This is a genomic window from Inquilinus limosus (genome assembly GCF_002195995.1).
Lineage (GTDB): Bacteria > Pseudomonadota > Alphaproteobacteria > DSM-16000 > Inquilinaceae > Inquilinus > Inquilinus limosus_C.
In genome coordinates, this window is record NZ_NHON01000054.1 from 1 (window position 1) to 41,949 (window position 41,949).

General features: G+C 69.7%; 37 protein-coding genes and 2 riboswitches. Of the genes, 19 read left to right on the forward strand and 18 right to left on the reverse strand.

Going from position 1 to position 41,949, the window contains the following annotated elements; translation table 11 throughout:
- The first annotated feature begins 307 nt into the window (after positions 1-307).
- On the forward strand, positions 308-661 hold the full coding sequence (locus BWR60_RS23815; RefSeq protein ID WP_088153616.1) for a VOC family protein: 354 nt from the start codon (positions 308-310) through the stop codon (positions 659-661).
- A 59-nt stretch (positions 662-720) separates the two neighbouring features.
- On the opposite strand, the gene BWR60_RS23820 is transcribed toward BWR60_RS23815, so the two are convergent.
- From BWR60_RS23820 to BWR60_RS23830, 3 genes are all read right to left on the reverse strand, one after another.
- The gene (locus tag BWR60_RS23820; protein ID WP_088153618.1) at positions 721-1,686 is read right to left on the reverse strand and encodes an OmpA family protein; all 966 of its coding nucleotides are present in this window, start codon (positions 1,684-1,686) and stop codon (positions 721-723) included.
- Between the two features lie 301 nt (positions 1,687-1,987).
- Positions 1,988-2,992, reverse strand: coding sequence for a DUF3137 domain-containing protein (locus BWR60_RS23825; RefSeq protein ID WP_088153620.1), 1,005 nt, complete (start codon positions 2,990-2,992; stop codon positions 1,988-1,990).
- A gap of 79 nt (positions 2,993-3,071) precedes the next feature.
- A complete protein-coding gene (locus tag BWR60_RS23830; RefSeq protein WP_144445728.1) occupies positions 3,072-4,112 on the reverse strand; it encodes a LacI family DNA-binding transcriptional regulator in 1,041 nt (346 codons plus the stop codon).
- A gap of 201 nt (positions 4,113-4,313) precedes the next feature.
- Here BWR60_RS23830 and BWR60_RS23835 point away from each other — a divergent pair, with 201 nt between their 5' ends.
- Entirely contained in the window at positions 4,314-5,591 is a 1,278-nt protein-coding gene (locus BWR60_RS23835; protein ID WP_088153624.1) for an ABC transporter substrate-binding protein, read from the forward strand.
- A 17-nt stretch (positions 5,592-5,608) separates the two neighbouring features.
- The gene (locus tag BWR60_RS39040; RefSeq protein WP_429913040.1) at positions 5,609-7,255 is read left to right on the forward strand and encodes an acyltransferase; all 1,647 of its coding nucleotides are present in this window, start codon (positions 5,609-5,611) and stop codon (positions 7,253-7,255) included.
- A 161-nt stretch (positions 7,256-7,416) separates the two neighbouring features.
- Here BWR60_RS39040 and BWR60_RS23845 read toward each other — a convergent pair whose 3' ends face one another.
- On the reverse strand, positions 7,417-8,328 hold the full coding sequence (locus BWR60_RS23845; protein WP_088153628.1) for a LysR substrate-binding domain-containing protein: 912 nt from the start codon (positions 8,326-8,328) through the stop codon (positions 7,417-7,419).
- A 100-nt stretch (positions 8,329-8,428) separates the two neighbouring features.
- Here BWR60_RS23845 and BWR60_RS23850 point away from each other — a divergent pair, with 100 nt between their 5' ends.
- The 3 genes from BWR60_RS23850 (at position 8,429) to BWR60_RS23860 (ending at position 9,579) form a co-directional block, all read left to right on the forward strand.
- Positions 8,429-8,770 (forward strand): ArsR/SmtB family transcription factor, encoded by a 342-nt coding sequence (locus BWR60_RS23850; protein ID WP_088153630.1) that lies wholly within the window; start codon positions 8,429-8,431, stop codon positions 8,768-8,770.
- Positions 8,771-8,772: 2 nt separating this feature from the next.
- Entirely contained in the window at positions 8,773-9,279 is a 507-nt protein-coding gene (locus BWR60_RS23855; RefSeq protein WP_088153632.1) for an SRPBCC family protein, read from the forward strand.
- Positions 9,280-9,387: 108 nt separating this feature from the next.
- A complete protein-coding gene (locus BWR60_RS23860) occupies positions 9,388-9,579 on the forward strand; it encodes a hypothetical protein (protein WP_088153634.1) in 192 nt (63 codons plus the stop codon).
- Here the strand turns inward: BWR60_RS23860 and BWR60_RS23865 are convergent.
- Complete coding sequence (locus BWR60_RS23865) at positions 9,542-10,153, reverse strand: acetoacetate decarboxylase family protein (RefSeq protein ID WP_179221924.1); 612 nt, start codon at positions 10,151-10,153, stop codon at positions 9,542-9,544. The genes BWR60_RS23860 and BWR60_RS23865 overlap by 38 nt on opposite strands.
- Before the next feature lie 145 nt (positions 10,154-10,298).
- Positions 10,299-10,490, forward strand: a riboswitch (cobalamin riboswitch).
- Between the two features lie 113 nt (positions 10,491-10,603).
- Here BWR60_RS23865 and BWR60_RS23870 point away from each other — a divergent pair.
- Both BWR60_RS23870 and BWR60_RS23875 read left to right on the forward strand, forming a co-directional pair.
- A complete protein-coding gene (locus BWR60_RS23870) occupies positions 10,604-13,558 on the forward strand; it encodes a ribonucleoside-diphosphate reductase subunit alpha (RefSeq protein WP_088153638.1) in 2,955 nt (984 codons plus the stop codon).
- A gap of 316 nt (positions 13,559-13,874) precedes the next feature.
- Positions 13,875-15,353: a mannitol dehydrogenase family protein gene (locus BWR60_RS23875; protein ID WP_088153640.1), complete on the forward strand. Its 1,479-nt coding sequence runs from the start codon at positions 13,875-13,877 to the stop codon at positions 15,351-15,353.
- Between the two features lie 32 nt (positions 15,354-15,385).
- On the opposite strand, the gene cobF is transcribed toward BWR60_RS23875, so the two are convergent.
- The 4 genes from cobF to BWR60_RS23895 all read right to left on the reverse strand — a co-directional run bounded on the left by cobF (position 15,386) and on the right by BWR60_RS23895 (position 18,883).
- Entirely contained in the window at positions 15,386-16,147 is a 762-nt protein-coding gene (cobF, locus tag BWR60_RS23880; RefSeq protein WP_088153642.1) for a precorrin-6A synthase (deacetylating), read from the reverse strand.
- Positions 16,148-16,288: 141 nt separating this feature from the next.
- Positions 16,289-16,528 carry a hypothetical protein gene (locus tag BWR60_RS23885; RefSeq protein ID WP_088153644.1) on the reverse strand — a complete coding sequence of 80 codons (240 nt, stop codon included), beginning with the start codon at positions 16,526-16,528 and terminating at the stop codon, positions 16,289-16,291.
- Between the two features lie 2 nt (positions 16,529-16,530).
- A complete protein-coding gene (locus tag BWR60_RS23890) occupies positions 16,531-17,640 on the reverse strand; it encodes a hybrid-cluster NAD(P)-dependent oxidoreductase (protein ID WP_230983163.1) in 1,110 nt (369 codons plus the stop codon).
- Between the two features lie 13 nt (positions 17,641-17,653).
- Positions 17,654-18,883: an aromatic ring-hydroxylating oxygenase subunit alpha gene (locus tag BWR60_RS23895; protein ID WP_230983164.1), complete on the reverse strand. Its 1,230-nt coding sequence runs from the start codon at positions 18,881-18,883 to the stop codon at positions 17,654-17,656.
- Positions 18,884-19,025: 142 nt separating this feature from the next.
- A riboswitch (cobalamin riboswitch) is annotated at positions 19,026-19,230 on the reverse strand.
- Between the two features lie 205 nt (positions 19,231-19,435).
- On the opposite strand from BWR60_RS23895, the gene BWR60_RS23900 reads away from it, so the two are divergent.
- A complete protein-coding gene (locus BWR60_RS23900) occupies positions 19,436-20,143 on the forward strand; it encodes a GntR family transcriptional regulator (protein ID WP_088153714.1) in 708 nt (235 codons plus the stop codon).
- 52 nt (positions 20,144-20,195) lie between these two features.
- Here BWR60_RS23900 and BWR60_RS23905 read toward each other — a convergent pair whose 3' ends face one another.
- Positions 20,196-21,242: a mannonate dehydratase gene (locus BWR60_RS23905; protein ID WP_218823648.1), complete on the reverse strand. Its 1,047-nt coding sequence runs from the start codon at positions 21,240-21,242 to the stop codon at positions 20,196-20,198.
- Positions 21,243-21,591: 349 nt separating this feature from the next.
- Here BWR60_RS23905 and BWR60_RS23910 point away from each other — a divergent pair, with 349 nt between their 5' ends.
- From BWR60_RS23910 to BWR60_RS23955, 10 genes are all read left to right on the forward strand, one after another.
- A complete protein-coding gene (locus BWR60_RS23910; protein ID WP_088153648.1) occupies positions 21,592-23,385 on the forward strand; it encodes an ABC transporter substrate-binding protein in 1,794 nt (597 codons plus the stop codon).
- A 233-nt stretch (positions 23,386-23,618) separates the two neighbouring features.
- The gene (locus BWR60_RS23915) at positions 23,619-24,617 is read left to right on the forward strand and encodes an ABC transporter permease (RefSeq protein WP_088153650.1); all 999 of its coding nucleotides are present in this window, start codon (positions 23,619-23,621) and stop codon (positions 24,615-24,617) included.
- A gap of 10 nt (positions 24,618-24,627) precedes the next feature.
- Entirely contained in the window at positions 24,628-25,539 is a 912-nt protein-coding gene (locus tag BWR60_RS23920) for an ABC transporter permease (protein ID WP_088153652.1), read from the forward strand.
- Between the two features lie 47 nt (positions 25,540-25,586).
- On the forward strand, positions 25,587-26,576 hold the full coding sequence (locus BWR60_RS23925) for an ABC transporter ATP-binding protein (protein WP_218823649.1): 990 nt from the start codon (positions 25,587-25,589) through the stop codon (positions 26,574-26,576).
- 1 nt (position 26,577) lies between these two features.
- Positions 26,578-27,582 (forward strand): ABC transporter ATP-binding protein, encoded by a 1,005-nt coding sequence (locus BWR60_RS23930; RefSeq protein WP_088153654.1) that lies wholly within the window; start codon positions 26,578-26,580, stop codon positions 27,580-27,582.
- Positions 27,583-27,819: 237 nt separating this feature from the next.
- Positions 27,820-28,782: a mannonate dehydratase gene (locus BWR60_RS23935; protein WP_088153656.1), complete on the forward strand. Its 963-nt coding sequence runs from the start codon at positions 27,820-27,822 to the stop codon at positions 28,780-28,782.
- A 14-nt stretch (positions 28,783-28,796) separates the two neighbouring features.
- The gene (locus BWR60_RS23940; RefSeq protein ID WP_088153658.1) at positions 28,797-29,639 is read left to right on the forward strand and encodes an NAD-dependent epimerase/dehydratase family protein; all 843 of its coding nucleotides are present in this window, start codon (positions 28,797-28,799) and stop codon (positions 29,637-29,639) included.
- Between the two features lie 187 nt (positions 29,640-29,826).
- Positions 29,827-31,038 (forward strand): D-mannonate dehydratase ManD, encoded by a 1,212-nt coding sequence (gene manD, locus BWR60_RS23945; RefSeq protein WP_088153660.1) that lies wholly within the window; start codon positions 29,827-29,829, stop codon positions 31,036-31,038.
- A gap of 5 nt (positions 31,039-31,043) precedes the next feature.
- On the forward strand, positions 31,044-32,195 hold the full coding sequence (locus tag BWR60_RS23950) for a mandelate racemase/muconate lactonizing enzyme family protein (protein WP_088153662.1): 1,152 nt from the start codon (positions 31,044-31,046) through the stop codon (positions 32,193-32,195).
- Positions 32,189-33,112: an SMP-30/gluconolactonase/LRE family protein gene (locus BWR60_RS23955; RefSeq protein ID WP_088153664.1), complete on the forward strand. Its 924-nt coding sequence runs from the start codon at positions 32,189-32,191 to the stop codon at positions 33,110-33,112. Before BWR60_RS23950 ends, BWR60_RS23955 begins: the two co-directional genes overlap by 7 nt.
- A 6-nt stretch (positions 33,113-33,118) precedes the next feature.
- Here the strand turns inward: BWR60_RS23955 and BWR60_RS23960 are convergent, their stop codons facing one another.
- From BWR60_RS23960 to BWR60_RS23995, 8 genes are all read right to left on the reverse strand, one after another.
- On the reverse strand, positions 33,119-33,898 hold the full coding sequence (locus tag BWR60_RS23960) for an ABC transporter ATP-binding protein (RefSeq protein ID WP_088153666.1): 780 nt from the start codon (positions 33,896-33,898) through the stop codon (positions 33,119-33,121).
- Positions 33,889-34,908, reverse strand: a complete 1,020-nt coding sequence (locus BWR60_RS23965) for a FecCD family ABC transporter permease (RefSeq protein ID WP_088153668.1) — start codon at positions 34,906-34,908, stop codon at positions 33,889-33,891. The genes BWR60_RS23960 and BWR60_RS23965 overlap by 10 nt, the downstream gene beginning before the upstream one ends.
- Positions 34,909-35,985 carry an ABC transporter substrate-binding protein gene (locus BWR60_RS23970; protein ID WP_088153670.1) on the reverse strand — a complete coding sequence of 359 codons (1,077 nt, stop codon included), beginning with the start codon at positions 35,983-35,985 and terminating at the stop codon, positions 34,909-34,911. It lies immediately after the preceding gene.
- Positions 35,986-36,103: 118 nt separating this feature from the next.
- Positions 36,104-36,877, reverse strand: a complete 774-nt coding sequence (locus tag BWR60_RS23975; protein ID WP_088153672.1) for a substrate-binding domain-containing protein — start codon at positions 36,875-36,877, stop codon at positions 36,104-36,106.
- Positions 36,878-36,949: 72 nt separating this feature from the next.
- The gene (locus tag BWR60_RS23980; protein WP_088153673.1) at positions 36,950-37,789 is read right to left on the reverse strand and encodes an HpcH/HpaI aldolase/citrate lyase family protein; all 840 of its coding nucleotides are present in this window, start codon (positions 37,787-37,789) and stop codon (positions 36,950-36,952) included.
- On the reverse strand, positions 37,786-38,988 hold the full coding sequence (locus BWR60_RS23985; protein WP_088153676.1) for a CaiB/BaiF CoA transferase family protein: 1,203 nt from the start codon (positions 38,986-38,988) through the stop codon (positions 37,786-37,788). The genes BWR60_RS23980 and BWR60_RS23985 overlap by 4 nt, the downstream gene beginning before the upstream one ends.
- 11 nt (positions 38,989-38,999) lie before the next feature.
- On the reverse strand, positions 39,000-40,076 hold the full coding sequence (locus tag BWR60_RS23990) for an ABC transporter ATP-binding protein (protein ID WP_088153678.1): 1,077 nt from the start codon (positions 40,074-40,076) through the stop codon (positions 39,000-39,002).
- Complete coding sequence (locus tag BWR60_RS23995; RefSeq protein ID WP_088153680.1) at positions 40,069-41,787, reverse strand: ABC transporter permease; 1,719 nt, start codon at positions 41,785-41,787, stop codon at positions 40,069-40,071. The genes BWR60_RS23990 and BWR60_RS23995 overlap by 8 nt, the downstream gene beginning before the upstream one ends.
- Positions 41,788-41,949 lie beyond the last annotated feature (162 nt).

Consider the following 41,949-nt stretch of genomic DNA (forward strand, 5'->3'; position numbering starts at 1 on the left):
TCATTGCCGGGGCTGGCCATGGGGTGTCCTTCTCTCTGATCCGGTCCCGAGCCTGCCACCGCGCGCCCGCCCCGTCTTGAACGGAACGGCCAGTCAGGCGGCCATGCGGTCCGGCGCCTCTCCGGCCTGACCCCGGGCGCGGTCGTCGAGGTCCGGCGCCTCTCCGGCCTGACCCCGGGCGCGGTCGTCGGCCAGCTCGCGGCCGGCCGGCTGCCGGACCGCATGGCCGCCTGACTGGCCGTTCCGTTCAAGACGGGGCGGGCGCGCGGTGGCAGGCTCGGGACCGGATCAGAGAGAAGGACACCCCATGGCCAGCCCCGGCAATGACCGCCGCATCGATTACATCGAGCTCACCGTCGCCGACATCGCGCGCTCGCGCGACTTCTACGGCCAAGCCTTCGGCTGGCGCTTCACCGATTACGGACCGGCCTATTGCGAGTTCGACGATGGCCGGCTGAAGGGCGGCTTCGCCCAGGGCAGCCCGGCCGGCTCCGGCGGCCCGCTGGTGATCCTCTATGCCGATGACCTGGCCGCGACGCAGGGGCGGGTGGAGCAGGCGGGCGGCCGCATCGTCAAGCCGATCTTCAGCTTCCCCGGCGGCCGCCGGTTCCACTTCCAGGATCCGGACGGCACTGAGCTGGCGGTCTGGTCCGACCGGTAGCATCCAAAGAAGAAGGGGGCCGAAGCCCCCTTCCGATACTCCGAGATCCTTGCGGGATCTCAGTTGACGACGATCTCGACCCGCCGGTTCTGCGGCTCGCGCACGCCGTCGGCGGTCGGGACCAGCGGATCGGCCTCGCCGACGCCGCGGGTCACGATCTCGCTGTCGGCCACGCCGTCGGCCACCAGCTCGCGGCGGACCGCCTCGGCGCGGCGCACCGACAGCGCCTGGTTGTACTTGTCCGAGCCCGACCGGTCGGTGTGGCCGGTGACGTCGATCCGGGTGCTCTTGCCCTGCAGCGCGTCGCTGGCGGCCGAGCCCACGATCTGCTTGGCCTCGGGCGTCAGCTTCGAGCTGTCGAAGTCGAAGAACACCAGGTAGCTGCGGGACTGGGTGACCTGCTGCACCTGCTCCGGCGGCGGCGCCTCCTCGACATCGCCGAAGGTGTAGCGCAGGCCGACCAGGATGGTGTGGTTGTTGTTGTCGTCGCCCTTGATCCGGACGCCGTTGTCCTTGAACACCGGCCCCTGGGTGCCGAGGTAGCGGTATTCCAGGGTCGCGGCCATGTTCGGCGCGAAGTTGTAGGCCACGCCGGCGATGCCCTGATAGGCGAACTTCGCCTTCGTGGACTCGAAGTACGGGCTGCCGCCGCTCGAGCCGAAGTCGGCGTCCACCAGCGCCAGGCCGACGCCGGCGCCGATATAGGGCACGAAGGGCGACCCGAAGTCGAAGTCGTAGTAGCCGTTCGCCATCAGGCCATAGGTGGTCTGGTGGTTGTTGCCGTCGTGGCTGTTCTCCCGGATGCTGGCCTCGAGGTCGGTGCGGAAGCCGTTGCCGAAGCCGTAGCCGACATAGAGGTTGCCGGCCGGCCCGACATCATAGCTGTCCTTGTTCAGGCCGTTGTCCTGGAGGAAGTTGGCGCCCGCCCCGGCGCCGACGTACAGGCCGCTCACCTGCTGGGCCATGGCCGGCGTTGCGGCGAGCAGTGCGGCCGCCCCCGCGGCGAAGACGATGCGTCTGGTCATTCCTGACTCCACGAGTTTCTCGCTTAGGATTCCGGTCTCGAATCGCGTCCCGGAATCGGACAATATCGATGCATACGTTCTTGAATGTATGCCAAAATGGCGCGCAGCGGCGATGTCGCATCTTGAACTGTCGCCGGTCCGTCATAATGGGCAGGCGGGTGGGGAAAGGGGCGGAAAGCCAGGCCGGCGGCGGCTTTCTCGGCCCTGTGAGGGCGAGTGGCAATCGGGCAACACCATCGCCGGATCGCTCGCCGGCCCTCTCAGCCCGCGCAGCGCGGACAGCAGGCCGGGCGACTCCGTCTCAGGCCGGCGGGCGGCCGTGCAGATGGTCGATCAGCCGGTGCGGCAGGCTCAGCTCATCAAGGACCGCCCGCAGCTGCGCCAGCATTGCCGACGCCGGGTCGAACAGGCGGGCCTGCTGCAGCATCGGCCCTGCCAGGTCCAGCGCCAGCCACAGCCGGCCGCGATGGAAGGCGGCGCGGACCGATCGGTCCGGATGCGCCTCGTCAATCGCCACCAGCCCCTCGGCGACGGCGGCGGTGACCAGGCGCTGCGCCTCATCCGGATCGTCGGCCCGGACCGTGAATCGGTGCTCGAACGCCTCATAGGGGGCCTGCAGGCGCTGCGGCGAGTCCGGCCGCGAGAGCACCGTGTCCAGCAGCGGCGTCAGGTGATCTGCGATCGTCTCGAACACCCCGCCATCGCGGGCGATCAGGATACGGCCCTGGAATGGGACCGGCACGACGATTGAGAGCAGGACATGGTCGGAGCGGCGAGACGCCGGCTTGTTGCCCGCTGTGTTCCACCGCTGGACGACCGCGGCCATGGTGAAGGCCAGGGACCGATGCTCGCCGTCCAGCCGCCAATCCGCCCAGTTCGCGCTTCTCCGGGGCAGCAGCCCCAGCTCGAAGGCAGGGTCGAGGTCGAACAGCACATCGGGGTCGAGCAGCGCGCCGATCGCCGGCAGCAAATCGAGGGCGGGCCCGCGGCTGCGGAGTCTGGCCGTCATGCCGCCGAGCGTCTCGGCGAGGATGGGCACCACGATCCGGTTCGCCGTGCTGCGCCACAGATTCTCGCTGAGGCCGAGCAGAAACCTGGCGCCGAGCATGGCGGCCGCCGCGGTGAAGATGCCGCCTGGCGACCAATGCCCCCGCGCGATCGGGGCCACGCCCCAGACCAATGCCAGCACGACGATCTGGCCGCAGATCACCACCGTGGCCTCGGCCGCCCGGCGCCGCTGCGTCTCCAGGGCGTCGATCGCTTGTGAAAGCCGCACGGCCGCCGCCTGCGGAAGGTCCCCTGGCACCGTGATCTCCCCCTCGCTGATGCGGCGCCACTCTGGTTCGGGACTGTGGCGAAACGTCGACCGGCGGAAAAGAGTCCCTTCAGCGCCGCGGCGGTGCGGTGCTGGCGCGGACCACCAGGCGGTAGGGCACGGTCACGCCGCGCTTCGGTGCGGCGGCACCGGCCAGCCGGTCGGCCAGCAGGCGCATCGCCTCGAAGCCCAGCTGCCGCGCGGGCTGGTCGATGGTGGTCAGCGGCGGGTCGGTGACGGCGGCGAAGTAGATGTTGTCGAAGCCGACCACCGAGATGTCCTCCGGCACCCTCAGGCGGGCCTGCTTGATGGTGCGGATGGCGCCCATGGCGATCTCGTCGCTGCCGCAGAACATGGCGGTCGGCGGCTCGGGCAATTCCAGCAGCTCGGCCATCTGCTCCGCACCGGTGGCGATCGAGAACACGCCGTAGCGCACCAGCTCGGGTTGCGGCTCGATCCCCGCCTCCTCCAGCGCCTCGGCATAGCCGGCGAAGCGCTTCGGCGTCGCCGTGGTGCCGGGGCTGCCGCCGATATGGCCGATGCGGCGATGGCCCAGCCCGATCAGGTGGCGCGTCGCCTCCCGCGCCCCGGCCTGGTTGTCGATCTCGACCACCGGCACGCCGGGGGCGGCGACGGGCTCGATCACCGCGACCAGCCGCTCCTGCAGCGCCGGGGCCTTCAGCGGCTCCGGCATCCGGCCGCCCAGCAGCAGCATGCCGTCGACCGCGCCGGTCAGCAGCTGGCGGGCATGCTCCTCCGCCCGCGCCGGGTCGCCGGCGGTGTTGCCGATCAGCACATGGAAGCCGGCCGCGACCGCCGCCTCCTCGGCGCCCAGCAGCACCGAGGCGTGGAACGGGTTGCCGATGTTCGGCACCATCACGAACACCTGCCGCGCCTGCTGCAGGCGCAGGCTGCGGGCCATGCGGTTGACGACATAGCCGGTGTCGCGCACCGCCGCCTCGATCCGCTCCCGCGTCTCGCCGGTCACGCGCGGCGACCCTGCCAGGGCGCGGCTGACCGTCGCCACCGACACGCCGGCGATGCGGGCGATGTCGGCCATGCGCGGCCGCCCGTCCTCGGGCACTGGCGGCAGGCTGCGGCTGCGGCTCACGGCGCGGTCTCGGAATAACGGATCATGCCGCGACGATGCCCGGAACGGCGGCCCAGGCCAAGGGGGGCGATGCGGCGCTTCGACCAAGGTGCATTGCGAATTGACAGGGCGGGCGATCCCCGGTTCACTTGTAACCAAACGGTTACTTCATCGGGCGGGCCACCGTCCGCATCATCGGCAACGAACCAGGGAGGGGCGGCGATGACGGCTGCGATCGGGCGCAGATCCGTGCTGGCAGGGGCTTTGGGGCTGGCCGGGGCGGCGATGGTTCCGGCGGCGGCGCAGGCTGAAGCGGAACGGCTGCGAATCGTCTGGTGGGGCAATGACGACCGCACCCGTCGCACGACCGAGGTGCTGAAGCTGTACCAGGCGAAGGCGCAGGGTGCCGAGCTGGTGGGCGAGGTCAGCAACGCCGAGTACTTCCCCAAGCTGGCGACCCAGCTGGTGGGGCGCAGCGCCCCGGACATCTTCCAGCTCGAACCCGGCAGCTTCGCCGATTTCGTCCAGCGCGGCGCCACCCTGCCGCTCAACGAGTTGATGCCGAAGCCGATCGACACCGCCGGCGTCCCCCGCGACCTGCTCGATCTCTGCGCGCTCGACGGCAAGGTCTGGGCCATCCCGCACGGCCTCAACTCCTTCGCGCTGATGTACGACACCGCCGTGTTCAAGGCGGCCGGCATCGCCCCGCCGGACGACAAGACCAGCTGGGACGATTATGCCGCGCGGATGATCGAGCTGACCAAGGCGGCGGGCCGCGACCAGTATTGGGGCTCCTGCGACGCCAGCGGCTACGGCTACGCGTTCCAGGTCTGGCTGCGGCAGCGCGGCGCCGACCTGTTCACGGCCGACCGGGCGCTGGGCTTCGGCCAGGACCATGCGGCGGAGTGGTTCAGCTACTGGGACAGGATGCGCAAGAGCGGCGGCTGCGTGCCGGCGGACATCGCCGCGCTCAGCCCGGATTCGACCATCACCCAGATGCCGCTGATCCAGGGCAAGGCGGCGACCAGCCTGGCCTTCTCCAACCAGATCGTCGGCATGCAGTCCGCCACCACCGCGCCGCTGGCCCTGACGATGTTTCCGAATGGCGGCGCCGGGGCGAAGCCGGGGCAGTTCTACCGCCCGGCCTCGAGTTGGTCGATCTACGCTCGGTCGAAGGCCCCCGAGGCCGCGGCCGCCTTCATCGGCTTCTTCCTCAACGACCCCGAGGCCGCCAAGGTGCTGGGGGTGGAGCGCGGCGTGCCGATGAGCCCGGCGACGCGCGAGCTGATCCTGCCGACGCTCACGCCGGTGGAGCGCGCCACGGTCGACTACGTCAACTTCATCGCCGACAAGGTCGGCCCCTATCCGGCGCCGCCGCCCAAGGGGTCGCAGCAGTTCGGCCGGGTGCTGAAGCGGGTGGCGGACACGGTCGCCTTCGGCACCGCCTCGATCACCGACGGCGCGGCCCAGCTGATGGCCGATGCCGGCGCCATCCTCTGATGTCGGTCCTGGATGCCATGCCCCACCCAGTCGAGGAGTTCGACTCCCACCCCTGGCGCTTCGAGGGCCACGCCACGGACGCGCAGCGTCAGGCGCAGGCGGCCTTCGTCGCCACGCTGGCGCAGCGCCTGCCGTTGCAGCTCGGCGCGGCGTGCTACCTGTCGCCCCAGGCCTATATCTTCCCGGACAGCCTGACGCTGGGCGACCGCTGCGTCGTCGCCGCCGGGGTGCGCCTGCACGGGCAGCTGGTCGCCGGCCACAACTGCTCCTTCAACCTGCACGCCTCGGTGATCGGCCAGGTGCGGATGGGCTCCTGGGTCCGCATCGCCGCCGGCGCGATGATCGCCGGCTTCGACCATGTCTCGGACGATCCGGAGACGCCGATCGCGCAGCAGGGCGTGTCGACCAAGGGCATCGAGATCGGCGACGATGTCTGGATCGGCGCCAACGCCGTGGTCACCGACGGGGTGCGGATCGGCAGCCACTGCATCGTCGCCGCCGGGGCGGTGGTGACCCGCGACGTGCCGGACTACGCGCTGGTCGGCGGCAATCCGGCCCGGGTGATCCGCGACCGTCGCCGGCCGCGGGGCGCGCCGCCGGCCGATGCTCTGCTGGCCGAGGTGAAGGCCTTCGACACGCGGATCGGCGAGGAGTGGCCGGCGATCCTGGCCGCCAGCGCGGCGCCGCCAGGCCAGGAGTCCTGGTACCGGGACCCGCGCAATGCCGGCAACGCGCCGTTCCGCGCCGATTGCGACGCGATCCAGATCGCCGCGATGTTCGGCGCCGTGCCGCCGCCTTGCAGGCGGGAGGAATGGACGGCCCGGCTGCAGGCGCTGCAGGATCCGGCGACCGGGCTGTGCTTCAACCCGGACACGCCGGATGCGGTGCGGCGCGACCCGCCGGCCGATCCCGGCGGCGACAACCTCTACAACATCCTCTGCGTCGGCTACGCGCTGGAATGCCTCGGCGCGGGCTTCCGGCACCCCGTCGCCTGGGCCTCAGGGCTCGACGCCGCGACGTTGCAGCGGGCGCTGGACGGGCTGCCCTGGGCCCAGCGCGGCTGGTCCTCCGGCGCCTGGGTCGATGCGCTGGGCACGGCCTGCTATCTCAACGCCCGCGATTTCGGCGATCCGGGCCCGCTTGCCACGCTGATGGGCTGGCTGACCCTGCGGGCCGCCGCCACGACCGGGCTGTGGAGCGGCCCGGTGGGTGACGACTGGCTGCAGCCGGTGAACGGCTTCTACCGGCTGACCCGCGGCACCTATGCCCAGTTCGGCCTGCCGCTGCCCTATGCGGAGCGGACGATCGATTCCGTCCTGGCCCATCTCCGCCGTTACGGCGGGTTCGCGCAGACCGGCTTCAACGCCTGCAACGTGCTCGACGTGGTGCATCCGCTGATGCTCTGCGCCCGCCAGACCGGCTACCGCGCGGCCGAGATCGCGGAGGCGCTGCGCGCTCTGCTCGGCGCCGCGCTCCGGCACTATCGCCCCGGCCTGGGCTTCGCCTTCAGCCGCGGCGAGGAGCCGGGGCTGCAGGGCACGGAGATGTGGCTGTCGATCGTCGCCCTGATCCTGGCCCATCTCGGCCTGGCGGATGCGGTGCGGTTCCGGCTGGTCGGAGTGCATCGCTGGGGCCCGGCGCTGCCGGCCGACCGGATCCGCTGACCGGCACGCTGAGACGGATGAGCAGGCGATCGGCCTCTCTCGAGAACCGTCATTGCGAGGAGGCGAAGCCGACGAAGCAATCCAGGGGACACGCCAAAAGGCCCTGGATTGCTTCGCTGCGCTCGCAATGACGATTTCTGTATAGGCTCGCCAGGTGAGGCTTACCCCCACACGCCGGACACAGGGCGCGCCCGCTTGGAGGTGAGCTCGGCCTCCAGCCAGGCGCGGAACAGCTGCACCTTGCGCTGCCGCGCCTTGGCCTCGGTGGTGACGAACCAGTAGGCGATCTCGGTCGGTGCGGCGACGGGGAAGGGGCGTACCAGCCGGCCGTCGGCCAGCGCGTCGGCGGCGACCAGCTGCCAGGCCATGAACACGCCCTGGCCGGCCAGGGCCGCCTCCAGCGCCGGGATCGGGTCGGTGTAGGAGGGGCCGGACAGGCGCGGCGGCGACGCGATGCCGGCGGCGGCGAACCATTCGGCCCAGGAGATCAGCGAGCCTTCGTCCCGGATCACCGGCACCGATCCCAGGTCGGCCGGTCGCTTCAGCCGCTGCGCCAAAGCGGGGGAGCACACCGGGAACACGGTCTGCGGCACCAGCTTCTCGGCCAGCACCCCGGTCCATCCGCCGCGGCCCATGCGGATGGCGCAGTCGACGTCGCTGGCGGCCAGGTCGATGGTCGCGGCGGTGGCGACGAAGCGCAGCTCGATCTCCGGATGCGCGCCGGTGAAGCGCGCCAGCCGCGGCACCAGCCAGCGCGCGGCGAAGGCCGATCCGGCGGTGACGGTCAGGATGCCGGCCCGCTCCGCCGCCAGGGCGACGATGGCGTCGGCCAGCATGCGGAAGCCGGCGTCGAGCATCGGCTGGATCCGCTGCAGGTCCGGTGTTGGCACCAGCCCGGCGGTGGTGCGCTCGAACAGCAGAACGCCCAGCCGCGCCTCCGCCCGGCGGATGTGCTGGCTGACCGCGCCGGGTGTCACCCCCAGCTCCTTCGCCGCGGCCGACAGCGACCCGCCGCGCGCCACCACCGCGATGGCACGCAGCGCATTCAGCGGAATCGGGAAGGGCGAGGCCATGCCCCTTCTTGATCGGGCCGGGGCGGACTGTCCAGCGTCGCCGCGATAGGGCGATGGAGGGGGTGTTGACTCATAAATATCCAAGTGGTTATATAACTATATGATTCTGGAAGACTCGCTCACCCTCAGATTCGCCGCGCTCGCCGATCCCACCCGGCGGGCCATCCTGCTCCGCCTCACCCAGGGCGAGGCCACGGTGTCGGAGCTGCAGGCCCCGTTCCGGATCAGCCAGCCCGCCATCTCCAAGCATCTCAAGGTGCTGGAAGGGGCGGGGCTGATCGAGCGCGGCCAGGCCGCCCAGTCGCGGCCGCGGCGCCTCAACCATCAGGCGCTGAAGGAGACGGTCGAGTGGTTCGACCACTTCCGGACCCTGTGGAACGACAGCTTCGACCGCCTCGAGGAACTGCTCGAGGCCAGCACCAAACCGCAGAAGGACGATTGATCATGAGAGCCGCGACCGCCGCCGGGACCGAGTTCGCCATCACCCGCCTGTTCAAGGCGCCGCGCCCGCAGGTCTGGGAGGCGTGGACCAGGCCCGAGATCCTGGCGCGATGGTTCGGCCCGAAGGGCGTCACCAGCACCATCAAGACCTTCGACCTGCGCCCCGGCGGGACCATGCACGGGCGGATGGACTCGCCCGGCGGCAGCCCGATGTGGGTGAAGTTCGTCTATCGCGAGGTGGTCGAACCCTCACGCCTGGTCTGGGAGCATTCCTTCGCGGATGAGCATGCCAATGTCGCCCCGTCGCCGTTCGGCGGGCCATGGCCGCTCAGGATCCTGTCGACCCTGACCCTCGCGGAGGAGGGGGCGGCCACCCGGCTGCATCTGGTGTGGACGCCGCTCGACGCCAGCGCGGAGGAACGGCAGGCCTTCGCCGGCATGACGGAGTCGATGACCGAAGGCTGGGGCGGCACCTTCGACAAGCTCGACGACCAGCTGGCCGGGCGCTGACCGATCCCACGCCTATGGAGATTTTCTATAGGCATGGAGAGACACTGTCCATCGTGGCCGCCGTGCCGCGGATCTATCTCTTGGAGAAGATCTGCCGAGGAGGCCACGATGTTCTCCTTCCTGCGGCGTCGGCATGGCCGGCGCCGGCCCGACGGCGCCGAGGCGCTGCTGGCCATGACCCCGCGCGAGCTGGCGGACCTGCCCTTCTGGGTCGAGCCGCCGCAGCCGGACTGCGCCGACGGCGCCCCGGCGCCGCGCCCGTTCACAGCCCGAACCGCGCCTCGGCGTCAGCCAGCGTGAGGGCCAGGAGCGGGCGCTTCCCGGCCAGCAGCGCCAATGGTCCGGTTGGCGAGAAATCCCAGCCCGGCCCGCCGAGGCGGAAGCGGCCGGTGGCGGCGGCGCGGGTGATCCGGACGCCGCCGGCATCCGGCTGCAGCACCCGCAGCGGCACCGGCAGGCGCAAGGGCCATGGGCGTCCGGGACGATCCGTGACGGCCGCCACCGGGCCATCCGCATCCGTCAATGTCGTCCGCCCATCCGCCGTCTCGAACCGGCCCAGCCGCTTCGGGATCGCCCACAGCGTCCGGCCGCCGGCCAGGGCGGCGGGGCTGTCGACCCAGGCGGCGGTGGTCGTGATCCCGATCTGCCATCCCAGCCGCACCGGCACCGCCACCACCAGCTCGCCATAGGCCAGGTCGCCGCCCGGCTGCCAATCGGCCCGCACTGTCGCCAGCAGCGCCGACCGTCCCCAGCCCAGCGGCTTGGCTCCATCCGGCAACGGCCCCGGCAGGGCCGCGCGCGGCACCCGCCACAGCGCCGCCTGCACCGTGCCGCGCAGCCGCCAGGGCGGGGGAGGGTAGAGGGCTTCGGTCATCGTGCCGGGGAGCATAGCCGAGGCCGGGCCGATCCCATTCCACCCTCCGATTCCGGGATTGCAGCCGGGGAGTCGAAAACGAACTTGGATTGCGAAGTTGGCGACGGCACCAACTAGGTATTGACGTGAACCGTCATAAAGACGTCAATATCTAGACATCACGGGCGCCAAGGGAATCCGGTGCGCCGCATGACGGCAAAGCCGGGGCTGCCCCCGCAACTGTAAGCGGAAGGACCTTCCGTCGTTCGAGTCACTGGTTGGGGCGACCCGCCGGGAAGGCAAGACGGAGGGGCCGCCGACCGCGAGCCAGGAGACCGGTCCGTGATCGATAAATTGCGTCCTCGGGCGGGGTGTCCCGATGGTGCGATGAGCGAGATGCGCCGGCTTGCCGGTGCGTTGTCGACTCCGCGTCCATCGGCCCAAGCCCCAACACGATCATGGGGTTTGCCGATGTCAGCCATCCAGGAATCCGACCGCGCCCTCGCCGGTGCGCCTGCCGTCCCCGCCGCGCCGCGCGCGCCCTCGACTCAACGGGGCGCCGAGCCGGCCTATCAGGTGATCCGCCGCAACGGTGCCGTCACCGCCTTCGACGAGAGCAAGATCTCGGTGGCGCTGACCAAGGCCTTCCTGGCGGTCGAGGGCTCGGGTGCCGCCGCGTCGCGCCGCGTCCATGACATCGTCGAGGGGCTGACCGCCCAGATCGTCGCCGCCCTGACCCGCCGGGCCGACCATGGCCGCACCTTCCACATCGAGGAGGTGCAGGACCAGGTCGAGCTGGCCCTGATGCGCGGCGAGCACCACAAGGTCGCCCGCGCCTATGTGCTGTATCGCGACGAGCGGTCGCGCGAGCGCGCCGCCGCCGCGGCCAAGGTCGAGGCGTCGCCGGTGGCGCCGGCGCTGCACGTCACCGCGGCCGACGGCAGCCGCGCGCCGCTGGACCAGGCGCGGCTGGCCCGGCTGGTCGAGGAGGCCTGCGCCGGCCTGGCCGATGTCGATGCCGCCCCGGTCCTGGCCGAGACCCGCCGCAACCTCTATGACGGGATCAGCGAGGACGAGCTGGCGCTGGCGCCGATCATGGCCGCCCGCACCCTGATCGAGACCGAGCCGAACTACAGCCAGGTCAGCGCCCGGCTGCTGCTGGACCTGCTGCGGCACGAGGCGCTGTCCTTCGTCCATGGCCGGCCGACCCGCGCCACCCATGCCGAGATGGCCGAGGGCTATGCCGAATACTTCCCGGCCTATGTGAAGAAGGGCATCGCGGTCGACCTGCTGGACCCGGAGCTGGCGCGCTATGACCTGTCGAAGCTGTCCGCCGCGCTGAAGCCGGAGCGCGACCTGCAGTTCCAGTTCCTCGGGCTGCAGACGCTGTACGACCGCTATTTCCTGCAGACCGGGGGCATCCGCTTCGAGCTGCCGCAGGCCTTCTTCATGCGCGTCGCCATGGGGCTGGCCGCGCGGGAGATCGACCGCGAGGCGCGGGCGATCGAGTTCTACGACCTGATCTCCTCCTTCGACTTCATGTGCTCGACGCCGACGCTGTTCAACGCCGGCACGCCGCGGCCGCAGCTGTCCTCCTGCTTCCTGACCTCGGTGGCGGACGACCTGGACGGCATCTTCAAGGCGGTCAAGGACAACGCCCTGCTGTCGAAATACGCCGGCGGCCTGGGCAATTCCTGGACCCGGGTGCGCGGTCTGGGCGCCCATATCCGCGGCACCAACGGCCAGTCGCAGGGCGTCGTGCCGTTCCTGAAGGTCGCGAACGACACGGCGATCGCGGTGAACCAGGGCGGCAAGCGCAAGGGCGCCGTCTGCGCCTATCTCGAGACCTGGCACGTCGACATCGAGGAATTCCTCGACCTGCGCAAGAACACCGGCGACGACCGGCGCCGCACCCATGACATGAACACCGCCAACTGGGTGCCGGACCTGTTCCTGCAGCGGGTCGAGGCCGACGGCCCCTGGACCCTGTTCTCGCCGGACGAGGCGCCCGACCTGCACGATCTGTACGGCCCGGCCTTCAAGACCGCCTACGAGGCCTATGAGGCCAAGGCCGCGCGCGGCGAGATCCGCGTCCACAAGCAGGTCCGCGCCCTCGATTTGTGGCGCCGCATGCTGACCATGCTGTTCGAGACCGGCCATCCCTGGGTGACCTTCAAGGACCCCTGCAACATCCGCTCGCCGCAGGGCCATGTCGGCGTCGTGCACTCCTCGAACCTGTGCACCGAGATCACGCTGAACACCTCGGATGACGAGGTCGCGGTCTGCAATCTCGGCTCGATCAACCTCGCCAACCATATCGGCGAGCGCGGCCTCGACCGGGCGCGGCTGGAGCGCACCATCCGCACCGCGATGCGGATGCTGGACAACGTCATCGACATCAACTTCTACACCATCCCCGAAGCGCGCCGCTCCAACCTGCGGCACCGCCCGGTCGGGCTCGGCATCATGGGCTTCCAGGACGCGCTGCAGGCGCTGCGCCTGCCCATCGCGTCCGAGGCCGCGGTGCGCTTCGCCGATGAGAGCATGGAGGTGATCAGCTTCCACGCCATCTCCGCCTCGGTCGACCTGGCGGCGGAGCGCGGGCGCTACCCGTCCTTCGACGGCTCGCTGTGGAGCCGCGGCATCCTGCCGATCGACTCCGTCGAGCTGCTGGCCGACGCGCGGGACGGCGTGCTTGACCTCGACCGCTCCTCGACCCTCGACTGGAGCGACCTGCGCGAGCGGGTGCGCAGCGTGGGCATGCGCAACTCCAACACCATGGCGATCGCGCCGACGGCGACGATCTCCAACATCTGCGGCGTCGCCCAGTCGATCGAGCCGGCGTTCCGCAACCTCTACGTCAAGGCCAACATGTCGGGCGACTTCACGGTGGTGAATCCCGGCCTGGTCCGCGACCTCAAGGCGCTGGGCCTGTGGGACGAGGTGATGATTTCGGACCTCAAGTATTTCGACGGCAGCCTCGGCGCCATCGACCGGGTGCCGGACGACCTCAAGGCGCTGTACGCCACCGCCTTCGAGATCGATGCCTCCTGGCTGGTCGAGGCGGCGGCCCGGCGGCAGAAGTGGATCGACCAGGCGCAGTCGCTGAACCTGTATATCGCCAACCCGAACGGCCGGAAGCTCGACACCCTCTACCGGCTGGCCTGGAAGCGCGGGCTGAAGACCACCTACTATCTGCGGGCGATGAGCGCGACCCATGTCGAGAAGTCGACGCTGAAGGGCACCGACGGCAAGCTCAACGCCGTCTCCGCTCCCGCGCCGGTCGCCGCAGCGCCAGCTGCGGCCGCGCCGATCGTGGTGGCGGCCCCGACCGCTTCGACCCTGGCAGCGGACGAGCTGACGCTGACCGACGGCGCGCCGATGGTCTGCCCGATCGACGACCCGACCTGCGAGGCCTGCCAGTAAGGAGGCCGGGTCGCAGGGGCATGAGGCATCGCGTGCGACCCGCGCGATGCCTCATGCCGCCGTCGCCACGTAGCGCTTCGGGTTCTTCGAGACGTCAATCACCGTCGGGAACCCCCGGGAATCCGCGGGGATGGCGGCGTCGGCCAGCCTTGAGCCCATGTCGGTGCGCAGGTGATTGCCGTCCTCTCCGTTGGGCTGATACTGATCGGCGTCCGGGACGGTCGGCGGCTCACCACCAAGGTCCGGCGATCATCCGCGCGGCCGCTCTCGGGCGGATCCGGATGCCCGGGGCCGGGTGAGCACAAGGAACGATGCGATGACCATGTCACTGACGCTGGCCAATCTCGATGCGCTCTCCGCCCGGGTGGCCGTGCCGTCCTACTGCCGGGAGGATCTGTCGGCGGGGATCGTGCATTTCGGGATCGGCAACTTCCACCGGGCCCATCAGGCGGTCTATCTCGACGCGCTCCTCAACCTCGGGGGCGACCGCGACTGGGGCCTGATCGGCGCCGGCGTCACCGCCTATGACGGCGCCATGCGCGACAGGCTGAAGGGGCAGGACTGGCTGACCACGGTGGTGGAGCAGGACATCGGCCGGTCGGCGGCGCGGGTCACCGGCGCGATGATCGGCTTCCTCGACCCGCAGGACCGCGCCTCGATCGTCGCGACGCTGGCCGACCCGGCGATCCGCGTCGTCTCGCTGACGATCACCGAGGGCGGCTACTTCCTGCACCCGGCCTCCGGCGCCTTCGACCCGGAGCATCCGGCGATCGTCGCCGACGGCTGCAGCCCGGACGATCCGAGGACGGTGTTCGGCTTCATCGTCGCCGGGCTGAAGCGCCGCCGCGCCGCCGGCCTGGTGCCGTTCACCGTGCTGTCCTGCGACAACATCCCCGGCAACGGCCATGTGACGCAGGCGGCGGTGGCCGGCCTGGCCCGCCTGTCCGATCCGGAGCTGGCGGACTGGGTCGCGGCCGATGTCGCCTTCCCGAACTCCATGGTCGACCGCATCACCCCGGCGACCGGGCCGCGCGAGATCGAGCACTGCCGCGCGACCTTCGGCATCGCCGATGCCAGCCCGGTCTATTGCGAGGAGTTCAGGCAGTGGGTGCTGGAGGATCATTTCACGGCGGGGCGGCCGGCGCTGGAGAAGGTCGGCGTGACCTTCGTGCCGGATGTCGCCCCCTATGAGCTGATGAAGATCCGGATCCTGAATGGCGGCCACGCGGCGATCGCCTATCCGGGAGAACTGCTCGACATCCCCTTCGTGCACGAGGCGATGGAGGATCCGGAGATCGGCCCCTTCCTGGCCCGGCTCGAGCGCGAGGAGATCATCCCCTCCGTCCCGCCGGTGCCGGACACCGACCTCGATGCCTATTTCAGCCTGGTCCAGCGGCGGTTCCTGAACCCGAAGGTTGCCGACACGATCCCGCGGCTGGCGCGCGACGGCTCGGATCGGCAGCCGAAATTCATCATTCCGGTCATCGCCGACCGGCTGCGGGCGGGCGGCAGCATCGCCGGGCTGGCCCTGGTCTCGGCCCTGTGGTGCCGCCACTGCTTCGGCACCACCGATTCCGGCCGGCAGGTGCCGCCGAACGACACCGCCTGGGATGCCCTGCAGGCGCGGGCCGGGGCCGCGAAGGACGACCCGCTGGCCTGGATCTCGATGGCCGACATCTATGGCGACCTCGCGACGTCCGAGCGCTTCGCCAAGGCCTTCGCCGACAGCCTCGGGTCGCTCTGGGACATCGGCACCAGGGCAACCCTGGCCCGGTACGTGAGCGGCGAGGCCTGAGAGGGCGGCTGTCCGCCGTCCCGGATCCGCGCTCAGTCCTCGCGGGTCCGGCGCAGCAGATAGGTGTCCATGATCCAGCCGTGCTGCTCCCGCGCCGCGCGCCGGACACGGTCGATCTCGTCCGTCACCTCCGGCAGCCGGCCCGACACCAGGATCTCCTCCGGCGTGCCGAGATAGGCGCCCCAGTAGACGTCGATATCGGCGCCCTCCAGCTTGCGGAAGGCGGTTTCGCCGTCGAGCATGACGACGACGTTGTCCAGCCCTTCCGGCAGCCCGCCGGCGATCCGCCGGCCGGTGGTGACCAGGATCGGCTCGCCGATGCGGTTCAGGGGGATGCGATGCTGCGCCGCCAGGGCCTGCACGGCACTGATGCCGGGGATCACCTCGGTGTCGAAGGCGAAGCCACGCTCCCGGATCGTCTCCAGGATCCGCAGGGTGCTGTCGTAGAGGGCCGGGTCGCCCCAGACCAGGAAGGCCCCGCAGCCGTCCTCGGAGAGATGCTCGCGGAACAGGGCCTCATAGGCATCGGCCAGCTTGCCACGCCATTCCTCGACGCCGCCGCGATAGTTCGGGCCGCCGCCGTCGCGGTCCGGCACCCTGAAGCCGACGGTGCGGTAGCCCGGCTTTTCGATGAAGCGGCCGCAGATCTCCTCGCGCAGCTCGCGCAGGGCGGCCTTCTCCGTCCCCTTGTCGGGGATGAAGAACACATCGGCCCGGTTCAGGGCCTTGATCGCCTGCACCGTCATGTAGTCCGGATTGCCGGCACCGATGCCGATGACCAGGATTGTCCGCATCCGCCTCTCGCTCGCTCCACCGCCCGCGGTCAAATCGCGCCGTAAGGTGCGGAGGCGGCACGGCTGCCGTCAACCCGCAGATGCGGGGGAGGGACGGCGAGGGTGCGCGTGCCCCCTCCCACCGCAATCCTCAGGCTCCGGCTAAGGGGCGGCGGCGACCAGGGTCTGGAACAGGGCCCGCAGGCGCCGCGCGCCCCCGGCCAGCGGCATCCGCCGGTCCAGCCGGGCGATCTCGCGCCGGGCGGCGGCCTCGATGTCGGCGCCGGCCGGCAGCCACATCAGCCAGTCCAGGAACACCTGTTCCGGCGGCGGCAGCGGCGGGACCGGCTCGGCGACGGCGGGGGCGGGGCGAAGGACGGGGGCGATGCTGCTGCCGCTCATCGTCAGACCTCGATCTCGACCGGGGAGAGTGGCCTGGAGCAGCAGGCCAGGATGAAGCCGTCCTCGATCTCATGGTCGAGGATGCCGCCATTGTGGTTCATCTCGACCGTGCCGGAGAGCTTCCGGACCTTGCAGGTGCCGCACAGGCCGAACTCGCAGGCCGCCGGGATGCGCACGCCGGAGGCCCGCGCCGTCTGCAGCACGGTCTGGCCCGGCAGGCAGTCGCCATCGACTTCCGACAGGGCGAAGCGGACGGGCAGCGGCGTCTCGGCCGGCTGCGGTGATGCTCCCGCTTCCGACTGTTCGACCGGCGCGACAGGCGCCTCCGCCACCGGGGCGGAAAAGCTCTCCTGGTGGTAATGCGCCATGTCGAAACCGGCGGCGGCCAGCATCTCGCGCACCGCGCGCATGAACGGCTCCGGCCCGCAGCAGAACACCTCCCGGTCGCGGAAGTCGGAGACCAGCAGCGGCAGGCGCACGGCATCGATCCGGCCCATATGGCCGAACCAGCTCTCGCGCGACGACCGCTCCTCGATCAGGAAGCCCAGCGACAGGCCGGGCATGCGGCTGCCCAGCAGTTCCAGCTCCTTGCGGAAGATGATGTCCTCGGGCCGGCGGGCGCAGTGGACGAAGCCGACATCGGTGGCCGGGGCGCAGTCGTTCAGCCAGCGCAGCATCGACATCACCGGCGTGATGCCGGAGCCGGCGGAGACGAACAGGTACTTTCCGGCCGGGTGGTTGTGGTGCGAGAAGTCGCCGGCCGGCCCATAGGCGCGGATGTGGCTGCCGGGCCGGATGTTCTCGAACATCCAGCGCGTGCCGATGCTGCCCGGCTGCGCCTTGACCGTGACCGCGATCGAGAACGGCCGCGACGGGCTGGAGGACAGGGTGTAGGTGCGCAGCACCGGCTCGTCGCCGGCCGGGATCTCCAGCGTCACGAACTGGCCCGGGCGGTAGCGGAACCAGGTCTGGTTGTCGGAGCGGAAGGTGAAGGTCTTCACCTCCGGCGCCTCGTCGGCCACGCCGATGCATTCCAGCACCTGCAGCCGGTCGTTCCACGGCGCCATCTCGTCGAGATGGCGATACAGCGCGCGCTCGGCGATGGCGTTCACGGCCGGCGCCCGGTCACGATGCCACCCGCAGCCGGGGCGTGCCGCCCTCGGCCAGGCGCGGCTCGATGAAGCGCGCGTACCAGTCGACGAACTGGCTCACCCCGCCTTCATGCAGTTCGGAATAGGGGCCGGGCTCATAGGCCGGCGAATCGATGCCGAAGGCGTTCTCCTCGACGATCCGGCGGTCCTGGTCGTTGGTCTCGGTCCAGACATGGGTCAGCTCGGCCAGGTCGTAGTCGACGCCCTCGACCGCGTCCTTGTGCACCAGCCATTTGGTCGTGACCTGGGTCTCGGTGGCGCTGATCGGCAGTACCCGGAAGGTGACGGCGTGGTCGCCCAGGATGTGGTTCCAGGTGGTCGGGTAGTGGTACAGCATCAGCGCGCCGATGCGATCGGCCGTGACCGCGTCGGACAGGCGGCGCTTCACCGCCGGCCTGCCGCTCAGGGTGTAGCTGACGGCGTCGCGCAGCAGCGGCGCCCGGGTGGCGCGGTACTGGCCGGCCGCGTCGATGCGGAAGCGCGAGGGCAGGCCGGCGGCCTCGCAGCGCGTCCAGTGCGCCACCATCTCCGGGTCGCTGTCGGCGCCGTTGACGCCGGTGACGTTCGGCGCTTCGGGGAAGGTCTTGCACAGCTCAGGGTGGTTGCCCGCGCAGTGGTAGCACTCGCGGTTGTTCTCCCACACCAGCTTCCAGTTGCCCTTCTCGACGATGGTGCTCTCGAAGGCGATCTTCGCCTCGGTGAGGCGATGCGGCGCGAAATAGGGCTCCATCAGCGCCCGGAACGGCGCGAAATCGGCCGGCTGGTCGGCGAGGCAGACGAAGATGTAGCCGCCGACGCTCTCGCAGGCGACCGGCTTCAGCCCGTATTGCGACTTGTCGAAGCCGTCGGCCATCTGGCGCGCGAACAGCAGGCTGCCGTCCAGGTCGTAGGTCCATTGGTGATAGGGGCAGACCAGCCGGGCGGCGGTGCCGCGATGGGCGGCGCAGACCCGGCTGCCGCGGTGCCGGCAGCTGTTGTGGAAGGCGCGGATGCCGCCGTCGCGGTCGCGCACCACCACCACCGGGTAGCGGCCGATCTGCACCGTGAAGTAGCTGCCCGGCCTGGCGATCTCGCAATCATGCCCGACGAACAGCCAGTCGCGGTACCAGACCAGCTCGAGGTCGAGCTTGAAGAACTCCGGATCCGTGTAGAAGGGCTGGTCCAGGGTGAAGCCGTCGCGGCGGCCCCTGATGAGCCTCAGCATCCTGTCGCGGGCGTCCATCTTGCGTCCTCAGCATCCCAAGGACTGAACGGCGGGGAGGCTTGAGGATGGAGTCTCCGCGGCATCGGCCATGCAGGCACAGGCCCGGAGCGCTCCGCCTCTTGACCGCCCACCGCGATCAGTCGGTTACGTCAGGCTCAAGGCTGGTTTCCGGGCTCCGGAGCCGTCCTGTCGGACCGTCCCGACACCTTCCCGGGCGTCGCGCCCAGTGGCTGTCGTCGGGACGATAAGCTCCGCTACCGTTGCGGGGGCAGCGCCGGCATCACACCGGCTTCCCAATTCTCCACCGGACCTTGCGGGCCGGCGGCACCTTGAACGACCGGAGTGAAGCATTGTCCCGGCCGCGCCGGACTCGCGAAAGCGACATCTCCTGTGCGCCGGGCGACATGGTGCCCTGTCCCGCCCGATCATGTTTCAGGCTCGACTTTTCGTATCAACTCCGACAAAGATCGTACACGAAATCCGGAGGATTGCGTGTCGAGTCCCCAGGCTGGGCAGCGGTTGGCGCAGGACGGCGGCGATGGGGAGCCGCCGATGGACCTCGCCCGCGGCCTGGACCTGCTGCCGGCGTTCCAGCCGCCGGACCGCGAGGCCTCGGTCTATGAGGCGATCCGCGAGGACATCATCTCCGGCCGCATCCCGGCCAATGCCCGGCTGATCGTCGCCGACCTCGCCGAACGGCACGGCACCTCGACCAACCCGGTGCGCGAGGCGCTGCAGCAGCTGCGCGGCGAGGGCTTTGTGGTGATGGCGCCCAACCGCGGCGCGCGGGTGCGGCCGATCGACGAGGAGTTCATCCGCGACGTCTACGAGATCGAGGTGCTGATCGAGCCGGCGCTGACGCGCTGGTTCGTCGGCATCGCCACCGAGGCCGACATCGCGGTACTGGAGGCGCTGCACGCCGAGATGCTGCGGCTGAACTATTCGGACCCGGTGCGCCACGGGCTGCTGGACACGCAGTTCCACCACACGATGTATGAGCGCCACTACAACCGGCATGCGCTGGACCTGTGGTGGAAGCACCGCGAGATCCTGCGCGCGATCAGCCGGCGGCTGCCGATCTCGCTCGGCCGCCAGGCGACCGTGATGCGGGACCATCAGGACGTCCTGGACGCGATCAAGGCCCAGGACGCGGATGCGGCGGCGGCGGTGATCGCCCGCCATGTCGAAGGATCGGGGCGCCACATCATCGAGCAGATGCGCGCGGCGCGCCGCAACAACCGGAACGACAAGGCGGGCTAGCCGCCGGGACAGGACCAGCTTCGGAGGAGTTGCCGTGACCCTCGCCGGGACGTCAGGCGGCCTGTTCGGCCATGCGGAGCAGCCCCTGCATGTAGCCGATCGCATGCGCGCGACCCCGATGGTTCCAGTCGGTGTCGTCGTCCATGTGCGGCACGTGGTCGTCCAGCAGGAAGCCGGTGAAGCCGCTGCGGCGCAGCAGCGCCATGGCCTCGGCCGGGTCGAAGTTCCCTTCGCCGATGAAGCATTCGATGAAGTCCGGCACGGTGCCCTGCACGTCGCGGAAATGGACGTAGAAGATGCGTCCCTTCGGCCCGAAGAAGGTGATCATCTCGGTCACGTTCGCGGCGCCGCCGGGCATCTCCGAGCAGCAACCGAGGCAGAGGTCGAGGCCCCAGGCCGGGTTGCCGGCATAGCGCTCATAGGCCCGCTTGAAGTCCTCGGGCGCCTTGAAGATGCGGGCGACGCCGCCCAGCATCGGCACCGGCGGGTCGTCGGGGTGCAGTGCGATCCTCACCCCCGCTTCCTCGGCCACCGGCAGCACCGCATCCATGAAATAGGTGTAGTTCGCCCACATCGCCTCGGCGGTGACGACGCCGTCCTGCTCGTCGAAGACCGGCATCGAGTCCGCCCGGCCCAGCGTGGTCGGCATGAAGCGCCGCCACTCCGCCTTGGTCGTGCCCTCGACCTTCGCCATCTCGAACCGGGTGTTGCCGGCGCCGCCGCGGCCGGGCGCCCGCCGGTCGGTGCGCCAGACCGAGTTCGGCATGAAATGCAGGCCGAGAATCGGCACGCCGGCGCGGCCGACGGCGCGCAGCGTCCGGCAGTAATTCTCGATCTGCTCGTCGCGCCCGGGCAGGCCCAGCATCGCCTTGTCGTAGAAATGGGTCGGCACGTTCTCGATCGCCTCGAAGACCAGGCCGGCGGCCTCGACCCGTTCGACCAGCCGGCGGATATCCGCCTCCTCCCAATGCGTGTCTCCAGGCAGCTTCGGATTGTTCATCTGGATGCCGGTGACGCCGATCTGGGCGGCGAAACGCAGCTTCTCGTCCGTCAGCTCATGGAACTGGCCCACGGCGACGCGCATGGCGGGGTCGGGCATCGGTCTTTGTCCTCTCGTGACGCTGCGGGGCCGAAGGGGCGTGGTCGAAAGATTCGGACCGCCAGACGATCTTTGGCGGTTGAGCGGGTCGGGAAACTGACCTAGGGTGTGAACTAAATATACAAGATGCGAATTGCTTGACGATGGGCAATATCGCTTCTGGAGGAGGAAAGCAGGAAGTTACCGAAAATGGTGTTTCCGGAATGGAGACGTATCCGTGATCGATCGATGACTGTCGGTCGAGAAGTGAGATCTTTTGGCTTTGTGAAGCTGGGCGCGGCGAATGGCGCCGGTGAAATGCGGGGAAAGATCCGCATCAGTCGACAATCACAGGGAGGAGATCTGGTCCATGGTCCATCTGAGACGCCTTGCCGGCCTGGTGCTGGCCGCGGCGGCGCTGATCGCGCCGGCCGCGGCCTTCGGGCAGGCCGCCGGCCTGCCGGCGGCGCAGGAGATCACGCCCAAGAACCCGCTGCCGGACGTGCCCCGCAACCAGACGCTGATCCTGGGCTGGGGCGTCGCCGGCGGCACCTCGGTCGGCACCACCAATCCGTGGGTGCTCCCGGGCTACACCCATCAGGAAGGCAACAACCTGCTGTTCGAGCCGCTGATGTACTTCGCCATCTTCAAGGGCGAATTCGTGCCGTGGCTGGCCGACAGCATGGAATACACCTCGCCGGACTTCAAGACGCTCGAGATCAAGCTCAACAAGGACGCGAAGTGGAGCGACGGCAAGCCGGTCACGTCCAAGGACGTGGTCTACACCTTCGAAGGGCAGATGAAGTATGAGACGCTGCCCTACCACGCGCATTTCGAGCAGTTCGTCGACAGCGTCAGCGCCAAGGACGACCTGACCGTCGAGGTCAAGTTCAAGCAGCCGGCGCCGCGCTTCAAGTTCGAGGTGCTGACCGAGAAGTTCGACACCGGCCTGCCGATCGTGCCGGCGGAGTGGGAAGCGGCCCAGCCGAACCCGACCGCGGCCGTGGGCCTCGACGCCATCCCGCATTCCGGGCCCTACAACGTGGTCGCCTGGAACGCCAACCAGAAGATCATGGACCTGCGGCCCGACTGGTGGGCGGTGAAGGCGGGGCGGATGGCCCAGCCGGCGGTCAAGCGCGTCGTCATCGTCAACGTGCTGAACCAGCCGATCGACACGGTGGCGCAGCGCCTGGTGAACAACGAGTTCGACAGCTCGGTCGACATGCGCGCCCAGGTGATCGGCAACATCGTCGAGCAGAACAAGGACATCCAGTCCTGGACCGGCACGGAATCGCCCTACGGCTATCTCGACTGGTGGCCGAACTCGCTGTGGATGAACACCCAGCTGGCGCCCTACGGCGACGCGCGGGTGCGCAAGGCGATCAGCCTGGCGATCGACCGCGACCGCATCAACGAGGTGCTGTATGACGGCGCCAAGATCGCCACGATCTACCCGTTCCCGCTGTATCCGAACCTGCAGAAATTCGCGGACTCCCCGGCCGTGAAGGCGGAGGAGGAGAAGTACCAGCCCGGCAAGTTCGACGTGGACGAGAGCGCGAAGCTGATGACCGAGGCCGGCTTCAGCAAGAACGGCGACGGGCTGTGGGAGAAGGACGGCAAAACCTTCGACGCCACCATCCAGGCCTTCGAGACCATCCATGGCGACATCGCCCCGGTGCTGGCGGAGATGCTGCGCCAGGCCGGCTTCGACTCCAATGTCAATTTCGGCACCGACGCCTTCCAGAACATGGTCGACGGCAAGCCCGGCCTTTACCTCTTCGGCCACGGCGCCAGCCTGTACGACCCGTTCGAGGCGCTGAACCTGTTCCACGGCAAGTACAGCAGCACGATCGGCTCGGCGGCCGGCAACAACCGTTTCTCGCGCTACAAGAACCCGGAACTGGACAAGATCCTGGACGAGATCTCGCCGCTCGATTCCAGCGATCCGAAGTTCCAGGAGGGGGCGGCCAAGGCGCTGGGCATCTACTGGCGCGACACGATCGACGTGCCGGTGATCCAGTGGCTGCACCGGATCCCCTACAACAACCACTACTGGAAGGGCTGGCCCAGCGCGACGAACATCGCCGGCGGCACCAACGGCGCCTTCTGGGCCCATACCGGCCTGCTGGTGATCACGTCGCTGCAGCCGAGCGGCGCGAAGTAACCGTCCGACTGCGACAGGTGCGCGCCTCGTCGGGGGCGCGCACCTCCTCTGAACGGCAACAGCACCAGGATCGTCCCAGTGATACTGCCGGCCCAAAACCCAAAGCCGTCATGGCGAGCCCCGAAGGGGCGTGGCCATCCAGGGCGGCTCGCACCGGCCCCTGGATGGCCACGGCGCTGCGCGCCTCGCCATGACGGTGGGGGACTGGAGAGCCAAACTCAAAGGAGGCCGGCATGACCCTCAAGCTCGTCATCAAACGCCTTCTCTTCCTCGTCCTGGTGGTCTGGGCGGCCTCGACCATCGTCTTCTTCATCCCGCGGCTGTCGAGCCGCAACGCGCTGCGCGAGCGCTTCGGCGAGCTGGCCCGCACCGGCGGCTTCTCCCCGGCCGACCTGGAGAAGATCATCGCCTCGATGCAGCAGCAATTCGGCCTCGACCAGCCGCTGTACCACCAGTACTGGACCTATCTCGGCAACATCCTGCGGATGGATTTCGGCTACTCGCTGTACCGCTATCCGTCGACCGTGGCCGAGCTGCTGGCCCAGTCGTTGCCCTGGACCATCGGCCTGCTGCTGGTCACCACCATCCTCAGCTTCATCATCGGCAACCTGCTGGGCGCCATCGCCGCCTGGCCGCGGGCGCCGGGCTGGCTGCGGGGCTTCGCCACGCCCTTCATCCTGCTGACCGGGGTGCCGCCGGTGATCATGGGCATCCTGCTGCTGTTCTTCATCGGCTTCCGGCTGGGATGGCTGCCGCTGGGCGGCGCCTATTCGGTCGGGGTGGTGCCGAACCTCTCGCTCGACTTCGTGCTGGACCTGCTGCAGCACCAGGTGCTGCCGGCGCTGGCCCTGATCTTCGGGTCGGTCGGCGGCTGGGTGCTGTCGATGCGGGGCATGGGCGTCACCATCCAGGGCGAGGACTATGTCAACTTCGCCGAGCACAAGGGCCTGACCGGCGGCCGGATCTTCCGCGACTACTATCTGCGCAACGCGATGCTGCCGCAGGTGACCGGGCTGGCCCTGGCGCTGGGCACCGTCGTCACCTCGGCCATCATCGTCGAGGGGCTGTTCGGCCTGCCGGGCATCGGCAGCATGCTGAACCTCGCCATCCGCGCCAACGATTTCCCGACCATCTACGGCATCGTGCTGTTCATCACCATCGCCGTGGCAGTGCTGATGACGGTGGTCGAGTTCCTGTACCCGCTGCTCGACCCCCGCGTCCGCCAGTCGTGAGGAGGGAGACATGACGATCGCCGCGCTCTCCCCATCCGCTGCCGAGCCCGCCCTCCGCCGCCCCGGCCGCCCGGTCCTGGTGCTACGCTATCTGCGCCGCAACAAGGGGCTGGCGCTGGGCGTGCTGATCCTGCTCGGCCTCGCCGCCTTCACCATCATCGGCCTCCTGACGATCAACCCGAAGGACGCCTATCCGCTGTCGGTGGCGGTGAAGAAGCCGCCGAGCCTGAAATATCCCTTCGGCACCGATTTCTTCGGCCGCGACCTGTTCTCCGCCATGGTCGTGGGCATGTGGCAGACGGCCTTCATCGGCTTCGTCGCCGGCGGCCTCGGTACCGTGATCGGCGTCGTGCTCGGCTTCATCGCCGCCTATTTCGGCCGCTGGACCGACGCGATCATCCGCACGGTCTGCCAGATCCTGACGCCGATCCCGGTGCTGCTGATCCAGGTCGTCATCGCCGGGTCGCTCGACAAGCGTGACGTCACCATCCTCACCATGGCGCTGATCGTTGTGCTGCTGGCCTGGATGGGGCCGACCCTGGTGATCCGCGCCCAGGTGCTGACGATGAAGGAACGGCAATTCGTCGCCGTGGCCAAGCTGTCGGGCGTCAGCGATCTCGGCATCATCTTCAAGGAGATCCTGCCCTGCCTGCTGCCCTTCATCGCTGCTGCCTTCGTGGCGCAGGTGTTCTCGGCCGTCTTCGCCGCCTTCTACCTCGCCGTGCTCGGGCTCGGGCCGCTGCGTGAGCCGCTGCTCGGCAACATCATTTGGGCGGCGCAGTCGCAGGGCGCCTTCTTCAACGGCTGGTGGTGGTGGCCGATCATCCCCTCGGTAGCGATGATCCTGATCCTCGGCTCGCTGGCCCTGATCAATATGGGCCTGGACGAGCTGGCCAATCCCCGCGTGCGGAGGACGGAGTGACCGCGATGGATGTGACGCTCGCGCCGCCCCGGGACCGGAGGAAGGCGATGACCCAGCCGGCGGCGGCGCAGGCCGCGCCCGTCCTCGAGGTCCGCGACCTCGAGGTGACCTACTACACCGATTCCGGCCGCGCCCGGGCGCTGGACCATGTCAGCTTCACGCTGAACGCCGGCGAGAAGCTGGGCATGGTCGGCGAATCCGGCTCGGGCAAGAGCACGCTGGCCCTGGCGATGATGCGGATGATCAAGCCGCCGGGCCGGATCGAGGGCGGGTCGGTGATCGTCGGCGGCGCCGACCTGATGGCGCTCGACACCGAGGGGATGCGCCAGGCCCGGCTGTCGCGCATCGCCTATATCCCGCAGGGGGCGATGAACTCGCTGAACCCGGTGATGCGGATCGGCGCCCAGATGATCGACGCGGTGAAGTCGCATCTGCCGGGCGAGTCCCGCGCGGCGATCGAGGCGCGCTGCCGCCGGGCGCTGCAATCGGTCGATCTCGATGCCGGCGTCTTCCGCATGTACGCGCATGAGCTGTCGGGCGGCATGAAGCAGCGCGTCTGCATCGCCATCGGCATCCTGCTCGACCCGCACGTGATCATCGCCGACGAGCCGACCAGCGCGCTCGACGTCGTCACCCAGCGCCAGGTGATGGAGACGATCGACAATGTCCAGAAGGCGATCAACGCCGCGGTCATCCTGATCGGCCATGACATGGGGCTGATGGCGCAGTTCGTCGACAAGGTGGCGGTGATGTATGCCGGCCGGCTGGTCGAGGTCAGCACCGTCCGCGAGATGTTCACCGACCCGAAGCATCCCTATTCCCAGGCGCTGATCGACAGCCTGCCCAGCCTGGAGAACAAGGGCCTGTTCCGGGGCATCCCCGGCCTGGCGCCGTCGCTGCTGCGGCTGCCCGGCGGCTGCGCCTTCCACCCGCGCTGCGGCAAGGCGATGGAGGTCTGCGGCACGGTCCGGCCGGAGGAGCGCATCCTGGCTGGCGGCCGCGGCGTGACCTGCCACCTCTATGACGGGGAGGCCTGAGATGGCCGATCTGCTGCGCCTGGAGAACGTCTCGAAGACCTACACGCGCGGGCTGATGCACGCCCATCTCACCACGGCGCTGCGCGACTTCACCCTGACGCTGAAGGAGGACGAGCCGACGATCCTGACCGTGGCGGGGGAGAGCGGCAGCGGCAAGACCACGCTGGCCATGCTGCTGCTCGGCTTCATCGCGCCGACGACGGGGCGGATCATCTATCGCGGCCAGGACGTCTCGACCCTGCGCGGCAAGGAGAAGATGGCCTATCGCCGCGAGGTGCAGGCCGTCTTCCAGGACCCTTTCGCCGTGTTCAACCCGTTCTACACGGTCGACCACCTGCTGACCGTGCCGATCCGCAAGTTCGGGCTGGCCAGGTCGAAAGCCGAGGCGCGCGACAAGATGGAGGCGGCGCTGACCGCGGTCGGGCTGCGGCCGGAGGACATCCTGGGCCGCTTCCCGCACCAGCTGTCCGGCGGGCAGCGCCAGCGCATCAACGTCGCCCGGGCGCTGCTGCTGAAGCCGCGGCTGCTGATCGCGGACGAGCCGGTGTCGATGGTCGACGCCTCGCTGCGCGCCACGATCCTGGAGACGCTGCGCAACCTGCAGCGCGACCACGGCGTGTCGATCATCTACGTCACCCACGACCTGACCACGGCCTATCACATCGCCAAGTCGATCATCGTGCTGTATCGCGGCGCGGTGATGGAGGCGGGGGATGTCGACCAGGTGATCAAGGACCCGCAGCACCCCTACACCCAGCTGCTGGTGGATTCGATCCCCTGGCCCAATCTCGACCAGCGCTGGGGCGCCCAGCCGATCAAGGCGCGCGACGCCGCGGTCGGCACCGCCGGCTGCCGCTTCCGATCCCGCTGTCCGCAGGCGATGGAGGGCTGCGGGGCGGAACCGCCGCTGTTCCGCATCGGCGACCGCCAGACCGCCTCCTGCTTCCTGTACGACCGGCAGCCGCAGGTGGCGCGGGAGCAACTGTCGGAGCTGCTGCCGGCATGAATGACGATGAGTAGATTCTCCTCTCCCCCACGAAAGAACCGTCATTGCGAGGAGGCGCAGCCGACGAAGCAATCCAGGGGCCGGTGCGCACCGGCTCCTGGATTGCTTCGCTTCGCTAACAAGTAACTGGCCACTCAGGCGGCCAGTTACATCCAGGGCGGGTCGGCCTCCGGCCGGTGCGAAACTCGCAATGACGATCTTTTATAGGCTCACTGGTACGCACGGATCCTCACGACCATGCTCGAAATCGCCGAATTCATCAGCCCCACCCCGTCGCCCGTCTGGAGGCTGGCGAAGCAGGCCGGGGTGGACCTCGCCGTCGGCGGCCTGCCGCCCGACGACCTGCTGCAGGGCGAGGCGCCGTGGGACCTGGCGCCGCTGCAGCGGCTGAAGCAGCGCTATGAGGAGGCCGGCTTCACGCTCAAGGTGATCGAGGCGCGGCCGCCGCTGAACAAGGCCAAGCGCGGCCTGCCGGGACGCGACGAGGAGATCGCGACGGTCTGCACCCTGCTGCAGAACATGGGCAAGCTCGGCATCCCGGTCTGGTGCTATGAGTGGATGACCGATTTCAACTGGGTGCGCACCAACCTGGCCACACCGTCACGCGGCGGGTCGGTGGTCACCAGCTTCGCCCTGGCCGACGTGCCGGAGGACCTGACGACCAACCCGCCGATCGGTGAGGACGATCTCTGGGCCAATCTCGACTATTTCCTGAAAAAGGTGCTGCCGGCCGCCGAGGCGGCGGGGGTGAAGATCTCGATGCATCCGGACGACCCGCCGCTGTCGCCGATCCGCGGCGTCGGCCGGATCATGCGCAGCATCGACAACTACCGCCGCCTGGTCGACAGCGTGCCCAGCCCGATGAACACGATCACCCTGTGCCAGGGCAACTTCACGCTGATGACCGACGACCTGCCCGGCGCCATCCGCGGCTTCGGCAAGGCCATCTCCTTCGTCCATTTCCGCGATGTGGAGGGCACGCCGGAGGCATTCCGCGAGACCTGGCACGATGCCGGCAAGACCGACATGCTGGCCTGCATGCGCGCCTATCGCGACATCGGCTTCGACGGCGTGCTGCGCCCCGACCACGTGCCGACGGTCGAGGGCGACAGCAACGAACATGCCGGCTACTCCGCCTTCGGGCGGCTCTACGCCATCGGCTACATCCGCGGGCTGCACCAGTCCGTCTACGGCGCGTGAGCGGGGAGGGGACGATGGACACGAAGACCATTGCGCTGACCGGGGGCAGCGGCCGGATCGGCCGGGCCATCGCGGCGGCGGCGCTGCGGGCCGGCCACCGCGTCGTCAGCATCGACCGGGCAGGGCCGCCGGAGGGGACGAAAAAGCAGAAGGACCTCCGCTTCGTCACAGCCGATATCGGCGACTACGACGCGCTGGTCGCGGCCTTCCAGGGCTGTGACGCGCTGATCCACATGGCCGCCATCCCGTCGCCGGGCAACCACCCCGACCACATCGTCCACAACAACAACGTCACCGGCAGCTACAACGCGATGCGGGCGGCGATCGAGGTCGGCATCACCCGGATCGTCCAGGCGTCGAGCGTCAACGCCATCGGCCTGTCTTTCAGCCGCGAGGCGCATTTCGACTACCTGCCGCTCGACGAGGCGCATCCCAATTACACGGAAGAGCCCTACGGCCTGTCGAAATGGATCTGCGAGCAGCAGGCCGACACCCTCGCCCGCCGCTACAGCGACCTCAGGATCGCCAGCATGCGCTTCCACCTGGTGGTGGAGGAGCGGGCGCAGGCCGCGGCCGTCTACGGCTTCGTGACCAAGGCGGCGTCGAAGCATCTCTGGGCCTACACCCTCTACGATTCGGCGGCGCGGGCCTGCCTGCAGGCGCTGGACGCACCGTTCCAGGGCCATGAGGCCTTCTACATCGTCGCGCCGGACACGGTGATGGATATGCCGAGCCTCGACCTCGCCGGCCGCTTCTTCTCCGACGTGCCGGTGCGCGGCGACCTCGGCGGCAACCGCGCCTTCTTCTCCTCCGCCAAGGCCGAGCGGATGCTCGGCTGGCGCCATGATCCCGATTGATACCAGCGAATGCCACTTGCGAAAGAAGCGTCATTGCGAGGAGCGGAGCGACGAAGCAATCCAGGGGGCCGGTTCGCACTGGCCCCTGGATTGCTTCGCTGCGCTCGCAATGACGATCCTTTCGTAGGCTCACCGGTATGACTTTCTTCCTTCGTCGCACGCGACCCTTCTCATCCGAGGCCACTTCATGAAGATCCAGGACGTCAAGGTCATCGTCTGCTCGCCGGGGCGGAACTTCGTCACCCTCAAGATCGTCACCGACGAAGGCCTGTATGGCATCGGCGACGGCACGGTGAACGGGCGCGAGCTCGCGGTGGTCAGCTACCTGCAGGACCATGTCGCGCCGCTGCTGATCGGCCGCGACCCGGCGCAGATCGAGGACATCTGGCAGTATCTCTACAAGGGCGCCTACTGGCGGCGCGGGCCGATCACCATGGCCGCGATCTCCGCCGTCGACATGGCGCTGTGGGACATCAAGGCCAAGGCGGCGAACATGCCGCTGTACCAGCTGCTGGGCGGCGCCTCGCGGCAGAAGGCGATGATCTATTCGCACGCCCAGGGCATGAGCATCGAGGAGGCGGTCGACGCCGTCGGCAGGAAGCGCGACGAGGGCCATGTCGCCATCCGCTGCCAGGTCGGCATCCCCGGCCTGCCGGCGGTTTACGGCACCGGCAAGGGGTCGAAGCAGGGCCAGGGCGGCATGGTCGAAGCCCTGCCGCATGAGGAGGTGTGGTCGACCGCGAAATACATGAACCACATCCCGAAGCTGTTCTCGCGGCTGCGCGACACCTATGGCGACGATCTGCACCTGCTGCACGACACCCACCACCGCCTGACGCCGATCGAGGCGGCGCGGCTGGGCAAGGACCTGGAGCCGTTCCGGCTGTTCTGGCTGGAGGACCCGGTGCCGGCCGAGCTGCAGGAGGGCTATCGCCTGATCCGCCAGCACACCACGACGCCGATCGCGCTGGGCGAGATCTTCAACACCATCTGGGATGCGCGCCTCCTGATGGAGGAGCAGCTGATCGACTATATCCGCGTCACCTCGGTCCATGCCGGCGGCGTGACCGGGCTGCGGCGGATCTTCGATTTCGCCTCGGTCTACCACATCCGCACCGCCTGCCACGGGCCGATGGACGTGTCGCCGGTGGCGATGGGCGCCAACGCCCATATCGACCTGTGGGTGCCGAATTTCGGCATCCAGGAATTCTCCGGCTACACGCCCCTGATGCATGAGGTGTTCCCGCATTCCTGGCAGCAGGAGGGCGGCTACATCCATCCCGGCGAGGCGCCGGGCCATGGCGTCGACATCGACGAGGCGCTGGCGGCGAAGCATCCCTATCAGCGCGCCTACCTGCCGGTGAACCGGCTGGAGGACGGCACCCTCTGGAGCTGGTGAGCGCCATGAAGATCTCAGCCATCCGCGCCTACCCGGTCTGGGTCGGCACGCGCAACCAGCTGATCGTCAAGGTCGAGACCGACGAGGGCCTGTTCGGATGGGGCGAAAGCGGCCTCTCCGGCCGCGAGAAGGCGGTGGCCGGCGCGATCGAGCACTACCGCGAGTTCCTGATCGGCCGCGATCCGTTCCGGATCGGCGCGCTGTGGCAGGAGATGTATCGCAGCCAGTATTTCGAGGGTGGCCGTGTGCTGCAGGCGGCGATCTCGGCGATCGACATCGCGCTGTACGACATCCTCGGCAAGGCGCTCGGCGTGCCGGTCTACCAGCTCTTGGGCGGCAAGCAGCGGGAGCGGATCCCGACCTTCGCCAGCACCTCGGCCCCGCCCGGCGAGGAGATGATCGAGCAGGCGCGGGCGCTGATCGCCGCCGGCTGGACCGCGATGCGCCTGTCGCCCTCCGGCCATCGCGGCGGCGAGGTCTATGAGCCGCGCGAGCACATCGCGACGACGGCGAAATGGTGCGTCAAGGCGCGCGAGGCGCTGGGCGGCGACGTGGTGCTCGGCATCGACCTGCATCACCGCCTGTCGGTGGCGGAGGCGGCGAGCTTCTGCCAGAAGATGCCCTCCGGCACGCTCGACTTCCTGGAGGAGCCGATCCGCGACGAGACGCCGGAGGCCTATGAGGCGCTGCGGCGGATGGTCGACGTGCCCTTCGCCATCGGCGAGGAATTCGCCTCGAAATGGCAGTTCCTGCCGTACATCGAGCGCGACATCCACCAGTTCAACCGCATCGATGTCTGCAATGTCGGCGGTCTGACCGAGGCGATGAAGGTCGCGGGCTGGAGCGAGGCGCATTACGTCGACATGATGCCGCACAACCCGCTGGGACCGATCTGCACGGCGGCGACGGTGCATTTCGCCGCGGCGGTGCCGAACTTCTCCTGGCTCGAGACCCGGACCTCGACCGCCGAGCAGCTCGGCTTCGACGATGCCGAGCTGTTCCCGGTGCAGCCGCGGATCGAGAACGCGCACTACCCGGTCACCGACGCGCCCGGCCTCGGCGTCGAGGTGAATGAGGAGGCGATCCAGAGGCAGAGCTTCAAGTTCTGGGAAGCGCCGCATCTGAAGCGCCGCGACGGGTCGGTGACCAATTGGTAGACGCCGCGCTCGGCCCGCTCGAAGGACCGGCCTTCGACATCGTCGATCCGCGCTTCGCCGCCTGCACCGTGCCGGATGCCCGGGTCGAGCGGATCTGGACCGGCAGCCGCTGGACCGAGGGGCCGGCCTGGCTCGGCGCCCGCGGCCTGCTGGTCTGGTCCGACATCCCGGGCGACCGGATGCTGGCCTGGGAGCAGGCGACTGGGCGGGTCACGACCTTCCGCCAGCCGGCGAACAGCCCGAACGGCAACACGGTCGACCGCCAGGGCCGGCTGGTCACTTGCGAGCAGGCGCCGCACCGGATCGCGCGGCTGGAGCGGGACGGCAGGGTGACGCCGCTGGTCGACCGGATCGACGGCCGGCGCTTCAACTCCCCGAACGATGTCGTGGTGGCGTCGGACGGCGCGATCTGGTTCACCGACCCCAGCTACGGCAAGACCAAGGGGCGCGGGGAGGGGGCGGATGTGGAGGGCTGCCATGTCTACCGCTTCGACCCGACATCCGGGTCGGTGCGGCAGGTGACCGATGACTTCGTGATGCCGAACGGCTTGGCCTTCTCGCCGGACGAAAGCCTGCTCTACATCGTCGACACCGGCAGCACGGAGCGGCCGGACGCCCCGAACCATGTGCGCCGCTTCCGGGTCGGGCCGGATCACGCGCTGTCGGGCGGCGAGGTGCTGGCCGATGCGAACGGGCATTTCGACGGGCTGCGCGTCGACACCGCGGGCCGGCTGTGGATGGCGGTGGACGAGGGCGTCCGCTGCTATCTGCCCGATGGCACGCTGATCGGCCGGGTGAACCTGCCGGAGCGCGCCGCCAACCTGACCTTCGGCGGCGCCGGGCGCGACATCCTGATGATGACGGCGACCAGCTCGGTCTATCTCTGCCCGGTCAACGCCGTCGGCTGTGCGCCCTGAGGCATCTCACTCAACCATGGCGACGCAGGCGACATGGCCGTCGGCGCGGACCAGCCGGATCGGCACGCCATAGGCGTCGGTCAGCGTCGCCTCGGTCAGCAGGGCGGCGGTCGGGCCCAGCTGCGGCGGCTGCGACGGCGACAGGATCAGCGTCCGGTCGGCCAGCGCATGGGCATGGTCCGGGGCGTGGGTGGTGAAGATGACGCCCAGCCCCTGCCGCGCCAGCCGGCGCACCAGCGCCAGGAACCGGGCCTGGTTGGCGAAGTCGAGATGGGCGGTCGGCTCGTCCAGGATCATCAGCGCCGGCCCCTGCGCCAGCACCCGGGCGATCTGCACCAGCTGCTGCTCGCCGCCACTGATCTCGGTGTAGGGCGCGTCGGCCAGATGGGCGATGCCCAGCGTCGCCAGCGCCTCCCCGGCCCGGGCCGCATCCTCCCGCCCCGGCATGTCGAACCAGCCGAGATGCGGGGCCCGCCCCATCTCCACCACCGTGCGGACCGGGAAGGCGAAGACCGACTGGTGGCTCTGCGGCACCAGCGCCAGGTGGCGGGCGATCTCGGCCCGGCCCAGCGTGGCGATCGGCCGGCCAGCGACGCGGACGGTGCCGGCGGTCGGCGCCGCCAGCCCGGCCAGGCAGCGCAGCAGGGTCGACTTGCCGATGCCGTTCGGGCCCAGCACGCACAGGATCTCGCCGGCCGAGACGTCCAGCCCGACGCCCGCGAACACCGGCCGCGTCCGGCCGGGATAGGCGAAGCCCAGCCCGTCGGCCTGCAGGATCACGCCCATCCCAGAGACCCGCGGCGCAGCAGCAGCATGAAGGCCGGCGCCCCGACCAGGGCGGTGAGGATGCCCAGCGGGATCTCCGCCGCCGTCACCGATCGCGCCAGGTCGTCGATCAGCAGCAGGTAGCAGGCGCCGAGCGACAGGGTCGCCGGCAAAAGCTTGCGGAAATCCGGTCCGACCAGGATCCGGGCGAAATGCGGGATCACCAGCCCGACCCAGCCGATGATGCCGCTGATGGCGACGGTGGAGGCGGCGATCAGCGTCGCCAGCAGGACGACGACGGCGCGCAGCCGCCCGGCCTCGACGCCCAGGATGCGGGCCTGCTCGTCACCCATCGCCAGGAGGTTGATGCGCCAGCGCAGCAGCAGCAGGATCGCGGCGGACGGCACGGCCACCGTGGCGACCCCGGCGATGTCGGCCATCGACACCGAGGACAGGGAGCCGAGCAGCCAGAACTCGATCACCGGCAGCTTCGAGTTCGGGTCGGCGACGTATTTCAGCAGCGACAGCAGTGCGGTGAACAGCGACCCGACGATCACCCCGGCCAGCACCAGGACCAGGGTGGAGCCGGCGCGGTACATCCGGCCCATGAGGAAGCACAAGGTCACGGCGCCGAGGCCGAAGGCGAAGGCGCAGAGCTGGACGGCATAGCGCTGCTGGAACAGCAGGATGGCGATGGCGGCGCCGAAGCCGGCCCCGGCCGAGACGCCGAGGGTGAAGGGCGACACCAGCGGGTTGCGGAACACGCCCTGGTAGCAGGCGCCCGACATCGCCAGCCCGCCGCCGACGAGCATGGCGGCGACCACGCGGGGCAGGCGCACATCCAGCACCACCGACCCGACCACGGCCGGCCAGTCCGGCGTCATTGGCAGGATCTGCGCCGCGATCACCCGGATCACGGTCAGCGGCGGCACCGGATAGCGGCCGACCAGGAAGGACAGGAGGAAGGCGGCGACCGGCAGCACCACCAGCAGCAGCGCCGTCAGCCGGATCGAAGCCCGCGAGCGGGTCACTTAATTGGGGCCGGTGTAGGGCTGGCCGTAGAAGCGCTGGTAATAGGCATCCGCCTCGGCCTGCATGTCGATGTCGGCGAAGCGGTCGGGATACAGCTTCTTGGCCATCCACAGCTCGCCCAGCGCCAGCGCCTCGGGCAGCGGATAGCCCCAGGGCTTGACGTATTCCGGGGTGATGTAGATGCGGCCGGACTTCACGGCGTCGACCTGCTGCCAGGCGCCGCCCTGGCGGATCTGGTCGGCGACCGGGGCATAGCGGTCCTGCACGAAGATCACCTGCGGGTTCCAGGCCAGGATGTCCTCCATCGACACCTTGGTGGCGCCGCGCACCCCGGCGGCGACGTTGACGCCGCCCGACCGGGCCATGATGACGCCGGTGTACTTGCCCGAGCCATAGGTGTTCAGGTCCGGATTGGCCATGTACAGGCGGATGCGGTCGGCCGCGGCGATCCCGGCCACCCGGTCCTCCACCTGCTTGCGCCGGGTGAAGGCGTAGTCGATCAGCGCGTCGGCGCGGTCGGCCTTGCCGACGATCCGGCCGATCAGCTTCACTCCGGCCTTCAGCCCCTCGGCATAGGCGAAATCGTCATCGGCGAAGGTCGGGTTCAGCTTCGGCGCCTCGACGCCCTCGCCCTGCGACAGCGAGATGGCGACCACCGGGATGCCGGCGCGGCTGATCTGGTCGATCATCGCCGCCGGGGCGTAGTTGGTGACGAAGACGACGTCGGGCTTCAGCGTCAGCAGCTCCTCGACATTCACCATCGACAGGTCGCCGGGGGTGGGCAGGCCCTTCAGCTCCGGCGCGTATTTGTCCAGGCCGGGGATCAGGCTGGGCCAGCTGCGCAGCACGCCGACGATGCGGTCGGCGGCGCCCAGCTCGACCAGGATGTCCAGCGTCTGGTGCTGCAGCACGACGATGCGCCGGACATCGGCCGGCAGGGTGACGCTGCGGTTCAGCTGGTCGGTCACCGTCACCGTCTCGGCCGCCAGGGCCGGGGCCGGCGGCTGCGCCAGCAGCCAAGCCGCACACAGCAGCGCCAGCGCGCCGCTCAGACCACGATGCCAGGATGTAATCATCTGCCCCCGGAGACCCTGTTTTGCCGTGATTCTGCCGGCGCGTCGCATGCTGCCGCTATATGGGAGCGTATATATCGATCGGGGCGGGGCGGCAACGCCGCTGGTCGGAGGAGGGCGGTCAGCCCCCGGCGGCCAGCGCGACCGGGGTGAAGCCGGCCCGGCGCAGCAGCGCCTGGCCGTCCAGCGACAGCAGGAACAGGGCGAAGCGGGCGGCGGCCGGGACGCCGCCGGCCAGCAGCGTCAGGCCGTATTCCGGGCCGACCACAAGCTCCGGCGGCAGGTCGATGATGGTGAGGTCTGCATGCGCCGCGGCCAGCGGCCGCAGCCCGGTGGCATAGCCCAGGAAGATGTCGGCCTCGCCCTCGGCCAGGGCCTTCGCGATCGGGCTGTAGGGGGCCGCCGCCTGCGCGTTCGGCGGCGGCTCGGCCCCGCCGACCAGCTGCAGGGCCTTGGCGTCGAGGGTCGCGAAGGCGCCCGGCCGTAGCCGGTCGGCGCGGCGGAAGATCGCCCAGGCATAGTCGCCCGACGGGTCCTTCAGCGGCGTCGAGGTGCCGAGGCGGATGGCCGGGTCCAGCATCCGGTCCAGGAGGTCGGCGCTGCCGGCCGCCGCGACCCGGCGATGGACCACGGCGACCATGGCGTTGCGGGCGAACAGCACCGGCGGTCCGGCCAGGCCGGCCGCCGCCAGCCGCGCCGGGTGGCCGAGATCGGCCGACAGGAACAGGTCGGGCCGGTCGCCGGCCTTGATCCGCTCGCGCAGCAGCCCGGCGGGGCCGTGCCGGGTGTCGACCGCGACGCCCGTCGCCGCGGTGAAGGCGGCGGCCAGCGCCGGCAGGGCGACGCGCAGGCTGCCGGCGGCATAGACCGAGATCCGGTCGGGGGCGTTGGTCATCGGCGGGTCCTCCTGCAGCGGTGGCGACTGTGCCGCCGCCCGGTCCGGGAGTCCACCCAGGCTTCGGCCGGCCTACCGTGCCATGGCCAGCACGCGCCGGGCCCGCTCCACGATCGGCGCGTCGACGAAGCTGCCGTCGACCATGTAGGCGCCCTTGCCCTCGCGCTGCGCCGCCGCGTCGGCCTCGATCACCTTGCGGGCCCAGGCCAGCTCTTCCTCGGACGGGGCGAAGGCCTGGTTCAGGATCGGCACCACGGCGGGGTGGATGCAGCTGGCGCCGTCGAAGCCAAAGGCGCGGGCCTCGCGCGCCGCGGCGGTCATCCCCTCGATGTCGCGGAAATCGGCGACCGAGCGCAGCAAGCCGTAGGAGCGCAGCCCCGCCGCCTTGGCGGCGTAGTGCAGCAGCAGCTTCGGCAGCCGCAGCGTCTCCGGCGTCGGCAGGGCGCCGGTGGCGGTGGCGAAATCCTCCCCGCCGAGGGCGAGGGCGACGACGCGCGGGGCCGCGGCGATGGCGCGGGCGTCCAGCAGCGCCGCCGGATCCTCGATCAGCGGGATGAGCTCCATCGGCGACCGGCCGAGCTTCCTCTCGATCGGCTCCAGCCGGCCGACCAGCTCCGCCAGCTCCGCCGCGGCGGCGGCCTTGGCCACCATCAGCCCCGTGGCGCCGGCGCGGCAGGCGGCCTCAGCGTCGAGGAAGCGCAGCTCCGGCTCGGCGTTGATCCGGACATGGAGCACGGCGCCGGATCGGCCGGCCTGGGCGACGCTACCCGCCAGCGCCTCCCGTGCCGCCGCCTTGCGCGACGGCGCGACCGCGTCCTCGAGGTCGAGGATCACGGCATCGGCGCCGCGGGTATGGGCCTTCTCGATGAAGCGCGGCTCGGAAGCCGGGACGTAGAGCAATGAGCGGATCACGGGGCGTCTCCCTTGCGGGCCTGCGCGGCCCGGGCGATCTCGGCCTTCAGCTCCTCGGTGTGCTCGCCGAGGCCGGGGGCGGGGCGGCGCAGCCCGCCCGGCGTGCCGGACAGCCGCGGCAGCACGGCGTGCATCGGCAGCGAGCCGTTGTCGGCATCCTCGACCTCGACGATCACGCCGCGCTCGCGGAAATGCGGGTCGGCGGCGATGTCGGCGATGTCGTAGACCGGCCCGACCGTCGCCCCGGCGTCGCGCATCACCTGCAGCGCCGTCTCGCGGTCGCGCTCGGCGAACCAGGCGCCGACGGCCTGATCGACCAGGTCGCGGTGCTTGACCCGCGCGGCGTTGCTGGAGAAGCGCGGGTCGGTCTTCATGTCCGGCCGGCCGATGATGTCGAAGATGCGCATCGCGATCACCTGCATCGACCCGGACAGCGCGACATAGTGGCCGTCGCCGCAGCGATAGACGTTGCGCGGGGACGAGGTGTTGGACGCGCTGCCGGTGCGCTGCTTGACCTTGCCGGTGACGCGGTGGATCGCGGCCTCGGGGCCCAGCACGGCGAAGATCGGCTCCAGCAGCGACAGGTCGATCACCTGGCCCCGCGACAGGCCTTTCTCGCGGGCCAGCAGCGCCATGGTCACGGCCTGCGCCCCGGTCATGCCGGAGATCATGTCGGCCAGCGCCAGCGGCGGCAGCACCGGCTCGCGGTCGGGGAAACCGGTGCGGGCGGCGAAGCCGCTCATCGCCTCGACCAGCGTGCCGAAGCCCGGATAGGCGGCATAGGGTCCGGTCTGGCCGAAGCCGGAGATGCGGACCACGATCAGGTCGGGGTTGAGCTCCAGCAGCCGCTCCGGCGCGATGCCCATGGATTCGAGCGTGCCGGGGCGGAAATTCTCGATGAAGACATCGGCCGTCTGCACCAGCGCCAGCAGCGCGTCCATGTCGGCCGCCTCGCGCAGGTTCAGGACCATCGAGCGCTTGTTGCGGGCATAGACCTTCCAGTGCAGCGACTGGCCGTCATCGGTCCAGTCGCGGAGCGGGTCGCCCTGGGGCGGCTCGATCTTGACCACGTCGGCGCCGAAATCGGCAAGCTGCAGCGACAGCATGTTGCCGGCGACCAGGCGGGACAGGTCGAGGACGCGCACGCCGGACAGGGGGCCCTGCAGCGTCGGGTCGAAGCGGATCGGCTGTTCGGTCATCGGCGTCTCGTTCACGGAGCTTCGGGGCCGGCGGCGAAGATCGCCGCGGCCTCGGGCGGGATGCGGACGAAGGCGGTCCGCGCCTCGACCGCCTGGCTGGTCTGGATGCGGAAGGTGGTGCCGCCGCCGGCCACCTCATACTGGTACACCGGGCCCAGATAGGTGCCGTGCGCGACCTCGACCGGGATGGCGTTCTCGCCCGGCCCGTCGACCAGCTCGATCCGCTCGGGGCGGACGGCGACGACCAGGCTGCCGTCGCCGGCCGGGCTTCCCGCCGGCACGGTCAGGCGGCTTCCGTCGCGCAGTTCCACCGTGGCCCGTCCGTTCGCCTCTCCCACCATCCGTCCGGACAGGAAGTTGGAGGAGCCGATGAAGTCGGCCACGAAGGCGTCGGCCGGGCGCTCATAGATCTCCTTCGGCGTGCCGAGCTGGCGCAGATGCCCCATGCTCATCACCGCGATGCGGTCGGACACGGCCAGCGCCTCCGACTGGTCATGGGTGACGTAGATGGTAGTGACGTGCAGCCGCTCCTGCAGCTCCCGCAGCCACACCCGGGCGCGCTCGCGCAGCTTGGCGTCCAGGTTCGACAGCGGCTCGTCCAGCAGCAGCAGGCGGGGCCGGTAGACCAGCGCCCGGGCCAGTGCCACGCGCTGCTGCTGGCCGCCGGACAGCTCGAACGGATAGCGCTCGGCATAGCGCGTCATCTCGACCAGCGACAGCACCTCGCGGATCCGCTCGTCGCGCTCGGCCCGGCCGATCTTCCGCAGCTTCAGCGGGAAGGCCAGGTTCTCCGCCACAGTCTTGTGCGGCCACAGGGCGTAGCTCTGGAATACCAGGCCGATGTCGCGCCGCTCCGGCGGGACGAAGACGCCGCGGCCGCCGTCGAACAGCACCGCGTCGCCGATCCGGATGGTGCCGGAGGTGGCGTGGTTCAGCCCGGCGACCGAGAACAGGGTCGTCGACTTGCCGCAGCCGGAGGGGCCGAGGAAGGTCAGGAACTCTCCCGCCGCGACATGGATCGAGATGTCGTTGACCGCGGTGACGTCGCCGTAGCGGATGGTCAGGCGGTCCAGGACCAGGTCAGCCATAGATCTTTGCTCCGAAAACCGGGCGGGCGAGCAGGACGAAGGCGGCGGTGATCACGATCTGGATCGTCGCCAGCGCCGCCACCGGGCCGTTGTCGCCCTGGGCCGCGAGCTGAAGCATCGTGGTGCCGATGATCTCCGACCCCGGCTGGAACAGGAACACGGCGGTGACGTATTCCTTGAAGAAGTGGATGAACAGCAGCGCGAAGCAGGAGAACAGCGCCGGCTTCAGGATCGGCAGCACGATCCGCGTCACCGTCGTCCACCAGTCGGCGCCGGCGCTGCGGGCGCCGCGGTCCAGCTCCTCGCCGATCTGGGCCAGGGCCGGCGCGATGGCGCCGAAGCCGACCGGGATGTAGCGCAGGATGAAGGCGACCATCAGGATGCCGATGGTGCCCCGGATCATGTCGAGGCCCGGGACCCAGACCACGGCATAGAAGAAGCCGAGGCCGGCGATGATGCCCGGCAGCGCCCGCGGGAACAGGGCGATGTATTCCAGCGCCCGGGCGTAGCGGAACTCCGACCGGCGGGCGACCAGCGCGATCACGGCGATGAAGAAGGTGCCGATCAGGCCGCCGACCAGGGCGATGACCACCGAGTTGACGATCGACCGGACATAGGTCTCCGACGCGAAGACGGTGGCGAAGTTCGCCGTGGTCACCAGCTTCCAGAACGGGATCAGCGGCGTCAGGAAGCTGACGCCCGACCGCATCACGATGCCGGCGAACACCGCGACGATGGTCAGCAGCACATAGGCCAGGACGGCGGCGAAGGCGATCCAGCGCCAGGGGCCGAGGTCCAGCGTCGACGGCCGGCTGGCCTTGCCGCGCACGGTGACGAAGCGGCCGCTGCCCTTCATCAGCGCGCCCTGCAGCCAGACCAGGCCGGCCACGATCAGCAGCAGGATCACGGCCGCCGCGCCGACGATGCCGTAATCCGGCCGCACCGCGGCGTTGATGCCGTTGTTGTAGAGGAAGGTGGTGACCGTGTTCAGGCCGCCGGGCGCGCCGAACAGCAGCGGGATCGCCAGCATCTCGATCCCGATCACGAAGTTGAGCACGCTGGAATAGATCATCGCCGGCCGCATCATCGGCACGGTGACCGAGAACAGGGCCCGGAACGGCCCGGCGCCGGCGGAGCGCGCGGCATCCTCCAGCTGCGGGTCGGCCTTGGTCACGGCGCCGAGGCACATCAGGTAGGACAGCGGCGCCTGGCTGAGGCCGGCGACGATACCCATCCCGGCGATCGAGTACAGGTTCCACGGCACGACGCCGAACCAGCTCTTCATCGCCAGCGAGATGTAGCCGGACGGGCCGTACATGGTCAGCCAGCCGAAGGCGATGACCAGGTTCGACACGAACAGCGGCCAGATTAGGATCTCGCCGATCCAGGTGCGGCCGGGCAGGTTGGTGCGCCCGACCACCACCGCCATGACCGACCCGAACAGCTGCGCCACCACCATCGTCAGCACGGCGAACATCAGCGTGTTGCCGAAGATGCCGAGGATGGTCGGGTCGCCGAAGAGGCGCTGGAAGTTGCCCAGCGTCGCCGTCGCCCCCTCGGCATAGAGCGGGCGGTCGAGGAAGGCCTGCGCCAGGATCGGCGCCAGCGGTCCGACCACCAGCAGGGTGGAGAGGATCGCGACGCCCCAGAAGATCAGGCGCGAGCGGTCCCAGCCGGGCCGCGCGGCCCGCTCGAGGGTCATGTCGGTCATGGGTCCTGTCCGATGCATGGGCGCGGGAGTTCGTCAGGGGTGAGGGGCCGGAGCCACCCCCTCACCCGAAATCGCTCCGCGATTTCGACCTCTCCCCAAGGAGAGGTAAGAGGGCCGCAGCCTCGTTTCCCTCTCCCATGGGGAGAGGGAGGGGCGCGCCCC

Bases quoted from the DNA above. Each gene is read 5' to 3' on its own strand.
- BWR60_RS23815 (WP_088153616.1), top strand. From the start codon at position 308: ATGGCCAGCCCCGGCAATGACCGCCGCATCGATTACATCGAGCTCACC.
- BWR60_RS23820 (WP_088153618.1), bottom strand. From the start codon at position 1,686: ATGACCAGACGCATCGTCTTCGCCGCGGGGGCGGCCGCACTGCTCGCC.
- BWR60_RS23835 (WP_088153624.1), top strand. From the start codon at position 4,314: ATGACGGCTGCGATCGGGCGCAGATCCGTGCTGGCAGGGGCTTTGGGG.
- BWR60_RS39040 (WP_429913040.1), top strand. From the start codon at position 5,609: ATGCCCCACCCAGTCGAGGAGTTCGACTCCCACCCCTGGCGCTTCGAG.
- BWR60_RS23845 (WP_088153628.1), bottom strand. From the start codon at position 8,328: ATGGCCTCGCCCTTCCCGATTCCGCTGAATGCGCTGCGTGCCATCGCG.
- BWR60_RS23850 (WP_088153630.1), top strand. From the start codon at position 8,429: ATGATTCTGGAAGACTCGCTCACCCTCAGATTCGCCGCGCTCGCCGAT.
- BWR60_RS23855 (WP_088153632.1), top strand. From the start codon at position 8,773: ATGAGAGCCGCGACCGCCGCCGGGACCGAGTTCGCCATCACCCGCCTG.
- BWR60_RS23860 (WP_088153634.1), top strand. From the start codon at position 9,388: ATGTTCTCCTTCCTGCGGCGTCGGCATGGCCGGCGCCGGCCCGACGGC.
- BWR60_RS23865 (WP_179221924.1), bottom strand. From the start codon at position 10,153: ATGACCGAAGCCCTCTACCCTCCCCCGCCCTGGCGGCTGCGCGGCACG.
- BWR60_RS23870 (WP_088153638.1), top strand. From the start codon at position 10,604: ATGTCAGCCATCCAGGAATCCGACCGCGCCCTCGCCGGTGCGCCTGCC.
- BWR60_RS23875 (WP_088153640.1), top strand. From the start codon at position 13,875: ATGACCATGTCACTGACGCTGGCCAATCTCGATGCGCTCTCCGCCCGG.
- cobF (WP_088153642.1), bottom strand. From the start codon at position 16,147: ATGCGGACAATCCTGGTCATCGGCATCGGTGCCGGCAATCCGGACTAC.
- BWR60_RS23885 (WP_088153644.1), bottom strand. From the start codon at position 16,528: ATGAGCGGCAGCAGCATCGCCCCCGTCCTTCGCCCCGCCCCCGCCGTC.
- BWR60_RS23895 (WP_230983164.1), bottom strand. From the start codon at position 18,883: ATGCTGAGGCTCATCAGGGGCCGCCGCGACGGCTTCACCCTGGACCAG.
- BWR60_RS23900 (WP_088153714.1), top strand. From the start codon at position 19,436: ATGGACCTCGCCCGCGGCCTGGACCTGCTGCCGGCGTTCCAGCCGCCG.
- BWR60_RS23905 (WP_218823648.1), bottom strand. From the start codon at position 21,242: ATGCCCGACCCCGCCATGCGCGTCGCCGTGGGCCAGTTCCATGAGCTG.
- BWR60_RS23910 (WP_088153648.1), top strand. From the start codon at position 21,592: ATGGTCCATCTGAGACGCCTTGCCGGCCTGGTGCTGGCCGCGGCGGCG.
- BWR60_RS23915 (WP_088153650.1), top strand. From the start codon at position 23,619: ATGACCCTCAAGCTCGTCATCAAACGCCTTCTCTTCCTCGTCCTGGTG.
- BWR60_RS23920 (WP_088153652.1), top strand. From the start codon at position 24,628: ATGACGATCGCCGCGCTCTCCCCATCCGCTGCCGAGCCCGCCCTCCGC.
- BWR60_RS23925 (WP_218823649.1), top strand. From the start codon at position 25,587: ATGACCCAGCCGGCGGCGGCGCAGGCCGCGCCCGTCCTCGAGGTCCGC.
- BWR60_RS23930 (WP_088153654.1), top strand. From the start codon at position 26,578: ATGGCCGATCTGCTGCGCCTGGAGAACGTCTCGAAGACCTACACGCGC.
- BWR60_RS23935 (WP_088153656.1), top strand. From the start codon at position 27,820: ATGCTCGAAATCGCCGAATTCATCAGCCCCACCCCGTCGCCCGTCTGG.
- BWR60_RS23940 (WP_088153658.1), top strand. From the start codon at position 28,797: ATGGACACGAAGACCATTGCGCTGACCGGGGGCAGCGGCCGGATCGGC.
- manD (WP_088153660.1), top strand. From the start codon at position 29,827: ATGAAGATCCAGGACGTCAAGGTCATCGTCTGCTCGCCGGGGCGGAAC.
- BWR60_RS23950 (WP_088153662.1), top strand. From the start codon at position 31,044: ATGAAGATCTCAGCCATCCGCGCCTACCCGGTCTGGGTCGGCACGCGC.
- BWR60_RS23960 (WP_088153666.1), bottom strand. From the start codon at position 33,898: ATGGGCGTGATCCTGCAGGCCGACGGGCTGGGCTTCGCCTATCCCGGC.
- BWR60_RS23970 (WP_088153670.1), bottom strand. From the start codon at position 35,985: ATGATTACATCCTGGCATCGTGGTCTGAGCGGCGCGCTGGCGCTGCTG.
- BWR60_RS23975 (WP_088153672.1), bottom strand. From the start codon at position 36,877: ATGACCAACGCCCCCGACCGGATCTCGGTCTATGCCGCCGGCAGCCTG.
- BWR60_RS23985 (WP_088153676.1), bottom strand. From the start codon at position 38,988: ATGACCGAACAGCCGATCCGCTTCGACCCGACGCTGCAGGGCCCCCTG.
- BWR60_RS23990 (WP_088153678.1), bottom strand. From the start codon at position 40,076: ATGGCTGACCTGGTCCTGGACCGCCTGACCATCCGCTACGGCGACGTC.
- BWR60_RS23995 (WP_088153680.1), bottom strand. From the start codon at position 41,787: ATGACCGACATGACCCTCGAGCGGGCCGCGCGGCCCGGCTGGGACCGC.